Annotated in this window: 57 protein-coding genes and 2 pseudogenes; 26 read left to right on the plus strand and 33 right to left on the minus strand. The window is 72.9% G+C overall.

What is annotated here, in order from left to right:
* Positions 1-160: 160 nt before the first annotated feature.
* Together ACFV1W_RS09270 and ACFV1W_RS09275 are read left to right on the plus strand one after the other, a co-directional pair.
* Positions 161-1,477, plus strand: coding sequence for a histidine kinase (locus ACFV1W_RS09270; RefSeq protein WP_380414583.1), 1,317 nt, complete (start codon positions 161-163; stop codon positions 1,475-1,477).
* Positions 1,474-2,157: a response regulator gene (locus ACFV1W_RS09275; protein WP_380414585.1), complete on the plus strand. Its 684-nt coding sequence runs from the start codon at positions 1,474-1,476 to the stop codon at positions 2,155-2,157. The genes ACFV1W_RS09270 and ACFV1W_RS09275 overlap by 4 nt, the downstream gene beginning before the upstream one ends.
* Before the next feature lie 234 nt (positions 2,158-2,391).
* Here the strand turns inward: ACFV1W_RS09275 and ACFV1W_RS09280 are convergent.
* A pseudogene (locus tag ACFV1W_RS09280) lies at positions 2,392-3,209 on the minus strand (lipase family protein).
* Between the two features lie 221 nt (positions 3,210-3,430).
* Here ACFV1W_RS09280 and ACFV1W_RS09285 point away from each other — a divergent pair.
* The gene (locus ACFV1W_RS09285) at positions 3,431-4,066 is read left to right on the plus strand and encodes a TetR-like C-terminal domain-containing protein (protein ID WP_380414587.1); all 636 of its coding nucleotides are present in this window, start codon (positions 3,431-3,433) and stop codon (positions 4,064-4,066) included.
* A gap of 38 nt (positions 4,067-4,104) precedes the next feature.
* On the opposite strand, the gene ACFV1W_RS09290 is transcribed toward ACFV1W_RS09285, so the two are convergent.
* The 3 genes from ACFV1W_RS09290 to ACFV1W_RS09300 all read right to left on the minus strand — a co-directional run bounded on the left by ACFV1W_RS09290 (position 4,105) and on the right by ACFV1W_RS09300 (position 7,543).
* Positions 4,105-5,469 carry an FAD-dependent oxidoreductase gene (locus tag ACFV1W_RS09290; protein ID WP_380414589.1) on the minus strand — a complete coding sequence of 455 codons (1,365 nt, stop codon included), beginning with the start codon at positions 5,467-5,469 and terminating at the stop codon, positions 4,105-4,107.
* A gap of 160 nt (positions 5,470-5,629) precedes the next feature.
* On the minus strand, positions 5,630-6,445 hold the full coding sequence (locus ACFV1W_RS09295; RefSeq protein WP_380414591.1) for a slipin family protein: 816 nt from the start codon (positions 6,443-6,445) through the stop codon (positions 5,630-5,632).
* 237 nt (positions 6,446-6,682) lie between these two features.
* Positions 6,683-7,543, minus strand: coding sequence for an NAD(P)H-binding protein (locus tag ACFV1W_RS09300; RefSeq protein WP_380414593.1), 861 nt, complete (start codon positions 7,541-7,543; stop codon positions 6,683-6,685).
* Between the two features lie 240 nt (positions 7,544-7,783).
* Here ACFV1W_RS09300 and ACFV1W_RS09305 point away from each other — a divergent pair, with 240 nt between their 5' ends.
* The gene (locus tag ACFV1W_RS09305; RefSeq protein WP_380414595.1) at positions 7,784-8,440 is read left to right on the plus strand and encodes a pyridoxamine 5'-phosphate oxidase family protein; all 657 of its coding nucleotides are present in this window, start codon (positions 7,784-7,786) and stop codon (positions 8,438-8,440) included.
* Here ACFV1W_RS09305 and ACFV1W_RS09310 read toward each other — a convergent pair.
* Positions 8,412-8,669, minus strand: coding sequence for a hypothetical protein (locus tag ACFV1W_RS09310; RefSeq protein ID WP_380414597.1), 258 nt, complete (start codon positions 8,667-8,669; stop codon positions 8,412-8,414). The two genes, ACFV1W_RS09305 and ACFV1W_RS09310, sit on opposite strands and share 29 nt — an antisense overlap.
* 113 nt (positions 8,670-8,782) lie before the next feature.
* Between ACFV1W_RS09310 and ACFV1W_RS09315 the strand changes: the two genes are divergently transcribed.
* Both ACFV1W_RS09315 and ACFV1W_RS09320 read left to right on the plus strand, forming a co-directional pair.
* A complete protein-coding gene (locus ACFV1W_RS09315; protein WP_380414599.1) occupies positions 8,783-9,415 on the plus strand; it encodes an ATP-binding protein in 633 nt (210 codons plus the stop codon).
* Between the two features lie 87 nt (positions 9,416-9,502).
* Entirely contained in the window at positions 9,503-9,745 is a 243-nt protein-coding gene (locus ACFV1W_RS09320; protein ID WP_380414601.1) for a plasmid mobilization protein, read from the plus strand.
* 198 nt (positions 9,746-9,943) lie between these two features.
* Here ACFV1W_RS09320 and ACFV1W_RS09325 read toward each other — a convergent pair whose 3' ends face one another.
* Positions 9,944-10,924 (minus strand): phosphotransferase family protein, encoded by a 981-nt coding sequence (locus ACFV1W_RS09325; protein ID WP_380414603.1) that lies wholly within the window; start codon positions 10,922-10,924, stop codon positions 9,944-9,946.
* An 84-nt stretch (positions 10,925-11,008) separates the two neighbouring features.
* Here ACFV1W_RS09325 and ACFV1W_RS09330 point away from each other — a divergent pair, with 84 nt between their 5' ends.
* Positions 11,009-11,404 (plus strand): hypothetical protein, encoded by a 396-nt coding sequence (locus ACFV1W_RS09330; RefSeq protein WP_380414605.1) that lies wholly within the window; start codon positions 11,009-11,011, stop codon positions 11,402-11,404.
* 157 nt (positions 11,405-11,561) lie between these two features.
* Here ACFV1W_RS09330 and ACFV1W_RS09335 read toward each other — a convergent pair whose 3' ends face one another.
* Complete coding sequence (locus ACFV1W_RS09335) at positions 11,562-12,563, minus strand: WD40 repeat domain-containing protein (RefSeq protein WP_380414607.1); 1,002 nt, start codon at positions 12,561-12,563, stop codon at positions 11,562-11,564.
* Between the two features lie 91 nt (positions 12,564-12,654).
* Positions 12,655-13,032 carry a hypothetical protein gene (locus tag ACFV1W_RS09340; RefSeq protein WP_380414609.1) on the minus strand — a complete coding sequence of 126 codons (378 nt, stop codon included), beginning with the start codon at positions 13,030-13,032 and terminating at the stop codon, positions 12,655-12,657.
* 203 nt (positions 13,033-13,235) lie between these two features.
* Here ACFV1W_RS09340 and ACFV1W_RS09345 point away from each other — a divergent pair, with 203 nt between their 5' ends.
* Positions 13,236-14,015, plus strand: a complete 780-nt coding sequence (locus ACFV1W_RS09345) for a VOC family protein (RefSeq protein WP_380414611.1) — start codon at positions 13,236-13,238, stop codon at positions 14,013-14,015.
* Positions 14,016-14,103: 88 nt separating this feature from the next.
* A complete protein-coding gene (locus tag ACFV1W_RS09350) occupies positions 14,104-14,328 on the plus strand; it encodes a hypothetical protein (RefSeq protein WP_380414612.1) in 225 nt (74 codons plus the stop codon).
* 22 nt (positions 14,329-14,350) lie between these two features.
* On the opposite strand, the gene rox is transcribed toward ACFV1W_RS09350, so the two are convergent.
* On the minus strand, positions 14,351-15,781 hold the full coding sequence (gene rox / locus ACFV1W_RS09355) for a rifampin monooxygenase (protein WP_380414614.1): 1,431 nt from the start codon (positions 15,779-15,781) through the stop codon (positions 14,351-14,353).
* Positions 15,782-16,205: 424 nt separating this feature from the next.
* Positions 16,206-16,889, minus strand: a complete 684-nt coding sequence (locus tag ACFV1W_RS09360) for a TetR/AcrR family transcriptional regulator (RefSeq protein WP_380414615.1) — start codon at positions 16,887-16,889, stop codon at positions 16,206-16,208.
* Between the two features lie 144 nt (positions 16,890-17,033).
* Between ACFV1W_RS09360 and ACFV1W_RS09365 the strand changes: the two genes are divergently transcribed.
* Entirely contained in the window at positions 17,034-17,519 is a 486-nt protein-coding gene (locus ACFV1W_RS09365) for a nitroreductase family deazaflavin-dependent oxidoreductase (RefSeq protein WP_380414616.1), read from the plus strand.
* 14 nt (positions 17,520-17,533) lie between these two features.
* Here ACFV1W_RS09365 and ACFV1W_RS09370 read toward each other — a convergent pair whose 3' ends face one another.
* The 3 genes from ACFV1W_RS09370 to ACFV1W_RS09380 all read right to left on the minus strand — a co-directional run bounded on the left by ACFV1W_RS09370 (position 17,534) and on the right by ACFV1W_RS09380 (position 18,636).
* Positions 17,534-17,812 (minus strand): GNAT family N-acetyltransferase, encoded by a 279-nt coding sequence (locus ACFV1W_RS09370; RefSeq protein ID WP_380414688.1) that lies wholly within the window; start codon positions 17,810-17,812, stop codon positions 17,534-17,536.
* An 18-nt stretch (positions 17,813-17,830) separates the two neighbouring features.
* Positions 17,831-18,061: a hypothetical protein gene (locus ACFV1W_RS09375; RefSeq protein ID WP_380414618.1), complete on the minus strand. Its 231-nt coding sequence runs from the start codon at positions 18,059-18,061 to the stop codon at positions 17,831-17,833.
* A gap of 65 nt (positions 18,062-18,126) precedes the next feature.
* Positions 18,127-18,636 carry a DUF2199 domain-containing protein gene (locus ACFV1W_RS09380; protein WP_380414619.1) on the minus strand — a complete coding sequence of 170 codons (510 nt, stop codon included), beginning with the start codon at positions 18,634-18,636 and terminating at the stop codon, positions 18,127-18,129.
* 136 nt (positions 18,637-18,772) lie between these two features.
* On the opposite strand from ACFV1W_RS09380, the gene ACFV1W_RS09385 reads away from it, so the two are divergent.
* Complete coding sequence (locus tag ACFV1W_RS09385; RefSeq protein ID WP_380414620.1) at positions 18,773-19,252, plus strand: hypothetical protein; 480 nt, start codon at positions 18,773-18,775, stop codon at positions 19,250-19,252.
* A gap of 16 nt (positions 19,253-19,268) precedes the next feature.
* On the opposite strand, the gene ACFV1W_RS09390 is transcribed toward ACFV1W_RS09385, so the two are convergent.
* Entirely contained in the window at positions 19,269-20,996 is a 1,728-nt protein-coding gene (locus tag ACFV1W_RS09390; RefSeq protein WP_380414621.1) for a penicillin-binding transpeptidase domain-containing protein, read from the minus strand.
* Positions 20,997-21,234: 238 nt separating this feature from the next.
* Positions 21,235-21,588, minus strand: a complete 354-nt coding sequence (locus tag ACFV1W_RS09395; protein ID WP_380414623.1) for a zinc ribbon domain-containing protein YjdM — start codon at positions 21,586-21,588, stop codon at positions 21,235-21,237.
* A 238-nt stretch (positions 21,589-21,826) separates the two neighbouring features.
* On the opposite strand from ACFV1W_RS09395, the gene ACFV1W_RS09400 reads away from it, so the two are divergent.
* Positions 21,827-23,068 carry a styrene monooxygenase/indole monooxygenase family protein gene (locus ACFV1W_RS09400; protein WP_380414624.1) on the plus strand — a complete coding sequence of 414 codons (1,242 nt, stop codon included), beginning with the start codon at positions 21,827-21,829 and terminating at the stop codon, positions 23,066-23,068.
* A 134-nt stretch (positions 23,069-23,202) separates the two neighbouring features.
* The gene (locus ACFV1W_RS09405; RefSeq protein ID WP_380414626.1) at positions 23,203-23,748 is read left to right on the plus strand and encodes a hypothetical protein; all 546 of its coding nucleotides are present in this window, start codon (positions 23,203-23,205) and stop codon (positions 23,746-23,748) included.
* A gap of 3 nt (positions 23,749-23,751) precedes the next feature.
* On the opposite strand, the gene ACFV1W_RS09410 is transcribed toward ACFV1W_RS09405, so the two are convergent.
* The 3 genes from ACFV1W_RS09410 to ACFV1W_RS09420 form a co-directional block, all read right to left on the minus strand.
* The gene (locus tag ACFV1W_RS09410; RefSeq protein ID WP_380414628.1) at positions 23,752-23,994 is read right to left on the minus strand and encodes a hypothetical protein; all 243 of its coding nucleotides are present in this window, start codon (positions 23,992-23,994) and stop codon (positions 23,752-23,754) included.
* Entirely contained in the window at positions 23,991-24,182 is a 192-nt protein-coding gene (locus ACFV1W_RS09415; RefSeq protein WP_380414630.1) for a hypothetical protein, read from the minus strand. The genes ACFV1W_RS09410 and ACFV1W_RS09415 overlap by 4 nt, the downstream gene beginning before the upstream one ends.
* 91 nt (positions 24,183-24,273) lie before the next feature.
* Positions 24,274-25,017 carry an SOS response-associated peptidase gene (locus tag ACFV1W_RS09420; protein WP_380414632.1) on the minus strand — a complete coding sequence of 248 codons (744 nt, stop codon included), beginning with the start codon at positions 25,015-25,017 and terminating at the stop codon, positions 24,274-24,276.
* Between the two features lie 209 nt (positions 25,018-25,226).
* Here ACFV1W_RS09420 and ACFV1W_RS09425 point away from each other — a divergent pair, with 209 nt between their 5' ends.
* The 4 genes from ACFV1W_RS09425 (at position 25,227) to ACFV1W_RS09440 (ending at position 29,054) form a co-directional block, all read left to right on the plus strand.
* Positions 25,227-27,455, plus strand: coding sequence for a multicopper oxidase family protein (locus ACFV1W_RS09425; protein WP_380414634.1), 2,229 nt, complete (start codon positions 25,227-25,229; stop codon positions 27,453-27,455).
* A gap of 24 nt (positions 27,456-27,479) precedes the next feature.
* Positions 27,480-27,620: a hypothetical protein gene (locus ACFV1W_RS09430; protein WP_380414636.1), complete on the plus strand. Its 141-nt coding sequence runs from the start codon at positions 27,480-27,482 to the stop codon at positions 27,618-27,620.
* A gap of 451 nt (positions 27,621-28,071) precedes the next feature.
* Entirely contained in the window at positions 28,072-28,527 is a 456-nt protein-coding gene (locus ACFV1W_RS09435; protein ID WP_380414637.1) for an STAS domain-containing protein, read from the plus strand.
* 62 nt (positions 28,528-28,589) lie between these two features.
* Positions 28,590-29,054 carry an ATP-binding protein gene (locus ACFV1W_RS09440; RefSeq protein WP_380414639.1) on the plus strand — a complete coding sequence of 155 codons (465 nt, stop codon included), beginning with the start codon at positions 28,590-28,592 and terminating at the stop codon, positions 29,052-29,054.
* Between the two features lie 92 nt (positions 29,055-29,146).
* Here the strand turns inward: ACFV1W_RS09440 and ACFV1W_RS09445 are convergent.
* The 4 genes and pseudogenes from ACFV1W_RS09445 to ACFV1W_RS09460 all read right to left on the minus strand — a co-directional run.
* A pseudogene (locus tag ACFV1W_RS09445) lies at positions 29,147-29,308 on the minus strand (ISL3 family transposase); the annotation flags it as partial.
* Between the two features lie 158 nt (positions 29,309-29,466).
* A complete protein-coding gene (locus tag ACFV1W_RS09450) occupies positions 29,467-30,018 on the minus strand; it encodes a hypothetical protein (RefSeq protein ID WP_380414641.1) in 552 nt (183 codons plus the stop codon).
* An 884-nt stretch (positions 30,019-30,902) separates the two neighbouring features.
* On the minus strand, positions 30,903-32,024 hold the full coding sequence (locus ACFV1W_RS09455; protein ID WP_380414643.1) for a glutamate--cysteine ligase: 1,122 nt from the start codon (positions 32,022-32,024) through the stop codon (positions 30,903-30,905).
* 328 nt (positions 32,025-32,352) lie between these two features.
* Positions 32,353-32,616 (minus strand): hypothetical protein, encoded by a 264-nt coding sequence (locus tag ACFV1W_RS09460; RefSeq protein ID WP_380414645.1) that lies wholly within the window; start codon positions 32,614-32,616, stop codon positions 32,353-32,355.
* A gap of 216 nt (positions 32,617-32,832) precedes the next feature.
* On the opposite strand from ACFV1W_RS09460, the gene ACFV1W_RS09465 reads away from it, so the two are divergent.
* Both ACFV1W_RS09465 and ACFV1W_RS09470 read left to right on the plus strand, forming a co-directional pair.
* Positions 32,833-33,774 carry a TIGR01777 family oxidoreductase gene (locus tag ACFV1W_RS09465; RefSeq protein ID WP_380414646.1) on the plus strand — a complete coding sequence of 314 codons (942 nt, stop codon included), beginning with the start codon at positions 32,833-32,835 and terminating at the stop codon, positions 33,772-33,774.
* Between the two features lie 202 nt (positions 33,775-33,976).
* Entirely contained in the window at positions 33,977-34,816 is an 840-nt protein-coding gene (locus ACFV1W_RS09470) for a hypothetical protein (protein WP_380414648.1), read from the plus strand.
* On the opposite strand, the gene ACFV1W_RS09475 is transcribed toward ACFV1W_RS09470, so the two are convergent.
* Positions 34,788-35,228, minus strand: a complete 441-nt coding sequence (locus tag ACFV1W_RS09475) for an SRPBCC family protein (protein WP_380414650.1) — start codon at positions 35,226-35,228, stop codon at positions 34,788-34,790. The genes ACFV1W_RS09470 and ACFV1W_RS09475 overlap by 29 nt on opposite strands.
* A 171-nt stretch (positions 35,229-35,399) precedes the next feature.
* Here ACFV1W_RS09475 and ACFV1W_RS09480 point away from each other — a divergent pair, with 171 nt between their 5' ends.
* Together ACFV1W_RS09480 and ACFV1W_RS09485 are read left to right on the plus strand one after the other, a co-directional pair.
* Positions 35,400-37,037 (plus strand): alpha/beta hydrolase, encoded by a 1,638-nt coding sequence (locus ACFV1W_RS09480; RefSeq protein ID WP_380414652.1) that lies wholly within the window; start codon positions 35,400-35,402, stop codon positions 37,035-37,037.
* Positions 37,038-37,302: 265 nt separating this feature from the next.
* Entirely contained in the window at positions 37,303-37,662 is a 360-nt protein-coding gene (locus tag ACFV1W_RS09485) for a hypothetical protein (RefSeq protein WP_380414654.1), read from the plus strand.
* 278 nt (positions 37,663-37,940) lie between these two features.
* Here ACFV1W_RS09485 and ACFV1W_RS09490 read toward each other — a convergent pair whose 3' ends face one another.
* Complete coding sequence (locus tag ACFV1W_RS09490; RefSeq protein ID WP_380414656.1) at positions 37,941-38,597, minus strand: hypothetical protein; 657 nt, start codon at positions 38,595-38,597, stop codon at positions 37,941-37,943.
* 15 nt (positions 38,598-38,612) lie between these two features.
* Here ACFV1W_RS09490 and ACFV1W_RS09495 point away from each other — a divergent pair, with 15 nt between their 5' ends.
* A complete protein-coding gene (locus tag ACFV1W_RS09495) occupies positions 38,613-39,089 on the plus strand; it encodes a hypothetical protein (protein WP_380414658.1) in 477 nt (158 codons plus the stop codon).
* 258 nt (positions 39,090-39,347) lie between these two features.
* On the opposite strand, the gene ACFV1W_RS09500 is transcribed toward ACFV1W_RS09495, so the two are convergent.
* The 4 genes from ACFV1W_RS09500 to ACFV1W_RS09515 all read right to left on the minus strand — a co-directional run bounded on the left by ACFV1W_RS09500 (position 39,348) and on the right by ACFV1W_RS09515 (position 42,987).
* The gene (locus ACFV1W_RS09500; RefSeq protein ID WP_380414660.1) at positions 39,348-40,691 is read right to left on the minus strand and encodes a M64 family metallopeptidase; all 1,344 of its coding nucleotides are present in this window, start codon (positions 40,689-40,691) and stop codon (positions 39,348-39,350) included.
* 76 nt (positions 40,692-40,767) lie between these two features.
* A complete protein-coding gene (locus ACFV1W_RS09505; protein ID WP_380414662.1) occupies positions 40,768-41,073 on the minus strand; it encodes a hypothetical protein in 306 nt (101 codons plus the stop codon).
* A gap of 45 nt (positions 41,074-41,118) precedes the next feature.
* Positions 41,119-41,838, minus strand: a complete 720-nt coding sequence (locus ACFV1W_RS09510) for a hypothetical protein (RefSeq protein WP_380414664.1) — start codon at positions 41,836-41,838, stop codon at positions 41,119-41,121.
* A 600-nt stretch (positions 41,839-42,438) separates the two neighbouring features.
* Complete coding sequence (locus ACFV1W_RS09515) at positions 42,439-42,987, minus strand: DUF1707 domain-containing protein (protein ID WP_380414666.1); 549 nt, start codon at positions 42,985-42,987, stop codon at positions 42,439-42,441.
* Between the two features lie 87 nt (positions 42,988-43,074).
* Between ACFV1W_RS09515 and ACFV1W_RS09520 the strand changes: the two genes are divergently transcribed.
* Positions 43,075-43,860: a TetR/AcrR family transcriptional regulator gene (locus tag ACFV1W_RS09520; protein ID WP_380414667.1), complete on the plus strand. Its 786-nt coding sequence runs from the start codon at positions 43,075-43,077 to the stop codon at positions 43,858-43,860.
* On the opposite strand, the gene ACFV1W_RS09525 is transcribed toward ACFV1W_RS09520, so the two are convergent.
* From ACFV1W_RS09525 to ACFV1W_RS09535, 3 genes are all read right to left on the minus strand, one after another.
* A complete protein-coding gene (locus ACFV1W_RS09525; RefSeq protein ID WP_380414669.1) occupies positions 43,829-44,494 on the minus strand; it encodes a calcium-binding protein in 666 nt (221 codons plus the stop codon). The two genes, ACFV1W_RS09520 and ACFV1W_RS09525, sit on opposite strands and share 32 nt — an antisense overlap.
* Entirely contained in the window at positions 44,491-45,702 is a 1,212-nt protein-coding gene (wecB, locus tag ACFV1W_RS09530) for a non-hydrolyzing UDP-N-acetylglucosamine 2-epimerase (protein ID WP_380414670.1), read from the minus strand. Before wecB ends, ACFV1W_RS09525 begins: the two co-directional genes overlap by 4 nt.
* A gap of 76 nt (positions 45,703-45,778) precedes the next feature.
* Entirely contained in the window at positions 45,779-47,032 is a 1,254-nt protein-coding gene (locus ACFV1W_RS09535) for a glycosyltransferase (protein WP_380414672.1), read from the minus strand.
* A 689-nt stretch (positions 47,033-47,721) separates the two neighbouring features.
* Here ACFV1W_RS09535 and ACFV1W_RS09540 point away from each other — a divergent pair.
* Entirely contained in the window at positions 47,722-49,566 is a 1,845-nt protein-coding gene (locus tag ACFV1W_RS09540) for a DUF2334 domain-containing protein (RefSeq protein WP_380414674.1), read from the plus strand.
* A gap of 38 nt (positions 49,567-49,604) precedes the next feature.
* On the plus strand, positions 49,605-50,735 hold the full coding sequence (locus ACFV1W_RS09545) for a glycoside hydrolase family 113 (RefSeq protein WP_380414690.1): 1,131 nt from the start codon (positions 49,605-49,607) through the stop codon (positions 50,733-50,735).
* Between the two features lie 70 nt (positions 50,736-50,805).
* On the opposite strand, the gene ACFV1W_RS09550 is transcribed toward ACFV1W_RS09545, so the two are convergent.
* Both ACFV1W_RS09550 and ACFV1W_RS09555 read right to left on the minus strand, forming a co-directional pair.
* Positions 50,806-51,348 (minus strand): hypothetical protein, encoded by a 543-nt coding sequence (locus ACFV1W_RS09550; RefSeq protein WP_380414676.1) that lies wholly within the window; start codon positions 51,346-51,348, stop codon positions 50,806-50,808.
* 689 nt (positions 51,349-52,037) lie between these two features.
* Positions 52,038-52,529, minus strand: coding sequence for a GNAT family N-acetyltransferase (locus ACFV1W_RS09555; protein ID WP_380414678.1), 492 nt, complete (start codon positions 52,527-52,529; stop codon positions 52,038-52,040).
* Between the two features lie 556 nt (positions 52,530-53,085).
* On the opposite strand from ACFV1W_RS09555, the gene ACFV1W_RS09560 reads away from it, so the two are divergent.
* Positions 53,086-53,550, plus strand: coding sequence for a MarR family transcriptional regulator (locus ACFV1W_RS09560; protein ID WP_380414680.1), 465 nt, complete (start codon positions 53,086-53,088; stop codon positions 53,548-53,550).
* Positions 53,551-53,632 lie beyond the last annotated feature (82 nt).

Here is a 53,632-nt window from a genome sequence, read left to right on the forward strand (position 1 = left end):
CGGGGGGGGGGGGGGGGGCCCCGGGCGCCGGGGGGGGGGGGGGCCCGGGGGGGGGCCCCCCCCCCCCCCCCCGGCGCCCCCACCGCACCGCTTTCCGCGGAGCCCCGCCGTTTTCCGCGGAGCCCCGCACCGCTTCACGACCAGCAGGGAGACCCCACCGGTGAGCGAGGACCACGCCACCTCCGCCGGCCCGTTCTCGGCCGCCGACGTGCTGTCCGGCCACCCGCTGTTCGCCCGGCTGGCCCGGATCGGCCAGCGGCTGCGCGAGGCGGACCGCGCTCACCCCTGGGGGCTGGACGCCGCCGTGGTGGCCGTCGTCTTCCTGGTGTTCTGCCTGCCCGACCTCGTCCCGGGCCACGGCGACGGCGGTCCGCACGAGCACCGGCTCGCCCTGGTCCGCCCGCCGCTGCCGGCCACCCTGGCCCTGCAGGCGGGCCTGGTGCTGCCGCTGCTGTGGCGCCGACGGCGGCCCACCGAGGCCTTCGCGGCGATCATGGCGGTCTTCGTGCTGCAGTGGTCGCTGGGCATCGGCCTGCGCGCCGACGCCGCCCTGCTGGTGGCGCTCTACAGCCTGGCTCTGCACGGGCGGCTGCGGCACCTGCCCTGGTCCTGCGCGGTGATGGTCGGCGCGATGGCCCTGGTCGCGGTGGAGGTCTCCGGCGGCGGGCTGCCGGTCGGGGACGCCCTGTTCTTCCTGGTCAGCGCCGCCACCGCGGGCGTCGCCCTGGGCCTCGCGGTGCGCATCCGGCGGGCCCAGCTGGCCGGGCTGCGCGAGCGCGCCGCCCGGCTGGAGATCGAGCGCGACCAGCGCAGCCGGCTGGCCACCGCCACCGAACGCACCCGGGTGGCCCGGGAGATGCACGACATCATCGGCCACAACCTGTCCGTCATCGTCACCCTGGCCGACGGCGGCGCCTATGCCGCCCAGACCTCCCCCGAGCGCGGCCGGGAGGCGCTCCAGCTGATCGGCGAGACCAGCCGCCAGGCGCTCGGCGAGCTGCGCCGGATGCTCGGCGTGCTGCGCGACCAGGCCGACCGGACCGCCGAGTTCAACCCGCAGCCCGGCATCGCCGACCTCGACGGGCTGTGCGCCCGGATCCGCGCCGCCGGCCCCCAGGTGGTGTACACCGTCGGCGGCGACCTGGACCAGCTCGACCGCGGCGTCCAGCTGATGGCCTACCGGATCGTCCAGGAGGCGCTCACCAACACCCTCAAGCACGCGGGCCCCGAGACCCGGGCGCACGTGACCCTGACCGCCGACGCCACCCGGCTGCGGGTGCGGATCCAGGACAGCGGCCCGCCCGGCGGCACCCGCCGGCCGGTGCGCCCGGACGGCGAGGGGCACGGCCTGGCCGGGATGCGCGAACGCGCGGCCCTGTACGGCGGCACCGTCACGGCGGGCCCCGGCCCTGGGGCAGGATGGACCGTGGAGGCCGTACTGGACCTCACCCCCGACCCGACAGGCGGCCACCCGTGACCACCGTCCTCATCGTGGACGACCAGCCACTGCAGCGCTACGGCTTCCGGATGCTGCTTGAGAGCCAGCCCGACACCGAGGTGGTCGGCGAGGCCGCCCACGGCGCCGAGGCGGTCCGGCTGGCCGCCGACCTGCGGCCCGACGTCGTCCTGATGGACATCCGGATGCCCGGCATGGACGGCATCGAGGCGACCCGCCGGATCGTCGCCGGCGGCGGACGCTCGCGGATCCTGGTGCTCACCACCTTCGACCTGGACGAGTACGCCCACGCCGCGCTGCGCGCCGGGGCCAGCGGTTTCCTGCTCAAGGACGCGCGGCCGGAGGAACTGCTCGCCGGGATCCGGGCGGTGGCCGAGGGCGACGCGGTGGTGGCCCCGGCGATCACCCGGCGGCTGCTCGACGCCTACGCCCACCACCTGCCGGTCCGTCCGCCCGGCGCGGTGCCCGTGGACGACCCCAGGCTGGAGGCGCTGACCGAGCGCGAGCGGGAGATCCTGGTGGCCATCGCGCAGGGCTGGACCAACAGCGAGATCGCCCAGCGGCTGGTGCTGGCCGAATCGACCGTCAAGACGCACGTGAGCCGGGTGCTGGGGAAGATCGGCGCCCGGGACCGGGTGCAGGCGGTGATCTTCGCCTACGACCGCGGGCTGACCCGGCCGAACCCGCCGATCGCGGGATGAGCCGACGGCCCCGGGCGCCTTCCTGATGTGCCGGGCCCTGCCATACTCGGTGCCGACCGGGGTCTCCCGCGACCGGTGGGGGCGCGGCACGGAGGTCGACAGGGCGGGGTCGGTGCGCTCGTCGGTGTGCCAGAACCGCGACTGGAAGGCGAGGAACAGCGCCGTCCAGCGGTTCTCGTGCCAAGCCGGCCCCACTACGGCGGGTGACGGCGCCGCCGGCGGGCGGTCGGCCGCTCAGAGGTTCTTCCCCAGCGCCGTGAGGTAGCTGCGCACGAAGTGGTTGCGCACGCCCTCGCCGGTGGGCTCGAAGGCGGCGGAGGTCAGGCCCTTGGCGCGGTCGGCGAGGTCGGAGACCAGGCCGCTGGCGCCCTCGTGGACGGTCCCCGCGGAGTCGATGAACCGCAGCGCGTCGATGTGGGTGAAGGCCGGCTCCGGCGGCAGCTGGGGGACGACGTCGTTGTTGTTGACGAAGCGGTAACTCCGCCCCTTGAGCGCCTTGTCGTAGGCGGCGGTGAGCAGCCGGTCGCACGTGCGGGGCTGGCCGAAGGTGTACACGCCGTCGGCCGTCAGGCGCGGGTCCTCCAGGTTGAGACGGGCGGCGGCGAGCATCGCCAGGGCGCCGGCTGTGGCCGGTGAACCGGACGGTCTGGTCGTTGTCGCGCAGTCCGGCGAGCGTCTTGCGGACGTCGGGGAGGACCGACTCCAGCGCCTCGGCGAAGCCGTAGTGGACGTAGCCGGTGCCCGGCCGGGCCGGGCCAGGGCGGGGTGGTGGAGTCGGTGAGCCAGTCGCGGATCTCCTTGGGTTCGGTGCCCCGGAAGGCGACCACGATCATCCGGTCGCTCGCCATGGTGCAGGCCTGGGTGTCTTCGAGCGGGAACGGCGGGGTGAACCGGGTGTCGTGGTGGTGCACCGTGTCGAAGCCCCAGTCGTGCGCCTGCCGGTCGATCGTGGCGTCGTCCTTGTAGGCGAGGTCGGCGGCCCTGGCCAGGTTGTAGGCGTGGGCGAGGCTGCAGCCGGTCGCGGTCTGGTCGAAGGTGGTGGGTACGGCCACGGCGGGGACCGCCTTTCGCCGGGGAAGGTGCCCCTCGTTGGTAGCGGACCCGTCGGCCGCCGCCGGGGTGGCGGGCCCTGGAGTCACCCGTCCGGAGCGCCGCACGGACCGATGGCTCCACGGGACCGGCGGGGGCTCGGGCCCTGGGAGGGAACGGGTTCGTTCACTAACATTGGCGGTAGGCCAGGAGAACAGGGAACCCTCCCGGAAGGTCCGCAGCCATGTCCGCTGAAGCCCGAACCGGTGAGCGGGGCACCGAGCGCGCGGCGGCGACGGCGGCTCCGGTCCGTCGGCGCGGTGAGGCCCTGGAGAGCGCCATCTACGGGGCGGCCCTCCAGCAGCTCACCGCCGACGGCTACGCGCGGCTCACCATGGAGGGCGTGGCCGCCGCCGCACAGACCGGGAAGGCCGCCCTCTACCGGCGCTGGTCCTCCAAGGAGGAGCTGGTGATGGACGCGCTGCGGGCCAGCCTGCCCCCGGCCGGAGCGGCGCCCGACACCGGCAGCCTGCGCGGGGACCTCCTCGCGGTGGTGACCGGGCTGCGCGGCGCGATGTTCAGCGAACCGGGGGCCGCCGTCCGCGCGGTCATGGGCGAGATCGACCACCAGCGCGCCCACGTCTTCCTGGAGCTGGTGCTGGAGCGGGTGGTCGGGCCGACCACCGCGCTGATCGCCGCGGTGCTCGACCGGGGCGCCGCACGGGGCGAGGTCCGTCCCGGGGCGGTCACCCCACTGGTCACCGACGTGGTGCCGGCGCTGATCCTGTACCGGATCAAGATGTGCGGCGGGGGCGCGGTCGAACTCGATCCGGCGGCGATCGTGGACGAGGTGCTGCTGCCGATCGTCCGCCGCGAGTAGGGCCTGTCCGGCACGATCCGCCGGACGGGCCCCGTGGCTCAGGCCCCGCTGTGGCGGAGCATGTCCTCGCGCTCGACGACCTTGACCCGCTCGCGGTCCTGGGCCCGGCCGAGGGCGCGCTCGTGGGCGTCGAGCTGCTTCCAGCCGTCCCAGGTGGTGTAGCGGACGCCGCGGGCGCGCAGGTGCTCCTCGACCGCCGCCGGGTCGGGTTCGGCGGCGCCGGGCAGGCGGCCGCCGGCGTGGTCGTCCAGCAGGCAGGCGACCGTCTCGTTGGCGTCGCCCTTGGTGTGGCCGATCAGGCCGACCGGGCCGCGCTTGATCCAGCCGGTCACGTAGACGGCGGGCAGGTGGCCGCCGTCGCCGTCCAGCACGCGGCCGGACCGGTGCGGGACGGTGCCGGAGACCGGGTCGAAGGGCAGCTTGGGCAGTTCGTCGGAGTAGTAGCCGACGGCCCGGTAGACGGCCTGGACGTCCCAGTCGGTGTGGCGGCCGGTGCCGCGCACGTTGCCGGTGCCGTCCAGCTCGGTGCGCTCGGTGCGCAGGCCGACCACCCGGCCGTCCTCGCCGAGGACCTCGACCGGGGACTCGAAGAAGTGCAGGTACACCCGGTGGGGGCGGTCGCCGACGTCGCGGATCGCCCAGTTCTCGACCGTGGCGGCGACCAGGTCGACGTGCTTCACGGCGCGGCGCTCGGCGATCGAGCCCTCGTCGTACTCGATGTCCTCCGGGTTGACGATCACCTCGATGGTGGGCGAGTGGTCGAGCTCGCGCAGCTCCATCGGGCTGAACCTGGCCTGCGCCGGGCCGCGGCGGCCGAAGACGTGCACCTCGACGGCGCGGTTGCGGCGCAGGCCCTCGTACACGTTCGGCGGGATCTCGGTGGGCAGCAGCTCGTCGGCGGTCTTGGCGAGGATCCGGGCGACGTCCAGGGCGACGTTGCCGACGCCGAGGACGGCGACCTTCTCGGCCTCCAGCGGCCAGGTGCGGGGAACGTCCGGGTGGCCGTCGTAAAAGGAGACGAAGTCGGCCGCGCCGTAGGAGCCGTCCAGCTCGATGCCGGGCAGGTCGAGCGAGCGGTCGGCCATCGCGCCGGTGGCGAAGACCACGGCGTCGTAGTGGCGGTGCAGGTCGTCCAGGGCGAGGTCGGACGGGTAGTCGACGTTGCCGAAGAGCCGGACCTGGGGCTTGTCCAGCACCTGGTGCAGCGCGGTGACGATGCCCTTGATCCGCGGGTGGTCGGGGGCGACGCCGTAGCGGATCAGGCCGAACGGGGCGGGCATCCGCTCGAACAGGTCGATCGAGACACCGGGCGCCTGCGCGGCATCGGACTTCAGCAGGGCGTCGGCGGCGTAGATGCCGGCGGGGCCGGCTCCGACGATGGCGACTCGGATCGGGCGGGTCATGCGGGTGGATCCTCCGGTCGGGCGCAGGGGAGGTGAATTGGTCTGGACCCTCGCAGCCAACCCGCTGTTCGAACGGAGGTGTAGTCGGTACTGATCTATGAGGCCATAGAACGGACCTATGGCCGGTTCGGGAACTCCTCCCGAACCGGCCGAGTGGGCGTCAGTCGCGCCCGGCGTCGGTGGCCTGCGGCGGAACGGCCGGGGCCGCGTCGGCCCGGCCTTCGGTGAGGCGGGCCGTGGAGGCCTCGAAGAAACGCAGCAGCTCCACCGGGAACGGCAGCACGAGCGTCGAGTTCTTCTCCGCCGCGACCTCGACCACCGTCTGCAGCATGCGCAGCTGCATCGCCTCCGGGGTCTCGGCCATCTTGCTCGCCGCCTCGGCGAGCTTGGCGGCCGCCTGGTACTCGCCATCCGCGGTGATGATACGGGCCCGGCGCTCGCGGTCGGCCTCGGCCTGGCGGGCCATCGAGCGCTTCATCGAGTCGGGCAGGCTGACGTCCTTGATCTCCACCCGGTCGATGTGCACGCCCCAGCCCGCCGCCGGGCTCTCCAGCATGAGTTCCAGGCCCTGGTGCAGGTTCTCCCGCCCGGACAGCAGGTCGTCCAGCTCGCTCTTGCCGATGATCGAGCGCAACGAGGTCTGGGCGACCTGCAGCATGGCGAAGCCGTAGTTCTGCACGTCCACGGTGGCCTTGATCGGCTCGACCACGCGGAAGTACAGCACCGCGTCGACGCTCACCGAGACGTTGTCCTTGGTGATGCCCTCCTGGGCGGGCACCGGCATGGTGACCACCTGGACGTTCACCTTGCGCATCCGGTCGAGCACCGGCACCAGCATCGTCAGACCGGGCTCGCGGACCTGTCCGCGCACCCTGCCGAGCCGGAACACCACACCGCGCTCGTACTGCTGCACCACCCGCACGCCGGTCACCAGCCACAGCAGGACGACCACCACGACGATCACGAGTACCGCCACGCCCGTTCTACCTTCTCCCCGTCGCGGCGCAGCCGGGCCGGGTCCGGGATGGCCCTGTCGCCGGGTGCTCGCCGCGCGCAGCACAGTATGCGCCCGGCGGGGCGGGACGGTAAGGCGTGTGGAGCAGGATCTTGACGCATCGTTGACGGCCGGCGCGGGAGCGGGAACCGTGGCGCGCCGCCGAGGCCACGCGGGGGTGCGCCACGGGGCCGACGACGGCGCGCCCCCGGGGACGGCTCAGGCGCGGAAGACCTCGGCGTTCTCGGCCGCGAACTCGGCGAAGGTGCGCGGCGGACGGCCGGTCAGCTTCTCCACGTCCGAGCTGACCGCAGAGGCCCGCCCGGACGCGTACAGCCCGTACAGCTCGACCATGCCCTCGGCGCGCCACCGCTCCCAGCCCATGCCGAGCAGGCCCTCCAGGGCCACCTCGGGGGTGAGCGCGGCGTACGCGACCGGGTGGCCGGCCACGGCAGCCAACTGCTCGGCCAGTTCGCCGTGGGTGAGTGCCGCCGGGCCGGTCAGGGTGTAGACCGCGCCCTCGTGCCCCTCGGTGGCCAGCACCTCGACGGCGGCCGCCGCGACGTCCCGGGCGTCCACGTACGACACCGCGCCCTCGCCGCCGGGCACGGCCAGGTGGCCGGCCTTGACGGTCGGGGCCGTGCCGAGGAAGTTCTGGTAGAAGCCGTTCGGGCCGAGCACCGTCCACGGCAGGCCGGAGGCCTTCAGGTGGTCCAGGCCCGCGATGTGCGCGCCGATGAAGCGCACGCCCTCCGGGCGGTTCTCGATGCCGACGGCCGCGTGCAGCACGATCCGCGGGCGTCGGCCGGTGCGGACGGCCGCGTCGATCACGTTCTTCTCGTGCCGGGCCATCTCCGGGTGCACGGCCACCAGCAGGTAGATCGTGTCGGCCCCGGCGAGGGCGGCGTCCAGCGACGCCGGGTCGGCGAAGTCGGCGGCGACCCGCTCGACCGCCTGGTCCCACTCGGCGGGGCCCTCGGACCCGGCGCGCACCAGCGCCCGTACCGACTGGCCGCGCTCACGCAGACCCACGACCACCTTGGACCCGACCGTACCGGTGGCACCCGTTACGACGATCACCGATGTGTCTCCTCGTCCCCGTTCCCGACGCGGACCTGATTCCGCGTCAGGGAGATGATCGCAGGCGGGGAATGGCGGAACAAGCCGGGCCCGCACGGACCGCGCGGGGCGTGCCGACACGCACGGGGCCCTGCCCTTCCTCGACTCGGCGATGGCCGGGCGCTTGGATGGATCGGGCCTGGTCACCGCCCGGACGCCGGTCCGGTGCCCCCTGGGGGGTCGAGCCGAGGAGCCACCACCGTGAACCACCCGTCCGATCCCGACCCCACCGATGTGGCCCGCCGGGTCGCCGAACGGCGCGAGCGGCTCGGCCTCAGCGAGGAGGACCTGGCCCACCGGGCGGCGATGGCGCCGCGCTACCTGGGCGACCTGCTCCAGGCCGGGCCCGCCTTCGATCCCGGCGGCTTCGTCAGGATCGCCGCCGCGCTCGGCGCGACCCGGGACGAACTCCTGGCGGACGGCACGGACACCCCGCCCGGTCTCGGCGGGCCCGGCCCGCGGCCGAGACTGCTCAACCTGACCGACGCCGAGTGCTGGGAGCTGGTCGGCTCGCACGGGATCGGCCGGATCGCCCTGCCGGTGCGGCCCGGCCCGGCGGTCCGGCCGGTCAACTACGTGGTCGACCGGGCCTCCTTCGCCTACCGGACCGGTGAGCGGACGGGGACCGCCCCGGAGGAGGGGGCGGAGGTGTCCCTGGAGGTCGACCGCATCGACGAGTTCCAGGGCCGCGGCTGGACCGTGCTCGTCGTCGGCTCCGCCCACTACGTCGACGACCCGGAGGAGCGGCGCCGCCTCGACGCCCTGCCCGGCGCGGCCCCGTGGGCGGGCGGCGACCGGCCGCGCTGGGTGCGGATCCGGCCCGAGGAGATCAGCGGTCGGCGGCTGGTGACCGGCTGAGCGCGGAGGCGCCGGTGGCGGAGCGCGGGGCCGCCAGGTGGCGGGCCAGGGCGAGGGCGGTCAGGAGGGCGAGCAGCGTGCACACGCCCCACCAGCCGGCCAGCGCCCAGACCCGGGCGCCGAGCCAGGAGCCCGCGCTGCCGCCCAGGTAGGCGCAGGTCATGTAGGCGGTCTTGAGCCGGCCCACGTCACCCCGAGCGCGGTCTCCCGGCAGCTGCGGCTGCTCCACGCCACCGGGCTGGTCGCGCGGGCCGGGACGGCCGTCAAGTCCTCTACCGCCGCAGCGGGTTGGGGGACCAGCTGGTGGCGGGCGGCGGCTGAACGGTCGGGCATACTCGTCGGATGGACGGACGCGCCAGGGCTGCCTGGACCAACACCACCCACGACTGGGCCGTCGCCGTGGACGCCGGGCACCTCGCCGGGATCCGCGCGGCGGCCGTGGAGTTCGCACCGGGCGGGGTCGAGCACCTCGTCCTGGAGGTGCTCGCCTACCCGGGCGACGAGGCGGCCGCGCGCGGCGCTGGCCGAGCCGTCGTCACCGTGCACGCCGACGGCTCGGTCTCCGTCCGCGACGACGGGCGGGGCACCGACACCCGGGTCGACGAGCACGGCGAGGTGGTCAAGAAGCCCGTCATGGCCACCAAGGACCTGCGCTTCTTCGACCGGCCCGAGGCGGAGCGGCTCCCGGACGGGCACCCGCGCCGCGGCATGTCGGTGGTCGCGGCGCTCAGCTCCTGGCTCGTGCACACCAACCGCCGGCACAGCGGGGCCTGGACCCAGCGCTACGAGCACGGCCTGCCGGTGACCGGCCTCGATCCGATCGAGCCCGACGGCACCACCGGCACCTGCGTGACCTTCCGGCCCGATCCGTCGCTGCTCCCGCAGAGCCCGTTGGACGCGGACCGGCTGAGCCGGTGGGCGGCGCACTGGACCGCCCTGGAGGTCCGCGTCGAGTCCTCCGGGCGGGACGGTTGAGCCCTGCGGCCGGGGCGGGGAACGAGCAGGCCCCACTGGCCCGGGGCCGCCTTGTAGCGGGCGCTACCGGCAGCTACGCTCACCGCCATGAAGCAGCTGAACGTCCGCCTGGACGACGCCGTGCACCAGGCGCTGGAGCGGCGCGCCGAGGCCGCCGGGATGAGCCTGCCGGACTACGCGCGCAAGGTGCTGGCGGAGGAGGCGGACGAGCGCCGCGAGCGCTTCCTGACCGCCGCCGCCCACTTCGCCCAGGCCTGGGGCCCCGCCTTCGAGGCGGAGTTCGGCCCGTACCCGGCCCCCGCCCGCGGCGCGGCGGCGGACGCCGCGTGATCCTGCGGATCGACCGGGCCTGGCTGCTCGACCTGGTACCGCTGAACCGCCGCCCGTGGGCCCGCCCGTTGTACGAGAAGTCGGACCGGCCGACTTCTCGTGCAACGGGCGGGCGCGCCAGGGCCAGCGGTCTGCCCTGGGGTCCTGCGACATCCGGTCATGGTCGCAGACGGCGCGGGGCCCTCGGGGGACGGTCCTTCAACGGACCAGGTCCAGGGCCCGGTTCAGGTTGTACTCGGCGATGGCCGCCATCGCAGCCCGGTCGGGGAAGTGCCCGTCCAGCAGCCGCAGCGGCCCCGCGGTGAGGGAGAGCCGCTGGGCCAGCAGGTAGAGGGCGAGCCGGTCCTCGTCCAGCCCGGCCGCCTCCAACGGCCGGTAGGCCTCGTGCAGTCGGATCCGCAGGAACACGTGCTCCCACTCGACGTCGAAGTACATCGTGCCTTCGAGGTCGATCACCACGGGCTGCCCGGACGCGTCCACCAGCACGTGGTCGGGCCCCAGCTCCCCGTGCACGACGGCGTACTCCGTCCGCGGCCGCACCGCCCCCGCCAGGGTCCGCAGCCGCGCTTCCAGCCGCTCGCGGGAGGCCGTGATCCGGGGATCGCGCGCCGCCGCCCCGGCGAGGTCCCGCAGGGCGCGCTCCAGCACGACCCCCTCGCAGGAACTCCCGTGCGAGGCGCCGCCCGCATCGACCACGGCGACCTTGCCGTACCGCGGTGCCCGGTGGCCGCGCATCGCCGCCAAGGCCTCCCCGAGCCGGGCCAGGACCGGAGCGGCGGCCCGCGGATCGCGCGCGAGCATGGACTCCAGGCTCTCGCCCGGCACGTCCTCGACGACCGCCAGGTCGGCCGGGCCGTACGCACCGTCGCGGTCGACCAGCCGGATCGCCGGGACGCGGACGCCCAGGCCGGCCAGCCGGTCGTGCGCCGCCACGAACAGGTCGAGTCCGAGACCCGGGGAGAAGGGGTCGGCGAGGTCGTCGTCGCCCTCGGCGGTCGGCCAGTAGTTCTCGGCATCGGCCCAGCGGTAGGCGACCGCCGTCGTCCCGTCGTCCGTCACCAGGCGGTACACGCCCTTCTTGCTGCCGCCCGCCAGCCGCTCGACGGCTGCCAGCCGCCCACCGAGGGCAGCCCGCGCCGCCCCCGCCAACTGCGCCCGCGTCGCCGCCTCGGCCGCCATCGGTGCACCCCGCCTCCCCGTCTCCACGATCCGCGCACCCTACCCGGTGCCGGGCGCGCGGGGCGGCGTGAGGGCCTTGCGGCGATGAATGCAGGGGGCGATGAGGCGGCGGTCGGCGGACGACTGCACCGGCGCGGCTGGCGCAAGGCGTTCACCGTCGAGGAGATGGTGGGCAGTTGGGCCTGGCTGGTCGGCGAGGTCGAGCGCGGTTACGAGGACGACGTGGACAAGTACGTCAACGACCTGTCCTGCCGGAACTGGCTGCACGAGGCGTGGCTGCTGCTGGACGACCGGACCGTGCTGCTCTGGACGGGCAGGATCGAGGAGTCGGACCGGCGGTTCCGCGAAGCGACCGTCGACGACGACGGTGTCGCCCTCGGCCGGTTCCACCGCATCCCGCCGCCCGCGCTGTGGTGGTGGCGACGCCATCCGCGCGTGCTGGTCGGGGACCTCGACCGCCCGTTGCGACCGTCGATCTGAGCGCGGCCGCGCGCGGTGCGGGGCCTGTCGCCGCTGTGCTGGACCTGATGGGCGGCGACGGCAACGAGAACGCCGGCGCCTTCGCCGAGCCCGTCGGGTTTCCACCGCACCGTCTCGCGCAGTGCATGGGCCTGTCATGCGCGGATGGAGCGTGCCGTCAGCCGCAAGGACGTCGGTACGGGGTGCCGGGGAAGTACTGGTGCCACTGGTCGGGGGTGATGGCGGTGCCCACGGTGTCGCAGAGGTGGCGGGTGAGCCGGTCGATGCCGGGGTCGATGAGGAGGACGCGGCTCGGTGCGCCGTCCTTTCCGGCCTCGCTGACCAGGAGACTGCGCCCGTCGGGGCTGAAGCGGGCACCGTAGACGATGCGCGAGGCGGTGAACGTGGCGACCTCGGCCGGCTCGTGGGGATCTGCCACCCGCCACAGGTGGAGCCGTCCCGAATCGGGGTCGGCAGCTCCGCGGGACATGGTGTTGCTGACGAGCAGGCGGTCGTCGGGGCTGAAACGGAGGTCGGACTGTCGTTCAACGGCGAGGGAGCCGGCCCGCGCGGGGTGGTGGATGTCGCCGATGTCCCACAGGTCGACGGTCGTGTCGGTCGCCACCGCGAGGGTGCGGCCGTCATGGCTGAGTGCGAAGCCGTTCACGGTGCCATTGGCGACCTCGGCATGGTAGGGGTGCCGGAGATCGCTGAGATCCCACAGCTGGACGGTCTTCGGGTTGGTGCCCTGGATCCTGGCCGTGGTGATCGCGAGCAGGTTCGACACGTGGTCCTCCGCCTCGGGGTTGTCGCCGAGGTCGATCGGCGGGGCGGCGGCCGGATGCCGGGGGTCGCTGAGGTCCCAGACGCCCATCCGGTGACTCTCCAGACGGTCCACGGAGACCAGCTTCCGATTGACGAGGCGTATCCTGCCCGGCGGTTGAGGGGACTGGATGGTGGAGAGCTCCTTCGGGGCCCGAGCGTCCTTCGCGTCCCAGACGTGGATCCGGCCGTCCCGACCGTTTGCCACGACGAGCCCGTCCTCGATGTCCAGGTCGGCGGTGAACGTGGCGAGGGCTCCGCCGTGTTCGACGAACTCGGCGGGTTCGTTGAGCGTGCCGCCCTGGGAGGGATGGTCGGTCCGGGTCGGTGACGTCCCAGAGCCGGGGGAGCCCGACATCGCTGTACGTCAGCAGGGTGTGCCGGGGACGTGGCTGCCGGTCCCGATGACCAGGGCCCGGGCACCGGGGAGTCCCAACGGCAGTCCGGCGTCACTCATCGCCGTCCGGGAGTGCGGCCGGGCCGGGGCGGTCGGCGAGCGAGCGGCCCACCTCGCGGACGAGATCGGCGACGCCGTCCGGCCTGAGGCCGTGCACCGCCGTCGCCCGCAGTTCGATCGAGCTGCCGTCCGCGCGGGTCACCTGGACCACCGTCTCGCCGGCGCGCCGCCGGATCCAGGCGATCAGGGCGCTGGTCAGGCCGGAGACGGCGCCGCCCGTGCCGACCGCGACGGTGAGCACGTCGGCGACGGTGCCCAGCGAGCCGGGCTGCGGCGGTGCGGCCTCCAGCTCGACCCGCCCGCGCAGTTCCTCCTCGGCCCGCAGCCAGGCCAGCAGGGACGCAGTGGCGCCGCGGTCGGCGTCGGTCACACGGATTCGGAGCGGTTCGTCCACGGTCCCCCCAGGAGCCAACGGTACGGTGTGTTGACCAAGCGTCACAACAATGAGTGGCCGCGGTCAAACGCCGTGGTCGGGAGCCCGGGCGGACGGCCCGGCGGCGGCGTGTCGGGTGGCGGATGCCGGGACGGGACGGGAGGGTGACTGGTGGGGGGCCACCCGAGGAAGGAGCGAGCATGCCCGAAGTCACCACCCCTTACGTGACCGGCACCCCGTGCTGGATCGATCTGATGGCGCAGGACCAGCAGGCCGCGCTGGACTTCTACCGCGATCTGTTCGGCTGGCAGGGGCAGGTCGGCCCGGCCGAGTTCGGCGGGTACGCCGTCTGTCAGCTCAACGGCAGGCCGGCGGCCGGCATCGGCCCGGCGACGGCCCCCGAGGGCATGCCGGAGCCGCCCACCGTGTGGACCAGCTACCTGGCCACCACGGATGCCCAGGCCACCCAGGACGCGATCGTCTCGGCCGGCGGCACCCTGCTGGTGCCGGTGATGGACGTCGGCAGCCTGGGCCGGATGCTGGTCGCCGCGGACCCGCAGGGCGCGGTGTTCGGCGTCTGGCAGGCGGTGGACTTCGCCGGCGCCGGGGTGGTCAACGAGCCCGGCGCGCTGATCTGGAACGAACTCCACACCGACGACATCGGGGCCGCCGGCGCCTTCTACGGCGAGGCGTTCGGCATCGAGGTCGTGCCGGTGGAGGGCAACGACCGGTACTGGGAGCTGAAGGTCGGCGGCCGCCCCGTCGGCGGCGCCTCGCTGCTCGCCGACGACCCGCCCGGCACCCCGGCGCACTGGCTGTGCTACTTCGCGGTCGACGACGTGGACTCCGCCGCCGACACGGTGGTCAAGCGCAACGGCGCCCTCCTCGCCCCGCCCTTCGACATGGTCGCCGGGCGGATGGCGGTGGTCGCCGACCCGCAGGGCGCCCCGTTCGCGATGATCAAGCCCGGCCCGCAGTAGCGGCGCGGCCGCACCGACCGAACGCCGAGCCCGCCCGGTCCCTCCGGGCGGGCTCGGCGCGGCTTAGAACGGACATGGAGTGGAGCCTGTGGCCGGACGCCACCGACGCCCCCCGGAGCCGGAGTTCCCGGCCGATGCCGACCACAGGCTCCGGGCCATCGCCGAGCAGCGGCCGGTGGTGGAGGAGGGCGTCGTCCTGTTCCCCGGCTCGGACCGCCCGTACCTGTACCGGACCGTGTACGAGCCGGACGGTACGGCGAAGCGCTCGCTGCTCAGGATCGACCCGGGCCCGCCGGACCCGGCGGCCGACTGAGCCGCCTGCGGTCGGCCCCCGTTCAGGCGGCCGCGGCGCCGAACCAGCGGGCGCAGGCGTCGTTCAGCGACTGCTGGTCGTCGCCGACCCAGGCCACGTACCCGTCGGGGCGCAGCAGGACGGCGGGGACGTCCAGCTCCTCCACCGGGTCCACGAGGTGGTCGACGCGGTCCGCCCAGCCGGTCACCGAAAGGGCGCCGCCCGTCGCGTCGAGCAGCAGCGCCCGGCCGCCGCGCATCCGCTCGTACAGGCGCCCCTGCTTCAGCCGGACGTCCCGCAGGCGGCGGCCGAGCAGTTCGTGGCCCTCGCCGAGGTCGTAGCGGACCCCGAGGCCGAAGGCCATCTCGGTGACGTAGCGGTTGACCTCCTCGAAGTCCATCAGGGTGGAGAGCAGCTCCCGCAGTGCGACCGCGCCGGGTTCGCCGCCCAACAGGGTCATCTGGGCCCGGGTGTTGGCCAGGACGCGGGCGCCCACCGGGTGGCGTTCGGCGTGGTAGCTGTCCAGCAGGTCGGCGGGGGCGTGGCCGTGGACGGCGGCCGCGAGCTTCCAGCCGAGGTTGTAGGCGTCCTGGATGCCGGTGTTGAGGCCCTGGCCGCCGGTGGGCGGGTGGATGTGCGCGGCGTCACCGGCCAGGAAGACCCGGCCGAGCCGGTAGCGCTCGGCCTGCCGGGTGGCGTCGCCGAAGCGGGAGAGCCAGCGGGGCGAGTGCGCGCCGAAGTCGGTGCCGGCGGTGGCGAGCAGCTGCTGCCGGAACTCCTCCAGGGTGGGCGCCTCGGCGCGGTCCTCGGCCACGTCCGCGGCGGGCACGATCAGCCGGTACCTCCCCTCGCCCCTGGGGACGGCGCCGAAGCGCAGCTCGCTGCGCCGGACCTCGGTGACGACGGCCTCGATCGTCGCCGGGTCCTCGGCCAGCGACAGCTCGCCGAGCAGGGTGTCGACCCGGGACGGCTCGCCGGGGAAGGCGATGCCGAGCTGCCTGCGCACCGTGCTGCGGCCGCCGTCGCAACCGACCAGGTAGCGCGAGCGCAGCCGGGTGCCGTCCGCGAGCTCGACCGTCACCGCCTCCTCGTCCTGGCCGAGGGCGGTCACCTGCTGGCCGCGCCGGATCTCGGCGCCCAGTTCGAGCGCGTACTCGCGGAGCAGCCGCTCGGTGACCGGCTGCTCGATGCTGAGGCCGTACGGGTGGGCGGTGTCCATGGTCTCCGGCCACGGCTTGTGGATGTGGCCGAAGAAGCCGCCGACCCGGAACTTCCCGCCCACCGCGAGGAACCGGTCCAGTAGCCCGCGCTGGTCCATCATCTCCACGCTGCGCACGTGCAGCCCCTGGCCGCGGGACTCCTCGGTCGGCGCGGTCAGCCGCTCCAGCACCACCGCCTGCACTCCGTGGAGCCGCAGTTCGATCGCCAGCATGAGGCCGGTCGGCCCGCCGCCGACCACGATCACATCGATCATCGGAAGATCCCCCAGTGAGTTCCATGAGAGGCCGGTACATCGGGGCACCGGCATACGAACGTCGCGAACCACACATTTCGTCAGGTTCCGGCCGCGAGCGACGATTCTGCGCCACGAGGGGGGCCTTGCGGCAAGGCCCCCTGTGGGCTATATCTTGATAGTGGCGAGGAGTCCTGATCTCCTCGCCTTCGCTGTTCTCGGCCCTGTCGGAGACGGCCCGTACGCTGCCCGGACGAACACCGACGATCCTGGGTGGCAGCGGCGCGAACGCGGTGGGCTCAGCGCCGGCTGGCGGACCTGCTGCTGGAGGGGGGCCACCTGGCGCCGGACGGTGAGGGGACCGAGATCCTCGCCGAGCTGCCAGCCCAGGCCGGGCGGGTGGACGGCCGACCACGGGCGTCCACCGGGGGCCGGTCGGCCGGTTTCACAAACCGATGGCGTCGGCGGTCTCCTCGGTGGTCCAGGCGAAGAAGTCCGTGGCCGGGTCGAGCGAGCCGACCAGGTGGCCGTGGAGTTCGAGGCCGATCAGCCCGATGAGCTGGATCCACGCGGAGACGGCGCGGGCGAGGGTGTGCGGGGGGAGATCGGGGGCGAAGGCGGCGGCGAGGCCGGCGAGTTGTTCGGGCAGGGCGCCCTGGAGGGCGGGTCCGGGCGGGGCGGGGCGCAGCGGAGCCTCGCCGACGATGCCGAGCAGGACGAGCGGGAGGCGGGCAGCCGCTGTGACCGTGGTCCGGGGTGCGGCGTAGCCCGGGACGGGAGTGCCGTAGATCAGGGCGAACTCGTGGGGGTTGGCGCGGGCCCAGTCGCGGGCGGCCTGCCACACGGCCCGCCAGCGCTCGCGCGGGGAGGCGTGGGCGGCGGTCGCGGCGGCGCCTTCGGCGGCTTCGCCGAGTTCGGTGTAGGCGTCGATGATCAGTGCCGTCAGCAGCTCGTCGCGGCTGGCGAAGTAGCGGTAGAGCGCCGAGGAGGCCATGCCCAGCTCGCGGGCGACGGCGCGCAGGGACAGTTGCTGCGCGCCCGCGGAGGCGAGCTGTCGGCGGGCCTCCTGCTTGATCTCGCGGGTGAGTTCCTCGCGGGCCCGTTCGCGGGCGGTGCGGATGGCTGGCATGGGGAGAGTCTGCCACAGGTCGGATCGGCGCACACATTCGAGAGCAGTGCTCTTGCTTGTGCGGTGCGCCGGTGTCATGCTGAAGACGTCGTCGAGAGCAGTGCTCTCGAATCGAAGCGGTAGTCATGGAATCGAGGGAGTCCGATGTCCCAGCCCGCCCAGTCGCCCGACCCCGCCACGCGCCTGATCGCGCCCACCAGCCGTCTCGGCATCGCCGCCGGCAGGCTGCTCAACAACCTGGTCTCCGGCCTCACGAGGGCCGGCATCAGCCTCTGGGGCTCCCGGGTCCTGGCCGTCCGCGGCCGCAAGAGCGGCGAATGGCGCACCACCCCGGTCAACCTGCTCAGCCACGAGGGTGCGCGGTACCTGGTCGCCCCGCGCGGCCGCACCCAGTGGGTCCGCAACCTCCGCGTCGCCGGCGCCGGCGAACTGCGGGTCGGCCGCCGCACCGAGACCTTCCGGGCCGTCGAACTGCCCGACGCCGACAAGCCCGAGGTGCTCCGCGAGTACCTGCGCCGCTGGAAGTGGGAGGTCGGCTACTTCTTCGAGGGCATCGACGCCGACTCCCCGACCGGGGAACTGCTGCGGATCGCCCCGGGCTTCCCGGTCTTCCGGATCACGACCGACTGAACGGGTGACAGGCGTCAGACGGCGGTAGGGACCAGGTAGCGGAGCTTGCGGCCGTCCGCGGCGACGAGGAGGCCGCCGTGGGCCTCGATCACGCGCCGGGAGGCGGTGTTCGTCTCGTCGCAGGTCAGCAGCGCCTTGCTGACGCCCAGCGCGGCGGCCACCGGCAGGGCGGCGGCGAGCATCGCGGTGGCATGGCCGCGCCGCCGGGCGCCGGGCCGCACGTCGTAACCGATGTGCCCGCCGACCCGCTCCAGCTTCGGGGTCAGCCGGTGCCGGATCGCCAGCCGCCCCAGCCACTGGTCGCCCTCGGCCTACCACAGCGTGGTCATCGGCACCCCCGCGTCGCCGCGCACGCCCGCCTCGGTGCGCTCGGCCAGGACGCGCGCGACGTAGCCGGCGAACGCGGCGGGCTCCGTCAGGGCGGCGGGTTCGACGTCGGAGACGAACCACGGGACGGGCGCGCCGGCCTCGGCGCGGAACTCGGCCACCGCCGCAAGGAAGGAACTCCGCAGCCGTACGGCCGGTTCGACCAGTTCGGGCACTGCGCCATGATGCCCCATCCGTGAGCCATCCGTGCCCCGCGGGCGCCGGACCGGCCGACGGGCGCTCAGCCCGGGTGCAGCACCGCCGCGACGATCTCGCGGACCCGGTCGTGACTGATCCCCTCCCGCTGTTCCGCGGCGAGCGGGTGGTCGGTCGGCTCCAGTTCGATGAAGGGGCGTTCGCCGACCGGCCGGGTGTGGGCCATGGTCTTCAGGTTGATCGTGCTCGGAGAGTAGATCGGCAGCTCCGTGGTCAGCCAGCCGAAGTACGGCGGTTCCGTCTCCCGGCCCTCGGTCTCCCACAGTTCGGCGGTGCGGGCGAAGTTGGCCTTGCTCAGCGAGACCCAGACCCCCCAGGAGAAGACGTCCTCGCTGCCGATCACCGGGATCTCGATCAGGCCCTTGACGAAGAAGTGCTCGCCCCGGATGACGCACTGGTCGGCCGTCAGCAGGCTGTCCGGGTCGGATTCGACGGCGTGGTCCCAGACGTCGGGCGCCGGGGTGGAGAAGTTGAGCGGGAGTTCGTCGTGGTGCCGGTCGCAGCAGGTGCAGGTGTAGCCGGGGTGATCAGACATGCGCGGCAGCTTACGGGCCGCCGCCGACCATGTGTCCTCCGGGTGGGTTGACGGCGAACGAAGCGGCTGCGGCCGACGGGGGACGCCCCGGTGCTGCTAGCGTGGCGCGGAGATCCGCAGCGATGGGAGTACGGGCGTGACGGGCGTGCATCGGTGGCTGCTGGACGAGACGCCCTGGCCGGAGCAGGCCCGGTTGGGATACGGGGCGCTGGTGGAACTGGTCGCGCCCGAGCCGCCGGTGCCGGACCTCGGGTGGCTGGGGGACGGGCCGGTCGGCACCCGGGGCGTGGTGGTCGGCTGCGAGGTCGAGGACGACGGCCCGGTGTACGGGGTGGTGACCGAGGACGGCAGCCCGTGGCGGCTGCGGCCGGAGTTCCTGGCCGCGCTGGGCGGCTGCCGGACGGACCTGCCGCCGCGCTACCGCAGTGACCTGCCGGAGGGCACCCGGGTGCGGATCCTGGCCGGCCCGGCCCCGGAGGGCGGGCCGGCCGGAGCCGTCGGGCGGGTCACCGGGCTGTGGTGGGAGTGCGCGCTGGAGCCGCCGATGGGGTACACCGTCGAGGTCGGCGAGTACACCCACTGCGTCACTCCGGAGCAGGTCGAACTGCTCCAGTAGTGCTCGTCGGGCGGTGTCAGCCCTTGCCGCCGCCCGCCTTCAGGACCTGGGCCGCGGCCACGCCCGCGGCGCTGTTGCCGTGGCCGCCGCCCTCGACCTCGGCGGCCACGGCGAGGTCGTTGCGGTAGGCGATGAACCAGCTGTTGGTGGCCTGCGAACCGGCCTCCACGGTGCCCGTCTTGGCGCCGATCTGGCCGCTCAGCCCGGACATCGGGGCCCGGGCGGTGCCCTGGGTAGCGGTCCGGGCCATCATCGAGCGCAGGCCCTGGGCGACGTCGGCGGGCAGCCGGCCGGGGGCCGTCACGCGGGTGACGTCCTCGCGCAGCACGGGCTGACGGAACGTTCCGCTCTGTACGGTGGCGGCGACCGAGGCCATCAGCAGCGAGTTCACCTGGATCTGGCCCTGGCCGATGTACTCGGCGGCCGCCTCGTCCTTGTTCCCCGGCACCGGGATGGTGGCGTCCCGGTTGGGAATGCCGATCCGCCACTGCAGGCCGAGGCCGAACTGGTCGCGGGCGACCGACGCCAGGGTGCCCGGCTGGAGCTTCTCCAGGCCCTTGTCGATGAATCCGGTGTTGCAGGAGTGGATGAAGTCGTCGCTGAGGGTGTAGTCGAGGTGGTTGCCGGGCTCGTCGTTGTGCCAGGTCCGGGGGGAGCTGGTGGTCTCCTTGCAGGGCGCCGCGGCGTCCGGGGTCACCCCCGCCTGCAGCAGCGCGGCCGAGGTGATCACCTTCATCGTCGAACCCGGCGCCTGCCCGCCGCCGACCGCGCGGTTGAAGCCGCCCTGCGGGGTGAAGGCCATCGCCAGGATGTTCCCGGTGCTCGGCTGGATCGCCACCAGCGATGCGGGCTTGCCGTCGGCCGACTGCTGCTTCACCGCGTCCTCGGCGACCTGCTGGAGGTCGGCGTCCAGGGTGAGCTTGACCTGCGGCGCGCTCGGCGGGGTCAGCACGAACAACTGCTCCGCGTCCTGCGAGCCGCCGCCGCTGAGCACCACGGCCTGCCCGGTGACGACCTTCGCACCGTCGGGCGGGGCGATCTGCGGCAGCACGGACCGCAGCGACGGGAACGAGTCCAGCGGCCGGCCCTTGCGGTCGGTGGGCTTGGACACCGGGTTGGGCAGGGCCTTGACGGCGAGCGTCTTCCCCGCGCCGAGCTTGGGATGGATCACCGTCGGCGCCCAGCGGACCAGGATGCGCCCGTCCGTCGCGCGCACGACGCCCAGCGTGCTGTCGTACTCCCAGGCCTCCGTGGTGCCGTCGAACTCGGCCCGCACCCGGTAGCCGACGGCGGGCTCGCTCGGCGTGCCGGACGCCGCCGCGCCCGTCCCGGTCAGGGTGAGCGCACGGGCGGACACCCCGTCGTGGAACGAGGCCAGTGCCGTCCTGGCGGCCTCCGGACGGTCGGTCAGGCCGGCCGCGACCGTGAGGTCCCCGCGCCCCCAGGCCGCCAGGAAGTCCTTGGCGACGGCGTCGGCCTCCGCGGCGGTGGGCGGCGTCTGCGGCCCCTTGGAGGCCGTGGCGTCCGCACCGGCGCCCTTGCCGGAGGAGTCGCCGGACACGGCGCTGACCACGTTGTAGGCGCCGTACCCGCCGACCACCACCAGCGCGGTGAACACCCCGCCGATCGCCACCAGCCAGACCCGGCGGGACCGGGAGCGGTTCGGGGCCTCGTCGTGGTCGTCGTGGACGAGGTGGTCGTCGTGGTTCTGTTCAGGGTAGTGCTCGTCGTGTTCCTGGTACATGCTGCTGCGTCCCCCCTGGGTACTCCGGTCTGCGCTGCCCGCCTCTCCCGGGTGCGCCTGCCGTACGGGCACCCGCCGGGCCGTTCGGGCCCGGACAGCCTATGCGGCGGCGGACCGCCGGTCGACAGTGGGGGCTTTTCGAGCGCTTGACCTGCGGACGGGGCCGGGGCGGGAGAGTGTGGCGGCAGGGCTCGGTCCGCGAGTGCCTGGTGGCCGTGGACGCGCAGGGGTCAGCGGCTCAGGCCTTCTTCACCACACTGGACTTGAGCTGCATCGCCCCGAAGCCCTCGATCCGGCAGTCGATGTCGTGGCCGTCCACCCCGTCGACCAGGCGGATGTTGCGGACCTTGGTGCCCGCCTTGATGCCCGAGGCGCTGCCCTTGACCTTGAGGGCCTTGACGACGGTCACGGTATCGCCGTCGCTCAGCACGTTGCCGACCGAGTCCTTGACCACGCGCTCGCCGGCGCCTGCCCGGGCGTCGGCCTCGGCAGGAGCCCACTCGTGGCCGCACTCGGGGCAGACCATGAGGGCGTCCATCTCGTAGGTGTACTCGCCGGAGCACTGCGGGCACGGCGGGAGGGTGTCGCTCATGGGTGCTGGCTGTCCTGTTCTGGTGCGGTCGGCGCGGGGTCGGCGGCTGGCAGCCTCCATGAAGTTGAAGAATTTTTCAAATCGACATCCCGGTGCTCCGTCCGCTCTCCGCCCCCCGGCGCGCGCGCCCACCCCGTCCGCGCCGTGGACGCGGACGCTCCGGCCTGGTATCCAGTCACCTGGCAGCCGGGCGGAGCGGGCGCCCCCGGCCGGACGGACCACCGAGGAAGCAGGGGCGATGCGCAGGGTTCTGATCGTCGGCGCCGGGCAGGCCGGCCTCCAACTGGCCCTCGGGCTGCAGTCCCACGGCTACGACGTCACGCTGCTGACGGACCGTGACGCGCAGGAGGTGCGGGACGGGCGGGTGCTGTCCACCCAGTGCATGTTCGACTCCGCGCTGCGCACCGAGCGCGCCCTCGGACTCGACCTGTGGGCCGAGCGGGCGCCCCGGATCGAGGGCGTGGGGGTGTCGGTCGGCGGGCCGCAGTCGGCCCGGGTGGTCGACTGGGTCGGACGGCTGGACGCCTACGCCCAGTCCGTCGACCAGCGGCTGAAGATGTCCACCTGGCTGGATGCCTTCGCCGCCCGGGGCGGCCGGGTGGAGCTGCGGCAGGTGAGCACCGCCGACCTCGAACACCTCGCCGGCTCGTACGACCTGGTGCTGGTCGCCTCCGGCAAGGGCAAACTGGCCTCGCTGTTCGAGCGCGACGAGGAGCGGTCCCCGTACCTGCGGCCCCAGCGCGCGCTGGCCGTGAGCTATGTGTACGGGCTCGCGCCGCGCCCCGAGCACGACTTCCCGGCGGTGCGCTGCAACCTGGTGCCCGGCATCGGGGAGTTCTTCACCGTGCCGGCCCTGACGGCTGCCGGGCCGTGCGACATCCTGCTCTGGGAGGCGCGGCCGGGCGGTCCGGCGGACGCCTTCGACGGGGTGCGCGGTCCGGGCGAACACCTGCGGGTGATGCTGGAGTTGATGAAGGCCTTCACCCCTTGGGAGTACGACCGCACCCGATCCGGGATCGAACTCACCGACGCCGGCGCGACCCTGGCCGGCCGCTTCACCCCGGTGGTCCGCCGTCCGGTCGGTGAACTGCCCGGTGGCGCGTCCGTGTTGGGCGTCGCCGACGTGGTCGTCACCAACGACCCGATCACCGGGCAGGGGGCCAACAGCGCCGCCAAGTGCGCCGCCCTGTACCTGGAGGCGATCCTCGCGCACGGGGACAAGCCCTTCGACCGGGACTTCCAGCAGGCGGCCTTCGACCGCTTCTGGGCGCAGATCGCGCGGGCCGTCACCGCCTGGACGAACGCGATGCTCGCCCCGGCGCCCCCGCACGCGGTGGAGCTGTTCGGCGCGGCCGGTCGACTCTCCGCCGTGGCGGACCGGTTCGCCAACTCCTTCAACGATCCGGGGGACGTGGAGGAGTGGCTGCTGGACCCGGAGAAGGCCGCCGCCTACCTGGCCTCGGTGGCACCGCGGGGCTGAGCGTCGGAGGTGTCACGGCGAGGTCAAGGTCTCGCCAAGTCCCGCGCGCGGACGTCCTGATCATGGTGGGTTCGTGTCAACCCCGGCCCGCCGGGGGACATTTACGCACAGAACGCGAACTCAGGAGACAAGTGGTGGCGGTCGACGGCAGCAACATGGCGCACGCTGTGATCGAGACGGCGGTGAAGGAACGCACGCGCCTGCAGACCGGCCGCAGCCGGGCGACGGCGCTCGTGGTGCTGGTCCTCCTGGCGGGCCTCGGGCTCTTCCTGGCACTGGTGGTCGGCAAGTCCGATCCGACCAGCGCCCCGACCTGCAACGGGACGACCATGACCCGGAGCGACGAGTGCCGGATCTGGACCAACCACGGCGGCGGGGGCATCTACGGCTACCAGGAGATGATCGACCGCAGGGAGTCCGGAAAGGGCGTGTGGCAGGTGGTCGGCTTCGTCGGCACCGGCCTGTCCGTCGTCCTGATGGGCGTGGCGGTCACCAAGCTCGACCCCAAGCGCCCCTGGGGCAAGCCGGTCACCGCCGTCTGCCCGCGGTGCCACCAGACCACCCTGCGGGAGAAGCTGACCGTGCACACCATCTCCCGGGGGCGGACCAACTACCGCTACAGCGGCATCGTCACGCTCTGCACCCCGGTCTGCGGCTTCACCGCCGTTCGCCAGCGCTGACGGCTACTGCTCGCCCACGAGCTCGTGGAGCCCGTGGAGCTCGTGGGCGAGCCCGTCGCCCCCGTCCGGCAGCATGCCCTCGCCGGTGCCGAGGCCGGACGCCCAGCCGAAGGCCGTCGGAGTCGATCCGGTGCAGTGCTCGCCGGGCCCCGGAACCTGGCCCGGCGCACCGAAGCCGCCCGTGCGCGCCTGCGCGGCCATGCCGTGGGCGGCCCCGGTGAACTCGTTGTGCACGTCCTCGGTCACGGCGCCGCCTCGGTCGCCGTGCGGTGGGCGGCGTCGGGGCCGGTCTGCCAGCCGTGGACGTAGACGAACAGGTCGGTCGCCCACTCGGGGATCCGCAGGTGGCGGGCGAGGTGCTGGGCGACCCGCGCCTCGGGGACGGGCGTCGCCGTGCCGGGCACGAGCAGGCGGCCGTGCTCGTCCAGGTCCACGGTCGCGGGCGTGCGGGGGAGGAGGGCGCGCGGGACGGGGTGGCGGTCACGGGTTGGGCTCTGTTGTCAGCGGATCGTCCCAAGGACGGGATCAGTCGGCGAGGCCCAGCGGGTCCGGAGCGGTGGCGAGCAGCTCGGGGCCGTTGTTGCGCACGCTGTTGACGGTGGGTGGGACGGCGCGGACCCGGAGGGCTCCGTCGGCGGGGCGGCGCAGCAGGTGGTGGAGCTCGGCCGGGTCGCTGCGGCCGGGGGAGAGCCAGGTGGGGAGGTCGTCGGGGGCGATGGTGAGCGGCATCCGGTCGTGGACGCGCCCTGCGGAGTCGGTGGCGTCGGTGGTGATGACGGTAGTGGTGGCGAGCCAGGCGAGCGGGTCGTCCTCGGGGCGGTTCGGGTCGCGCCAGAACTCGTACAGGCCGGCCATCAGCATCACGCCGCCGGTGCTGAGGAAGTACGGCTGCTTGTACTTCCTGCGGTCGTCGGTGGCGGGCACCTCGCGCCACTCGTAGTAGCCGTCGGCGGGGATGACGCAGCGGCGGGCGGCGAAGGCCTTGCGGAAGGCGGGCTTGGTGTCGACGGTCTCCGAACGGGCGTTGATCATCCGGGCGCCGCCGGACGGGTCCTTGGACCAGGAGGGGACGAGTCCCCAGCGCAGCGGACGCAGCTGGCGCAGCACCTCGCCGGTCTCCTTGTCGAGGCGTTCCAGGACGGCCGGCACCGGGTCGGTGGGGGCGACGTTCCAGCTCGGCGCGAGGGCCTCGGCCGGGTCCCACCGGAGTTCTCCGAGCAGTGAGACGAGGTCCTGGGGCGTGGTGGTGGAGACGAAGCGGCCGCACATGCCCCCAGCCTGCCACCCGGCACGGACAACCGGGGGCCTCAGCGCGCCGGTCGGCCGGGTCGGTGTACAGCGCTTTCGGGGCCTTCAGCAGGCGGGGCGCCCGAGCGGGTGACATCGAGGTGTCGATGGCCGGGGCCGATGTGCCGGTAGGCCAGCTTTGGGACGGTCCGGTTACTCCACGAGGTGGTTTGCGACGGTGTTCGGGAGGTGTGGTGGCGCTGAGGATGTTGGTGCCGCGGTCGGGTGGCGGGGCAAGGATGCGCGGGCGTGGCGCGGCGGTCGGTTTGCTGGCGGTGCTGTCGAGCATCGCGGTGGTCGCCCCGGCATTGGGAGCACCGCGTGTGAGCGGTTTGGTCCCGCAGACGCCCCTGCCGGGGGAGTGCATTCCCCAGTTCGCGACCCCGCTGCCGGTCTTCGGTCCGGCTGGGTCGACGCCTCGGGTCGATGCGGCGGCCCACAGGGGTCTGACCGTCGCCATGACGGAGACCGATCAGGAGGTGCTTCCGCAGGGCCGGCAGGACACCTGCGGCCTGGGGGTGACGTTCGGAAAGACCCGCGTGTGGGCCTATGAGACCTCGGACACGACGAGCAAGCAGGTCCTGGGCCCCGCGCACTGGCCGGCGGTGACGCTCGAAGCCGAGAGGCACACTCCCGCGCGGGTCACCTACGAGAACAGGCTGCCGAGTTTCAACCCGTCGAATCCGCACGGCGCCGGGTTGGTGCAGGGGCTGATGAAGGTCGATCAGACCGTCCACTGGGCCAATCCGTTGAAGACGCCGGGCGCCGGCATGCCCATGAACTGCGATGAGCCGCAGAATGCGGACAACCCGCTGTGTCAGCCCTACACCGGGCCGCAGCCCGCCACCGTGCACCTGCACGGTGCCGAGATCAGCGCCTGCTACGACGGCGGTCCGGACACGTGGTTCACCCCGAACGGCTTGAAGGGGTCGCAGTACTGTTCGGACGACAAACCCGCCCCGGGCCAGGCCGTCTACACCTACCAGAACTCCCAGGAACCCGGGACCCTGTGGTTCCACGACCACGTCCTCGGGGCGACCCGCAACAACGTCTACGGCGGACTGGCGGGCTTCTACTTCCTCAGGGACCCGAAGGAGGAGCCCAAGGGCCTTCCGAGTGGTCCCTACGAGATCGAGATGGCTCTGCAGGACCGTGTCTTCGACACCAACAGCCAACTGCTGGTCATCCCGCCCTCCAATCCGGACTACCACCCCTTCTGGGGCGTACGCGAGTTCGGAGACGTCGCGACCGTGAACGGGGCGGCCTGGCCCTACCTCCAGGTGGAGCCGAGGCGCTACCGCTTCCGCCTGCTCAACGGCGCCAACGGGCGGCGCTTCGCCCTGCACTTCGGGGGCGCTCCCGTGTACCAGATCGGCGCCGACGACGCCTACCTGGACCGTCCCGTGCCGGTCAACGGCACGGCGTGCGCGGGAGGCGCCTCCACGACCGAGTGCAGCGACGTGGACTTCATGCCGGGTGAACGCGCCGACATCGTCGTCGACTTCACCCGGATGGCCGGGAAGACGATCACCGTGACCAACACGGGAACGCTCGACACACCGCTGCCGGACATCATGCAGTTCCAGGTGACCAAGCCCCTGACGGGCCCCGACGAGAGCTGCGATCCGGCTCATCCCGCCCCGGAGGAGTGCGTCTGCGCCCGCCCGGTACCCATGGTCCACCTGATCGGGCCCGACGGCAGGCCGCGCGTCAAGGTCGACGCGGTCAGGCAGTTCGTGCTCAACGAGCTCAACACCTCAAGCACCCAGCCGAGAGGGGGGAACATCGAGCAGTACCTCAACAACACCCTCTACGACGGGCGTGAGTCCCCCGGCATCGAGCGGGAGTTCCCGAAGGACGGCATCAGCGAGCTGCCCCAGGTGGGATCGACCGAACTGTGGCAGTTCATCAACGCCGAGGAAGCGGCGCAGGCCTACCACCCGATGCACACGCACCTGGTGCAGTTCCAGATCGTCAGCCGCCAGAACATCGACTACGAGAAGTACATGAAGGCCTGGGAGGGGTCCTTCCCGAGTTCCTGCAAGCCCTCTGACGTCGACTTCTGCCCGGGCTACGGTCCGCCGCTGTCGTACCGGAGGCCGAACGCCGACGGGGCGGTCGGCGGGAACCCGGCGGTCAGTCCCTTCCTCCAGGGCAGTCCGATGCCGCCGGACCCGGGTGAATCGGGGTGGAAGGACACGGTCAAGGTGTTCCCGCATCAGGTGACCACCGTCATCGTGCGGTTCGCTCCGACCAGTGTCCCGGTCCACCGCACGCGGCCCGGGCTCAACCTGTTCCCGTTCGATCCGACCGAGGGTCAGTACGTCTGGCACTGCCACGTTCTCGGTCACGAGGACAACGAGATGATGCGGCCGTATCGAGTGGTCGGCCATCGTCGACAGCACGAGACGTTCCTGTAGGTCTCCTCACGGAAAGCGACGAGCATGCCGACCCACGTCTCACTGCTGCACCGGACCGATGACGTTGCCTGCGGCTCCCAGGACACCACCCAGCCGCTCGGGCGCCTTCGCCCCGGGACCTCCGGGCGCGACGAGATGGACCGGATCACCGTCGGGAGCACCTGAGGGACCCGCCGTCCGGAAGGCGACCGAGGCCCGGCCTGCTCGCAGGCCGGGCCTCTCCACGTTCAACGTGCGACGCAACGAGTCCCCCTGGTCGGTCGGCTCGTGCCTGCGCGGCCGGTTTCATCAGCCGGCCCGGATGCGACCGGTCCCGGGCGCAGGACGCAGCGGGTCACGACGATGCCGGCGATCCGGGTGCAGCACGCGGCGGCGCGGCTTCCGGCGTCGACGCCCGGGAGTCCGGGCAGGTCACACCGTCCGAGCAGCGCGCCCGCGTCACTCAGGCGGCTGGCCCGCAGGATCCTGCCCCGCCGTCTTCCGGGCTCGTCCTGGGCGTTCCCGTGTGGATGAGGCCGCGTGGGGTAGGAGTGGGGTGGACCGGTTCCGTCACCGCGGCGGACCGGATGCCCGTCGGCTGTCGCCGCACTGTCCCTCGCCCGTCTGCGCGGGGTCGATGCCCGGCCCGCCCCTGACGGTGGAGCCTTCGGTGGGCTGGGCTTGGAGCAGTGTCGTGACCCCATATCGAGAACGCGCACAGCGCGTGTGTTCGGAGCCGGACCTGAGGATCGAGATCACCCGCGTGGGCAAGGCCGTGGTGTGCTCGTTGGCCGGTGACCTGCACATGGACAACGAAGAGCACGTCCGGGAGGCCCTGTCCCGGGCGCTCGACCAGGCGGCGGCCCTGCTGGCCGTGGAGATGTCCGCCGTCACCCTGCTCACCTCCAGCGGCCTGAACGCCCTGCTCACCGCCCGTCGCCGCGCGAACGCGGACGGCGTTGCGCTGGTCCTGGTGGCACCCGGCCCCACGGTGCGGCGTGTCCTGCGGATCACCGAGGCCGATCTCGTCTTCCCCCTCTCCCCGTCCGTGGAGCAGGCGGTGCGCCACCAGCGGCCGTCACCGGCGGTGTAGGGCGTCTCCGGCCGGGCACACGCCGGGGTCAGACCCGACCCGGCTTTCACACGGAAGTCCCCATGCCCAGACCGCTCGCCGCCCCGGCCTTCCACGACCGCCTGGATTTCCCGCCGGGCAGCACGCGGTGCGCCCGCCGCGGCCTCGCGTTCATCCGGGCGACGATGGCGCTCTGGTGGCCGGACGGGGACGGCGCGGCCGTGGACGACATCCTGGTGGTGACCGCTGAACTGCTCTCCAACGCCGCTCACCACGCCGGCGGCCCCCTCGCCCTGGACCTCCAGCTCGACCCCGTGCGGCAGACACTGCGCGTCGCTGTCACCGATGCCGTGCCCGACCCGCCGCGGATGCGGCAACGCCCCCCGGCGGACGAACCCCACGGCCGCGGTCTGCGCATCGTGGACCGACTCGCCGCCGCCTGGGGCAGCATTCCCACGGAAACGGGAAAGACCGTCTGGGCCGAGCTCGCACTCCGCCCGGGGGGCCACCACCCGATCCCGCCGAACGGGGACCGGCCCCGAAGCTGACGCGCCCGCCCCTCGGAGGCCGACGAGGCGGGGAGGGAGCGGCCCGGATCGGTGGGAGAACGGCTCTTGCCCGTCATCGGCGGTGTGATTCGGGCGAGGAGATTGCAGTGGCGGAGGAGCGCGAAGCCGGCCCGGCCGTGCATCTGTCGCGTGATCCGCTTGGTGGGGGTGTCGACGCCCTCGGTACGGCCGTTGCGGGGGGGGGGGCAAGACGATGCCGGCGTTCGACGGCGTGAGGAGTGCGGGTGGGGAAGGATGATCAGCTCGTGGATCACGGAGTGGCCGCAGCTGCGCCGTCCCAGCGGACATCATCGCGGGGCGGCCGCAGGGACCTGTGGGAGGTTGCTGTGATGTCGTGCCCCGGCCCGATTGCGGCGGGCCGGGGCGCCGGATTTTGCCGTTGGAGTTAGTTCTACTTCTCGCCTCGCCCGCCGTGCTCGCCGCGCTCGCCGAAGCCGAAGTCGTGGCGCACGACCCGGAAGCTGCCGACGACGCCGTCGTCGACCTCGACCCCCTCGTGCACGCGCTTCGGGTGCACGCCCTCGCTGGCGCTGTGCGGCCCGACGGTGGCGATGGGGGCGCCGTTGTCGCAGACCGCTCCGCTGAAGACCTCGACGGTCCGGTGGCTGTCGTTGCGGACGTTGAGCGACTTGGCGCCCAGGCCGCTGACCACGGTGATGCAGCCGAAGTCGTCGGCGGAGTACGTCCGCTCGTTGACGTGGATGACGCCCCGGTGCTCGTGACGCTCGTGACGCTCGTGACGCTCCCGGCCCTCGTTGCCCTTGCCCTCGTTGCCCTTCGTGCCGCCGTCGAGCGGCGCCTGGGCGGGAGCGGCCGCCGGGGCGGCCTTCTGGGCGACCGGGGCCGCCTTCACGGGCTCGGAAGCGGCCGACGCGTAGCTGATACCGGTCACGGCCACGGCCGCCGACGCCGCGAGGCCAATGGCGGTGGTCATCTTGTTCATGGACCCTCTCCTGTTTCTGGACTGGATCGGCTTGGTGCCGACATGAATGAACGTACCGACTGCCTAAATGACTGTCATATCAATGCGCCGCCGAATGGTTGACGCGCAGGTCTGAATGGGTGACGGGCGAGCCCTTGAACCGCTTCCTGAGCCGACGGCGGCAGGTTGGCCTTGCTTTCCAAATCACTTCATTCACGGTGGAGTTGACGGTCCAGTTGGGGCCATTGCGGTCATGCCTGACTTCTCCTCACTCATTTGGACCGATCGCGGCATTCGTCTGCGAAAGGAGGGCCGGAATGACGGTGGGCCAGTTCGCTGGACCGGCCGGACGTGCCATGGGTCGGGCGGCCGCGGCGGGCCTGTCGGACTCCGTGCCAGGGGGGGGCTCGGCCTTCTTGGTGGTGGGTCCGGGGCGGACCGGTGGCGCGCACGCCCCGGGCGGTCCGGCTGCCGTTGCGGTGGCGAGGCTCGCCGCAGCCCTGCAAGCGCTCGGTGGCCGGTCGGCCATCCCGTCCGTCCTTGGTGCGATGCTCGCCGGGCTCGCCCTCGCGGCAGCGAACTGCCCTGGTACCAGCCAGCGTTGACGGTCAGCGGCCTCGGTGGGTCACCACTCGCCGTGGCTGCTCGGCCCGATAGCTGCAGGGCTGCCGTGTCCACGCGGACCCTGTCGGGCAGGGTGCGTGGTCATCCCGCTCCGAGCCGGGGTGCCCGGATGCGGCCCAGGACGCCTGGAACTCTCGTGTCGGCCTGGATGAAGCCTCCGGCGCGGTCCGGCTCCCGTCGACCTGCTGGGCAGAGGTGACCTTCTCGCCGCTGGTACTCGCGGTGCGGGCGGTACACCGACAGGTCACAGTCGACTCGGATGCCACACGCGGAGCTGTCGGTCAGGCGAGTCGGCGTGTCGGCGGGGAGAGGACGTGTGCGACGAGGTCGTCGACGGTGTCGATGAGACGGTGGCGTCGGCGATGGGCGGCGTGCTGGCGGTCCGACCCGGTGCCGTGGACTTTCAGCCGGGAGACGAGAGCGTCGACATGCCTTGCGTCCCCGTGATGCTGCAAGGCCGGACGCACCCATGACAGCAGTGCGTGAAGACGGCACTCGGCCGGCTCCAGGCGCGGGCCGGCCAGGTCGACGGCCTTCCCCGCCAGGCCGTCGCGCGCAGCGCGCCAGCAGGCTGCGTCCAGCAGCTGGGGGTCGGGGCGCGGGGCGGACCCGCCGTGGTGGAACGCGTCGAGTGCGGTCGCTGCTGCGGCGCGTACGAGGGCGGCGAGCAGGACGGCGTCGTCGACGGTCAACGCCGCATCGGCGACGCGGATCTCCAGGGTGGGCAGATGATGGGAGGGGCGGATGTCCCAGTAGATGCCCGCCCGGTCGAGAGTGGTGCCGGTGCCGATGAGGGCGGTGACCAGTTCCTCGTAGTGCTGGAGCGAGTCGAAGTACGGCGGCGGCCCGCTGACCGGCCACTGCCTCCAGGCAACGGCACGCCAACTCGCGTACCCGGTGTCCCGGCCGCGCCAGAACGGAGAGTTCGCCGCAAGTGCGATCAGGGCAGGAAGCCACACCCGCAGATGGTTGCCGACCTGGAGGGCCTGATGCCGATCGTCGAGCCCTACGTGGATGTGAAGGGCGCACGAGACCTGATCGTCGTCGAGCGCGCCGAACGCCGCGACGCTGCGGGCGTAGCGCTCCCCGGGCATCACCGGCGGTGTGCCGTCGGGTGCGAGTACGGGTCCGCCACTGGACACGATCCGGACCCCGTGCCCGGCGGCGGCCCGGGCCAGCCGCACCCGGTGCGCGTACAGTTGCTCGGCGAGGTCCGCGAGGTCGACGTGCGGCTCGGTGCGCGTCTCGACCTGGTAGCGCGTCAGTTCAGGCCCCACGAGCCCGCCCAGTTCGAGAACGGCCGTGGCGATGACTTCCTCGGCACGGGGAGCCACCATTCGGGAGTCCGGGTCGACCAGGAGGAATTCCTCCTCGACCCCGACAGTGAGACGCGGCCCGCTCAAGGAGCAGGCCGGAGGACATTGCCGAGCACGCTACCGATCCCGACCCAGGTCACCCGTTCTCACCACCATTTCCATGATGCCAGCGACTACGGTCACTTGTAGCAGCTCCCGCCGGTGCGTGTGCGGACTTCGGCCGACCGCACCGGTGACGCCGGTCACTGCACGAGTTCCTGGTGGCCCGTCAGGGTGACTTCGAGCGTGGTGGCGTTCGACGTCGCGCCAGGGCAGCGGGTGCCGGTCTTACCCGCCATGGCCGGGTGTGCCAGGAGTGGGCGACAGTGGCCGCCCGGCGGGTGTTCGCCGGGCGGCCACTGCTGTGGCCCTCGGGTCAGCAGCTGTGCGCGGAGGAGGGGCGCGAGGCCGCGACGTAGGGCTTGCCGGAGATCCTGGCGACGACGTCGGCCGGGCAGGAGGCGATCCAGGCGGCGCCCGTGGCATGGTTCTTGACCTTGACGTCGCTGCAGTACACGGCGCGGTCGGCGGTCTTGAAGCACTGGTAGCCGGGGTAGCCCGCCGCCGAAGCGGTGTTCGTGCCGGCGAGCAGGCCCGCCGCGGGGAGCAGGGCGAGGGGAAGGGCGGCACGCATCCTCATGGGTTTCTCCCATCGGTTCGTACGGACGGTGCGGTGATGCTGGCATTGCGGGGGCGGGCCGGACAACGCCACATGTCATGTTTTCGTCAAACCTCAGCGGGGTGAACCTCCCGGCGATCCGGGCCGTGGCCGGCGCTGCGCGAAGTGGAGGGCGGGGCTGAATTGAACGCGTTCAATTGTCGCGCTAGGCTCACCACCGGAGATGAGGGGGAACTCATGAAGATCGTCATCCCCGGCGGCTCCGGCGCACTCGGGACCCTGCTCGACCGCAGCCTGACCGCCGCCGGGCACCAGGTCGTGGTGCTGAGCCGACGGCCCGCCGGGCCCCGGCAGGTCGGCTGGGACGGGTGCGGCCCCGGAGCCTGGACGTCGGAGATCGACGGCAGCGACGCCGTCGTCAACCTGGCCGGGCGCAGCGTCAACTGCCGCTACACCCCGGAGAACCAGCGGGCCATGATGGAATCCCGGGTGCGCTCCACCCGGGCCGTCGGCCGGGCGATCGCCGAAGCCCGCAGGCCGCCCGCCGTCTGGCTGCAGATGAGCACCGCCACCGTCTACGCCCACCGGCACGACGCGCCCAATGACGAGCGGACCGGTCGGATCGGCGGCGGCGAACCCGACGCCCCGGCCTCCTGGCAGTACAGCATCGACATCGCCCGGGCCTGGGAGGACGCCCAGGCGCGGGCCGACACCCCGCGCACCCGGCGTCTGTCGCTGCGCACCGCCGTCGTCCTCGGACCCGAGCGCGGGGGTGCCTTCGACTCGCTGTCCTGGCTGGCCCGGCTCGGCGTCGGCGGGCCGATCGCGGGCGGCGCGCAGTACGTGTCCTGGATCCACGACCAGGACTTCGCCCGAGCCGTCGAGTTCCTGATCGAGCACGAGGAGCTCGGCGGCCCGGTCAACCTCGCCGCCCCGAACCCGCTGCCCCAGCGCGAGTTCATGCGCGAGCTGCGCGCGGGCTGGGGGATGCCGCTGGCGCTGCCCGCCGCGCGCTGGATGGCGGAACTCGGCGCGTTCGCGCTGCGCTCGGAGAGCGAGCTGCTGCTGAAGAGCCGCCGCGTCGTCCCCACCCGGCTGCTGGAGGCGGGCTTCGCCTTCGGGTACCCGGACTGGCCGCAGGCCGCCCGCAACCTGATCCGGCGGCTGCGCGGGCGTTAGGTGGTCCGACCCGCGGGGTCAGGGCGCGGCCGGGGCCGCCCCGCCCGCCGTTCGGGCGGATGTCGGTCGTAAGACGGGCCCCGGGGCTGCCGGGGTTCGTCACGGCGCTGTCACAGCTCCGCGCTGGTGGTTGCCGAGGGCCGTCCCGCTCGGGAGCGTGGGGGCAGGGAGAGGGGGCCGGGACGTGGTGCGGTTGTGGTTCATGCAGCAGCGGGGGGAGCTGGTCGGCGTCGGCTCGATACTGGGGCTGGTGGCCGCCGTCGTCCTCGCCGAGAGCGGGACGGTCGGCGGGGGAGCGGCCTTCCTCGTGATGGCGGCGATCGTCGCGGTCGCCGCCTTCGCCGCGCCCCACGCGTACTGGCTGCGTGCGGACGAGGGCGGGCTCACCCTGGTGCGGTTGCTGGTGCCGCGCCACTACGCCTGGGCGGACCTCCGGGGGCTGGCGATGGAGCTCGGCCGGGACGAGGAGAACGACGGCCACCACCTCACCCTGCGGCTGCGCCTGGCGGAGCCGCCCGGCCGGTTCTGGGGCCCGCGGCTCGGCCGGATCGACGTCACCGACGAGGGCACCCCGGAGGGCGTCCCGCCCCGGGCGCTGGCCGAGCTGTTCGCCGTCTTCGTCGAACACCGACTACCCGTCGACCTTCCGGAGTTCGCCAACGAGGTGCTCAGGGTGCGCGGACTGCCCCAGCTGCCGCCGCTGCCGCTCTGGGCCCCGCCCGCCGGCGGAGTGCCCGCCCCGGAGCAGGCCTACGCGGACGCGCCGGACATCGAGGACGAGCGGCGTGACCTCGTGGCCCTGGGGAAGGCCGTCGAGCGGCGGGTGCGGCTCAGTCGGGAGTACCGGCTGCGCCGCGCGGCACTGGCCGACCGGATGTTCCTGCGCGACGGGGACGGCCTGGCGCTGGCGATCGCGCTGCGGGAGGCGGAGCGGCTGGTGGAGCACGACCGGATGAGGGTCGAGGGCGACCAGCGGCGCTATGTGCGCCAGCAGTACCTGAGCCGACGCACCCTCAGCCCGGAGCGGGACCGGCGGCCGTAGCCAGCAGGTGGTCCAGCACCCGGCCGAAGACGAGCCGCCCGACGAAGCCCACCGCCGGGTCCAACAGCCTGGGCAGTCCGGCGATCCGCAGCTCCTCGGCCCAGACCACCTCGCTGCCCGAGCCCGCCGCGCGGACCCGCAGCTCGGCGCCGCCGCGCACCACCCGCCCCCGCTTGACCAACTGGCAGTGCGCGGGCTCGGCCACCTCGACCAGCTCCATCGGGTCGTCGAAGCGCAGCGGCCCGAGGGCCGTCCGCGCCAGGACGACGTCCCCGGGCCGGCGCCCGGTGCCCCGCGCCACGCTCACCCGGGTGAACGGCACCCGGTCGCCGTGCCGTGGCCAGGCGGTGAGGCGTGCCCAGCATTCGGCGGGCGGCAGGGGACTGCGGCGGGTCAGTACGAAGCGGGCCATGTCGCAGACTAACCGGGCGGGCGCAGCGGCCCCGGCAGCGGCGCCGGTGGCGAAGGCGGGCGGTGACGGCTGCTGCGGGGCCTGCCGGGGCACGGGCCGGAGGCAGTCAAAGCTTGGTAAAGTCCGGTTTTCCCCCTGGATGTGCCATTGCACATGTCACATCATGCCCCCATGAGAAAAGCCATCGCCCTGCTCTCGGCCGCCGCGGCCGTGGCCACCCTCGGCGGGCTCGTCGGCCCCGCGGCCGCCGTCGAGCCCGACGGCCCCGACCTGGTCGACTCCGGCCAGGGGAAGCTGGTCTGGAGCTCCTGCAACGACACCGCCACCCCGGCGCTCCAGTGCGCCATGCTCGATGTGCCGGTGGACTACGCCGACCCGCACGGCCGCAAGATCAAGATCAAGCTCAACCGCCTGCCCGCCACCGCCCCCAAGGACAAGCAGCAGGGCCCGATCCTGCTCAACCCGGGCGGCCCCGGCGACTCCGGACTCTGGATGCCCGCCTACATATCCGGCCAGATCCCGGCGGACGTCGCCTCGACCTACGACTGGATCGGTTTCGACCCGCGCGGCACCAACGGCAGCGACCCCCATGTGATCTGCGACGCCCGCTACTTCGACGCCGAGCGCCCCGACTACCAGCTGGACCAGGGGACTTCGAAGGCCTGGCTGAGGAAGGCGGCCGGCTACGCCGCCGACTGCGCGGCGGACTGGTCCTGGCTGCTGCCGCACATGACCACCGTCGACAACGCCCGCGACCTGGACAGCATCCGCCGGGCGCTCGGCGCACCGAAGATCAACTTCTACGGCGGCTCCTGGGGCACCTCGCTCGGTTCCACCTACGGCCAGCTCTTCCCGTCGCACGTGCGCCGGATGGTACTGGACAGCATCGTCGGCCCGACCATCAGCTGGTACGACCACAACGTCCTCCAGGACCGGGAGCACCAGCGCCGCTTCGACGCGTTCGCCGAGTGGACGGCCAAGGCCGACTCCGTCTACCACCTCGGCACCGACGCCAAGGCCGTCGAACAGGCCTACCACCAGGTCGAGGACGCCCTGCGCAAGGAACCGGCGGACGCCGCCCCGGCGACCGGCAAGATCGGCCCCGCCGAGTTCGAGGACACCTTCTACAGCGGCGGCTACAACTTCCTGCGCTGGCCCCGGATGGCCACCGTTCTCTCCGCCTACCTCACCCAGCACGACACCCGGCCGCTGACCATCGCCTACAACAAGTACGCCGCCCCCGGTGCCGACGACGGCGCCTTCCCGGCCTACAACGCCGCCCAGTGCACCGAGAACGCCTGGCCGCGCGACTGGGAGTTCTGGAAGAAGGACCAGGCCCGGGTCAACGCCGCCGCGCCCTTCTACACCTATAACAACATGTGGTACAACGCCGCCTGCATGTTCTGGCCCTACCAGGGCAACCCGGCCGGCCGACTGAGGATCACCGGCAGGAACCTGCCCCCGGTCCTGCTCTTCCAGGCCACCGAGGACGCGGCCACGCCGTACCAGGGCGGGCTCGCCATGCACGACGCGCTGCCCGGCTCCAAGCTGGTCGTCCAGAACGGCGGCAGCTTCCACGAGATCCTCTTCCACGGCAACGCGTGCCTGGACGACACCTTCACCGCCTACCTGCGCGACGGCAGCCTGCCCCAGGGCACGGGACGGATCGCCAAGACCTGCGCCCCCGAGGCCGACCCGGCGCCGGTCTACGTGACGCCGCCGCCCGCCACCGCCAAGGCGCTGACGGCCGACCGGCCCGGCCCGCTCCCGCCCACCGACCCGGAGGCCGTGCGAGGCGTCCTCCGCTAGGAGTTCTCCGACGACGTGACGGCGCTCAGCGGCGCGGCCGGCGAGTCCAGGCTGCGCCGCTCGGCCTTGACGCCGATGCCCGGTGCGCCTGGGCGTGCGCCGGTGCGCCGGTCGGGTGCATGCGCTCAATTCACTTGGCGAGACGCGAAGTTGGCGCTTTTCGGCGGCGTGGTGGAGCATGGGCGGAGTCCGGTCTGTTGCGGCGCCCTTGCGCCCGGCCGAGGCGGCACGCGTACGGCGAGAGGAGGCGGGTCCCGTGGGTTCGGTGGCACGTCCGTTTCTGGTCCGGGGGAGGGCGGTCCCGCTGGCCAGGTACCTGGCGGAGGAGGGCATCGAAGGCCTGGTGGCCTGCTCCTGCATCGGCAACGAGGTCACCATCGACCTCGCCGACACCCGGATCCTGGTGAACCTGGCCGACGTCGGCGGGGTGGTGGGCCTCACCTTCCACATGGTCCAGGACGGCCCGGCCAAGGCCCGTTCCTGGACGCGCCGGCTGCCCAGCGACACCGCCCCGAAGGAACTCGCGGCGAGCATAGCCCGGGACGTCCGGACGCTTGAGCGTGAACTGGCCCCGCTGCGCCGCCGCCCCCCGGAGGGAACGGAACGCCGCTGGCCCGCCGTCTGAGGACTTGGGGCGTGGCCGTGGACCGTGGTCCTGCCTGCCGTGACCACCCGTCCGCCGACGGGCACAACGTGCTCCGGGAGCTGGAGGACCATGGCGCCGACGACCGTCAGCGTTCCTCCCGCCGGCCCGGACGGAAGGACCACTGACGATCCGGCACCTCTCCGCGCCCGCACTCGGCGACGACGACTGGATGATGGCGGGCGTGTACCCCGTTCCGTCCCGGCTGTGGCGGCCGACGGAGAACTGCTCGGACCGCTCGGCTTCGAGGACGGCCCGGACTACTTCCTCGGCGCCCGCCAAAACCTCCCCGAGGGGCGGATCCGGCGGCCCGCCCCCGACGGCGGCACGGCGCCCGCTCGGACACCGCCGATCTGACCGGGCCCCGGCACTGCCGGGTGGGGCGCGAGCGCGAGGTGGGTGAGAACCGCACCGAGCGCGGAGAGCGCCGCGAGGACGAGGCCGAGGGTGTGGAAGGCGGTGGTCAGCCCCTCCGTCAGGGCGGCCCGGTGCGCTTCGGTGACCTGTCCCTGGACGGCCTGTCCGGCGATGCGGGTCGCCGCTCCGGAGGGGAGACCGCTGCCGCTCAGCCGGGCGGCGGTGAGCGCGGTGAGCAGCGCGGAGGCCCCGGCGACGGCGACGGATTCGCCGGTGATCCGCATGGTGTTGAAGATGCCCGCCGCCGCTCCGGCGTTCGCGACCGGGACGGTGCTGACGGCGGCGTTGTCCATGACTCCGAACGCCAGCCCCACCCCGCCCCCGAAGGGCAGCAGGGGGAGCGCCAGTTCGGGCCACGATGCGCTGCCGTGCAGGGTGGTCAGGAGCAGGGCGCCGACCGCGATCAGCGCGGAGGCGCAGGTCAGCACCGCCCGTACCGAGGTGCGCGCGGCCAGCCGGCCGGCGGCGAGCGGCAGCAGCAGGAGGACCGGGGCGGTCATCGGGAGCAGGAGCGGGTGGGCGCGCTCGGCGGCCGCAACGACGTCCTGGCGTGGAACCGGCCGGCCGCCGCCCTGATCGCCGACTTTCCCCGCCTCGCCCCGCGCGAGCGGAACATGGCCCGGCGCATCTTCCTGGACCCGGACGCGCGGGAGGTCCACCTCGACTGGGACGAGGCCGCGCGCACCACCGTCGGCATCCTGCGGATGGCCGCCGGACGGCACCCGCACGACCCGGAACTCGTGCACCTGGTCGGCGAACTGTCGCTGGGCAGCGAGACCTTCCGCCGGCTGTGGGCCGGGCACCACGTGCACGAGAAGACCCACGGCCCCAAGCGCTTCCGGCACCCGGCGGTCGGCGACCTCACGCTCGACTACGAGACCTTCCACGTCCCCGGCGCCGCCCACCACCTCCTGGTGGTCTACACGGCCCCGCCCGGGAGCCCCGCCGAGGAGGCGCTGAACCTCCTGGGCGGGCTCAGCGCCTCCGCCTAGACCTGTCGTCCGGTGACGTGACGATCATTCGCCGGTCAGCGGTGAGAGCGGCCGCTCGGAGAAGGTCTCCAGGACCACCGTCGTCCGCGGTCCACCAGCACCCACCCGACCGGGCCGGGACGACGTCCCCGGCGGTAGCCGGCGTCCGGTGACCCGCCGGTCGCCCGCCCGCGCGAAGGGTCGCGGGGCGGGCGGCCACCGGGCTCCGGCGGGGCGTACGCCGTCAGCGATCGGCCGGACAGCCCCCGGCGGAGCCGGTCAGCGCGTCACCAGCCAGGACAGACTGCCGGTCAGCTCGGCCCGTAGCGCCGGGTCGGCGACCGCCGGGGTCGGGTCGGTGGCGACGGCGCTGAGCAGGTGCGGCCGGGAACGGGGGCCGGTCAGGTGGAGGGCGTCGAGGTCGAGGGCGGTGCGCCCACGCAGCCGGGGTTGCTCGCGTCCGTCCAGGTACCAGCGCAGTACGGTGCCGGACACCGGCAGGTCGACGGTCAGCCGGTCGGCGGCGGTGAGCCAGCTGCCGGTGGGGGTGGGGCTGGTCAGCGGGGTGGCGTGGCGGTAGAAGCCGGCGATCATCGCCTCCCGCCCGGGCAGGTTGAACTCCCGTCCGAGCGAGCGCATGATCGAGTTCTCGGTCGGCCGGTAGAGCCCCGTGGGGTAGTAGCCGCCGCCCTGGTAGGTTCCGACCGTCCCGCCGTCGGGCGAGGACTGGCCCAGCCAGCGGGCCCACTTGGTGCCCCGGTCGCTCATCCGGTCGGCGGTCAGCGTGCTGAGGTTGGCCTCCGGCGGCTCGTCGCCCTGGTACGTGCCCTGGCCGTCGTAGGCGTACTCGTCGGCCAGCTTGCCCAGCGAGTGTCCGGTCTCGTGCACCGCGATCTGCCCGGACCTCGCGTTGCCGCCCGCGACGGTGGCGATGCCCTCGTAGCCGACCGGGGACTTGACGTCGTTGTAGCCCGCGCCGCCGTACTTGGCGCTGTTGGCCACCACGATCACCAGGTCCGCCTGCGGGGCCTTGGCGGCGTAGCGCTCGACCGCCTTCTCGTCCACGCAGAGCAGCCGCTCCACGCCGTCGCACCAGAAGTAGGAGCCGAGGGCGGTGTGCCGTACGGTCGCCTGGTCCGGATCGCCGGTGACGCCGGACTCCGGGGAGACGGCGGAGACCGCCCAGACGTTGAACAGGCGCTGGTAGGTGGCGTACGGCTCGACGGCGGTGATCTCGCGCCACTTCTCGGCGGCGTCGGTGCGGAACTTGTCCTGCTCCTGGGCGGAGTAGCCGTCGCCGACCACCACCACGTCCAGCTTGGCGGCCGGATCGCCGTTGCGGACCAGGGAGGTGACCTCGCCGTCGCCGCCCGGCGCGGCGAGGCCGGCGGGCGGGGCGGCCAGGTAGGGGGAGGCGGTCGGTGCTGTGGCGCGGGAGATGCCGCCGTCCTCGGCGAAGGCCTCCACCTGACGGTGGGGTGCGTCCGCCGCCGGTGCGCCCCGCCCGTCCGCCGGTGCGCTCCAGGCGGGGGCGGCGCCGAGCAGGCTCGCGGCGAGGGCGGTGGTCAGCAGGGCGGACGCGGCCCTGGCTGTTCTGGTGGTCCTGGTGGTCCTGGTGTGCACGAGGGTCCTCCCGGTGGACGGCGGGTGTGGGGAGGCTCCTTCCCTTGTGCGGGACCTGACAATCGTTCAGCAGTTCTCAATGCCCGCGGAGGGCCTCCGCCAGGGTGCGGGCCTGCTCCTCAGTGATGCCGAGCGCCAGTGGAATCTGCCGGGGGCGGCGGAACGGCACCCGCAGCAGCAGTGTCGGTGTCTCGGTGGCGGACAGCCGCTCCACCAGGGCGTCGTAGGCCGCGCGGGCGACGCCGTACTCCTCCGGCTCCTCCACATCGTGCCCCAGGGTCAGGAGCAGGTGGGCGAGCCAGAAGGCGGGCTCGCTCGCGAGGTCCTCGCCCGGGAGCAGCTCTTCGTCCTCGAATCCGGGAAGGTGCGGTGCGGCAGTCATGCGGGGGAGCGTAGTGCGCGGGTCGGACAGCGCGGCCGGGCGGGGTCAGAAGTCTTCCAGGGTGCGGACACAGACGTAGGCCGCGAGCAGCCAGAAGGCGACGCCGATGACCAGAGTGACGATCAGTGGCCACTGGATGGTGATCAGGACGGCCGAGCCGACGGCGGTCGCGACCGCGGCGGCCGCGCCAGAGGCCAGCAACATGCTTGCCAGGACGTCGATCTCCTCCAGGTACATCCCGGTGAGCACCAAGGCCAGCCCGGCGCCGATCAGCGCGCTGGACTCGATCCACTTCAGCCACGGCATGTGCAGGGGCTTCGCGCGGTGCCCGTGGTAGCTGACCTCGATCACCTTGCCCCGCAGGACCTTCAGTTCCACGGTGGTGCCGGGCTCGACGTCGTCGTAGAACGCCTCGCCGACGTCGTAGGCGTCGGTGGGCGCGGTCTCGCGGGCGACGGCCAGCTTGTAGGCGGTCGAACCGTCGTCCGCCTCCGTCCACCGCTTCGTCACCCGGCCGCTCTCCAGGGCCGCGCAGAGCTCACCGGGCTTCGCCGCCGGGGTCGCGCAGGTCGGCGCGGCCCGGTAGGTGTGGATCTCCTCGAAGACGTCGACGAACCGGACGAAGCCGAACACGGTGAGGGCCAGCCCCAGACCGATGATCGTGATGCGGGCGAGGGCCCAGAGCCTCTCGCGGAGGCTCGGTGACGGTTCCGGCTTCTTCGACGGAGGGGGCGTGTCCCGCGGAGGGGCTGAATCCTCAGGCATCGTCACCGTCCCGCGTCCGTACCGTACGCGCGTCCATCGGACTCCCCACCGGTCCTACCCCTCCCGCCGGACCCGTTCGCACCCGGTGCGAAGTCGGGCGCAGACCGGATCATGCCAGGGAACGCCGACGAGCGCGAGGAATTCCCGTCGCCGCGGCCGGACTTGTGGAGCAGGGAAGATTGCCGGCATGACGTCGACGGCCTGACGCGATGAGCCCGGTCTCGCGCACCGCCCTGCCCGTCGCGCGGGTCCGGGGCTTCGAGAGCGGTCGGCCCGACGCTCTGTTCGTCGACCCGTCGACCCGTCGACCCGTCGACCCGTCGGCCGTCGGCTCGCTGTCCGCCCCGGGCAGCCGCCTGCTGGTGGAGCGGGGCCGGGACGTCTCCCTGACCCCGCACGACCCCGCCCTGGCCCACGTCGTCGAACTCTGGCGGGGCGGACTCGCGCCCGACACCGACAAGTGGCTGGACGCCCACGGTCGACAGGTCCGGACGACCACGCTCGCGGAGGCCGGTGACACCTATGGCCGCCCGCTGCCGGACGGCCTCGGCCGGGCCGGCGGGTTCGCGAGGCGGGCGGACGGTCGCTCGCTGACGGGCTTCACCAACGTGCGTGGCGGATCCTCAGCCGTCCCAGCCCCAGCCCCCCGGAGATCCGGATCGTCGGCCCGCCCGCCCGGGCGGGCTGCCGGGGCCGGTAACGCGGCGCCCGTAGGCCGGCGTGCAGGCCGCCGAGGTCGACGACCGCGTCCCGGGGCACGATGACGTTGGCACCGCCGGTGCCGAGGTGCAGCTCGATGTCGACCACCGGGTGCGCGATGACCGCCCGGGACAGGTCCAGGCGCACCCGGCCGAGCGCGGACGCGACCTTGAGGACCCGGGGGACGCTCCAGGCGCCGCGCCGCCGGATCCACCCGCCCGTTCCGGTGCCGGTGATGGTGGCCGTGGCGTCCGGGGGCGGCTCCGGGAGCGCGGCCAGGGCCGAGTCGAGCCCGCCGGGGGTGGTGGCGGTGAGTGCCGTCCGGAGACGCTCGTCCAACTCCTCGTCCGACAGGTGTCCTTCGGCGTACGCCTCCTGCAGCCGCCGTACGGCGGTGTCGCGGTGCTGGGCGCTGATCGGCGGCGGCCCGTCGGTCCCGGCCGCCGTCATCCGATGCCACTACTGAGTACGTTGTACGCGGTCATGGTGGCCAAGGTAGATTACCGGGTACCGCGTACGCAAGAAGGAGGGCCGACCGTGACCGACGCCGAGTACGTGAACATCTGGATGCGGCCCGAACGCCCCGCCCGCGGACCGAAACCCGCCTACAGCCGGGCACAGATCGCCGAGGCCGCGGTGCGGATCGCCGACGCCGAAGGACTGGAGGCCGCCACCATGCGGCGGATCGCCGCCGAGATCGGCGCCGGCGCGATGTCGCTCTACCGGTACGTCCCCAGCCGCGACGACCTGGTCCTACTGATGGCCGACCGGTTGATGGGCGAGATCGACGTCGACGGCATGCCCTCCGGCGACTGGCGAGCCGACCTGGCCCGCTACGCCCACGGGCTGCGCGCCATGTGGCTGCGGCACCCGTGGATCGCCACCGCGCACCGGGCGCTGCCGGTCTTCGGCCCCCAGCAACTGCGCCTGATCGAAGCGGTGATGGGGGTGCTCGACGCCCACGTCCCGATCGACGAGAACCTCGCGCTGATGGCCCTCCTCAACGGCTACGTCGAGGGCGCCGCCCGCGACGAGGTCAGCTGGGCCGAGGAGGTCCGCCGCAGCGGGGTGAGCGAGTCCGAGTGGCTGGCGCGCAGCTACCCGTACGTCCAGCAGCTGCTGGAGAGCGGTCGGTACCCGATCTTCGGCAGGATCGCGACGGAGGCGCGTCAGCCGCGGATGGGCCGCGACGAGCAGTTCGGCTCCGGCCTGGAGCGCGTCCTCGACTGCATCGCGGCCGCCCTCCCGGCCGCTGTTCCGGCCGCTCCTCCGTCCGACGGCCAGGCCGGCGCTACTGCGCCGGTTCCACCGCGATGTCCGTGAACTCCACCCGGGCGTCCTCGGTGTACGCCCCGATGCTGCCGGCCGGGTACGGGCGTTCGTCGTCCTGGTAGGACACCAGGGCCCTGCCGCCGACGCTCACCTCCAGGTGCGCGCCGCGCTGGGCCACCGTCACCCCGGACCAGGGGCCGACGGGGAACTGGTCCGGGCCCGTCGCCAGAAAGCGCTGGCCGCCCGGGTAGACGGGGTCACGCTTGCCCAACTCCCAGCCGTTGGGCTTGAGGATGAGGTAGTAGAAGTGCTCCGGATCGGAGTACGCCCACACCAGCCACGGGACCTCCCACGGGTTGGGCGTGGGCGTGCGCAGCTGGGCGACCGTGCGCATCCGCGCCTTCAGGTCCATGTCCCGGTACTGCCGGGTGGAGACGACCAGGCCCGCGTGGGTCTCCGACGCGGTGCGCGCGGGCATGGGGGAGAGCGACAGGCCGTTGGCGAGGCCGATGTTCTCGCCGTGGCCGTCGAAGACCGACCGCCACGGTCCGTGGACCGAACCGTCGGCCCACGGCCGGGCCGTCCCTCCGCCGCCTCCCCCGCCGGTGCTCACCGCGACGGCGAGTCCCGTCGCCGTGGTGGCGGCGAGCAGGGCGAGGGCGAGGCCCCGGCGAACTCTCGTCATGCCGTCGAGTATGACCCCGCACCGCCGGGCCGAGGGCTGACCGACGGGCCCGCCGTGGCCGCCGCCTCCGCACCGAAGTCCCGGGCCAGCTGTGCCACGATCCGCGCTGCGGCGTGCCCGTCACCGAAGGGGTTCCCTGCCTTCGCCATCCGTCGGTAGGCCTCCGCGTCGTCCAGCAGCCGTACGGCGGCGTCCAGGATGACGTCCGGGTCCGTGCCCACCAGCCGGGCCGCGCCGGCCTCCACGGCCTCGGGCCGCTCCGTGGTGGTGCGCAGCACCAGGGCGGGTTTGCCGAGGGTGGGGGCCTCCTCCTGGATGCCGCCGGAGTCGGTCAGGACGAGGTCGCAGCCCGCCAGGGTGGCGGAGAAGTCCGCGTAGCCCAGCGGCTCGACGATCCGGATGTCCGGATGGTCGGACAGTTCGGGCAACAGGACCTCGCGGACGGCCGGGCTCTTGTGCAGCGGCAGCATGATCTCCACGTCGCCGCGGTCGGCCAGCAGGCGCAGCGCTTTGCCCATGGCGCGCATCGTGTCGCCCTGGTTCTCGCGGCGGTGCAGCGTGACCAGGAGGCGCCGTCGGCCGCCGTCGCTCTCGAACTGGTCGCGGCCGGCGTCCTGTTCGAGCACCCAGAGCAGGTTGTCGATGACGGTGTTGCCGGTGACGAACACCTCGCCCGCCGGGACGCCCTCGGCGATCAGGTGCCCGGCGGCGCGGGGCGTGGGCGCGAAGTGCCGCTGGGCGATGCGGCCGATGAGCCGGCGGTTGAGTTCCTCGGGGAAGGGGTTGTCAGGCACTCCGGTGCGCAGCCCGGCCTCGACGTGGGCGACGGGGATCTGTTCGTAGAAGGCGGCGAGGGCGCCGGACAGCGCGGAGGTGGTGTCGCCCTGGACGACGACGAGGTCGGGGTGCTCGGCTCGGACGACTTCGCCCAGCCCGTCGACCAGCCGGGCCGTCAGCTTGGACAGCTCCTGCCGCTCTCTCATTACGTCGAGCTCGAACTCGGCCTGGACCCGGAGCAGTTCGAGCATCTGCTGGAGCATCTCGCGGTGCTGGCCGGTGGTGACGACGAGGGGTTCGAAGTACGGGGAGGCGGCCATGGCGCGGGCCACGGGCGCGAGCTTGATCGCCTCCGGGCGGGTGCCCAGGACGAGCATCGCGCGGACGGGCGCCGGGCCGGGGTTCGGGGTCGTCGAGCCGTTCGGGGGCATGGGGCCTCCAGGAAGGGTGCTTGAAGCTGCTTGAGGCGCAAGGAGGGAGGGAGACAGCGAGTGGGGCGGGTGCGCCTCAGGTGCGCGCGGTCTTCAGCCAGGTCCGCTTGCCGGTGAGCATCCGCCACAGACCCCACCAGCCGGCGGCGAACCAGATGTAGCCGTAGACGACGAAGACGTGCGAGAGCAGCACCGAGCGGACCAGGCCGAGTCCGCGCTCGCGCCGGGAGTAGACCCAGCCGTAGGCGTACGCCGCGGTGAAGGACAGGACGTACGGGCCGGTGAACCACATCGGTGACATCAGCGGGCGTCCGGCCTCGACGGAGCCGGCCACGACGCCGCCCGCGGCCACGGCGAAGGAGAGCGGCAGCAGCGAGGTGAGCAGGATCAGCACGGGGCTGGAGAGGTGGTACAGCAGGTCGAGCGCGGCTCGGGTGGGCACTTCGCGCAGGATCAGCGGGACCAGCCGGGCCGACTGCAGGTGGCCCTGGAACCAGCGGGACCGCTGGCGCACCAGCCGGCGCAGGTCGAGCACGGCCTGCTGGGAGACGGCGGCGGTGGTGCAGTGGTGGTTGGTCCAGCCGCGGGCGATCAGGCGCACCCCGAGGTCCAGGTCCTCGGTCAGGGAGTCGCTCCACGGCCCCTTCCCGCTCCCGTCGCCGAGGGTGTCCAGCGCGGAGAGCCGCATGAACTGGCCGTTGCCGCCCATGCCGACGCTGCCGAAGTAGCGGCGGGCGGACTGGAAGATGTCCCCGTAGATGACGAATTCCATGTCCTGGAGGCGGGCGAGCAGGCCCTGGTGACGGTTGTACATGCGGACGCCGACCTGGGTGGCGCCGGTGCGAGGGTCGTCGAAGAAGGGGTCGACGGCCTGGATGACGTGCGGGTCGAGACGGCCGTCGGCGTCCACCACGCAGACGATGACGTCGCTCGGGTCGCGGCCGTCGAGGATGCCGGATTCCCGCAGGTGGCGGATGCCGGCGTTGAGGGCGGCGCCCTTGCCCTTGCGGGCGTCGGGCAGGTGTCGCCGGAGCAGCTTGACCCGGCCGGGGTCGGCGGCGAGGGCGATCTCGGCGGTGCGGTCCTCGGACGCGTCGTCGATGACCAGGGCCAGGAAGCCGCCGACGGGCAGCGAGGTGATCCGGGCCAGGCTTTCGGCGAGGACCTTCTCCTCGTTCAGGCAGGCGAGGAGGAAGACGTAGAGCCGCTCGGCGTGCGGGGCGCGGTCCTTGCGGACCCGGCGTCTGGAGAGGAGGAAGAGGGCGGAGTTGTAGCAGCCCGCCATCACGATGATGGCGGTGCTCGACCAGACGAGAACGTCCGTGATCACCGGCGTCCTCCGGGGTTCCGGAAAGCGAACCAGAATTTTACCCCGGCAAGGGTGACGGCCACGGAGCAGTAGAGCAGGAATCCGGCGCCGGCCGCTTCCTGAAGGTCTTTGGCAAAGGGCAGGCCCGGCAGAACCTCTGGGGCTGCCGTCAGTCCGGCCAAGGGCAGGGCTGTCCCCAGAGCGGGTTTTCCGTACATGAGATCCCCCCGGATTCCGCCTCGTTTGTCGTTCCGAGGCGTTGCGAACCGGAAGCTATCAGACGGCGGGCACGGGGAAGTCGGAAATTGTGGGAAGATCAGGATCGGAATGATTAATTCCGCAGATCAGATGTGCATCGTGCCTGGTCCGACGGCTGTGTGACGCGTGGGATCGATGGCCGGAACCGGCCCGGGCTGGCTCAATCGGCCGCAGTGGGGAGGGTCTGTCATGAATGCGGCGCCCCGGGCGCCGATTTCCGGTTGACACCCTTCCCGGCCCGGCGTGAGAATCGGCGATCTGTCGGTGCTTCATCGCCGTACCCGATCGTGTCTTCGCGGGCTTCGCCGGGCGCGTCCCGGACGGAGATCCGAAAAATGGATATCACCCGAGGACTTTGGCGGGGGCCCGACAAGAATCTTCAGTCAGGGGGCACGATGAGAAATGCGCGAGGGAGAGCTCCGCTTTCCCGCGTCCCGTTCGTCCCGCTCGTTGTGTCCGTCGTCGGCGCGCTGCTGGGCGGCGTCGCGTTCTCCACCGGCGCCGAGGCGGCGGCCCGGGGCGGGAGGCCGTCCGCCGCGTCGCGAGGGCTCGACGCGGCCGCCGCCCCCGGCCCGTCCTCCGCCGTCGGCCCCGCGGACCTGACGGCCTGGAACGCGGCGCGGCTGGCGGACGACCGCGAACGCCACGCCCACCGGCTCACCGTCACCCCGGCGCCCGCCCGGGCCACCGTCGCGGCTCCCAAGGCTGCCGCGAGCACCCTCAACGAGACGGCCCCCAAGGCCGCCGCGGGCGACCCGAACGCCACGGCCGGGGCGGCCGGCACCTCGGCGCTCGTCCTCTACGACACCACCGGCCCCTACGGTTACCTCGGTGAGCTCTACGCGATGGCCGTCGCCAACCTCGCCGGCCACTTCGGCAGCGTCACCGCCGAGCCGGTCTCCGGGTACACCGCGAGCACGGTGGAGCAGTACACCGCCACCTTCTACATCGGCTCGACGTACTACGGCGGAGCCGTTCCGGACGCCGTCCCGGCGGCCTTCTACCAGGACGCGATGACCACCGCCAAGCCGGTCACCTGGATCGGCGACAACGTCTGGAACATGGCCACCGCCGTCGGCATCGAGAACTTCAAGAAGAAGTACGGCTGGGACCCGACCAACTCCTACTTCGAGGCCAACGGCAGCGTCGGCACCATCAACCAGGTCACGTACAAGAGCCAGTCGCTGACCCGGAAGATCCCCGCGGGCCAGGACGGCGGAGTGCTGCACCCCGCCCTCGCGGGCGCGGGCTACCCGCAGGTCACCCAGCTCGCCCAGGCCGTCGACGGCACCACCGGGGCCACCAGCCCGTGGGCGATCCGCTCGGCCAACCTCAGTTACGTCGGGGAGATCCCCTTCTCCTATGTCTCCGAGTCGGACCGCGTGATCGCCTTCGAGGACCTCCTGTTCGACTCGCTGGCCCCGGCCACCACCCAGCGCCACCGGGCCTTCGTCCGGCTGGAGGACATCAGCCCCGACTCCGACCCGACGCAACTGCGGGCCATGGCCGACTACCTGGCTTCGCAGAACATCCCCTACGGGATCAACGTCATCCCCGTGTACACCGACCCCAAGGGCGCCTACGACAACGGGGTCCCGCGGACCGTCACCCTGGCCCAGGCCCCGGACGTCGTGGCCGCGCTCCGGTACATGCTCCAGCACGGCGCCGTGCTGATGAACCACGGCTACACCCACCAGTACGGCAACGTCGACAACCCGTACACCGGCGTCACCGGCGACGACTTCGAGTTCTTCCGCGCCCATGTCGACGCCGCCGACAACGTCGTCTACGACGGTCCGCCCGCCGAGGACTCCACCGCCTGGGCCCAGAACCGGGTCACCTCTGCCCTCGCCGCCTTCGCCGCGGCCGGCCTGCTCCGGCCCACGCTCTGGACGACCCCGCACTACGCCGCCTCGGCCGCCGACTACCGGGCCTTCGGCCAGAACTACACGGCGCGGCTTGAGCGTTCGCTCTACTTCGCCGGAACGCTCAGCGGCGCGCCCGTGAACGCCGGCCGCTACATCGGCCAGTTCTTCCCGTACCGGGTGACGGACGTCTACGGTACGACCGTGCTGCCCGAGGACATCGGCAACTACGAGCCGCTGCCGTACAACAACCACCCGGCGAGACTGCCCGCCGATCTGATCGCCTCCGCCAAGGCCAACCTGGCCGTCCGGGACGGCGTGGCGAGCTTCTTCTACCACCCGTACTACGACGTGGCCCCGCTCCAGCAGACGATCGACGGCATCAGGGCCCTCGGTTACACCTTCGTCGGCCCGAACGACCTCGCCGACTGAACTCCCCGACAGGTGAGGAGTCCCCAGCAGTGAACCCGATGAAGAGAGCGGCCGCCGCGGCCCTGTCGGCGGTGGCCGTCCTCCTCGCCGCCCTCGGATGCTCCTCGTCCGGCGGCGAGGACGAAACGACCACGCCGTCGGCCACCGGACCGAGCGGCAGCCGCGGCGGCTCGGCCGGCCCCGCCGCTCCCACCGGGTCCGGTGGTGCGAGCGGTGGCCCCGAGGACACCGCGGCGAGCCGGCTGCGGGGCATGACGCTCCCCGCGTGGAACACCGACGACTACAACAGCCCGCAGGCCAGCACCTACCTTCGGCAGATCGCCGCCACCGGCGCCCGGTGGGTGACCTTCACCCCCACCTGGTACCAGGACCGCGTCGGCGACCCGGAAATGCACACCACCGACGAGACCGCCGCCGACGACAGCCTGTGCAACATCATCCGCCTCGCCCACGACGCCGGGCTCAGGACCATGGTCAAGCCCCACGTCGACCTCACCAAGGGCGGCGACCGGGCCAGGATCAAGCCCGAGGACCCGGACGCCTGGTTCGGCGCCTACGAACGCTTCATCACCCACTACGCCCAACTCGCCGCCGACACCGGCGTCGAACAGCTCGCGGTCGGCACCGAGCTCGCGGGCACCTCGCAGGACGGCCCGCGCTGGAGCGAGGTCATCGCCGCCGTGCGGGCCCGCTACAAGGGCCCGCTGACGTACGCCGCCAACTACGACGAGTACCGGCAGATCCCGTTCTGGAACGACCTCGACGTCATCGGCATCGACGCCTACTGGCCGCTCGCCGACCGGGCCACGACCGACCCGGCGCAGCTGCGCCGGGCCTGGCAGCCCATCGCCGACGGGCTCGCCGCCTTCTCCGCGAGTCGGCAGCGGAAGGTCCTCTTCACCGAGGCCGGCTACGTCAGCCAGCGCGGCACCACCACGGCCCCGTACTCCTGGACCGTCAGCAAGAGCGACGGCGACGCCGAACAGGCCGCCGCCTACGAGGCGTTGCTCGACTCCTTCGACGACAAGCCGTGGTGGGCCGGCGTGTGCTGGTGGATGTGGGACGACTGGCCCGGCAGCGGCGAGACGGCGAAGAACCTCGCGTACACCCCGCACGGGAAGCCGGCGGAACAGGTGCTGCGGAAGTGGTGGGCGGCGCCCGGCACGTGAGTACGGTGGTGACTCATGACCGTCGGACGCGCAGCACGTCAGCGGGACCGTGCGGTCGAGCGTTGACGGCTCAAGCTTCGACCTGAACCCAGCTGTCGCCGGCGCGGAGCCAGAGGAAACCGTCGCGGCCCTGGGCGCAGCGCATGACTACCGGGCCCGGTAGTCGCAGCTTCTCCTGGGCGGTGATCACCCAGGCGTCTCCGATGAGCTCCGCACGGTTCAGCTCGACGGTGGGACGGTTGTGGAACCGCTGGGTGAGGACCATCCGAGTGCCGCGGACGGCGATGCCGTCGGTGTCCTTGAGCGGGTTGCGGTAACTGGTGACGTCGCCGGTGGCGGGATCGACTCGGGACAGGAAGGCACCCTTGTGGCTGTACCAGGCGAGCCAGACCGCCGCCCCCTCCGTGGCGCCCGCGCTTCCGCCGAGGGGCCATACGGGGAGCCGCCCCCGAGGACTCCAGGTGTGGGTGCCGTCGGTGCTCCAGCGGGCCAGGCCGGCGCTGGTCTCCGGATGGTCTCCGTAGATGCCCTCGTCACCGTACGAGGCCCAGATTCCGCCGTCGCGGTCGGTGATGACGTAGTCGATGTCATCGCCGACGCAGAATTGACTCACCGGATGTCCCGCGGGGGAGTACACAACCGCGTTCCTCTCCCAGACCCCGTTCTGGTCCTGGTGTATCCGCCCTGACACCAACAAGAAGCGTGCCCCCGGAAGCAGGGCCAGGTGGCCGGTCCACGCGGGGATGCCGGTGACGGGGGTGCGGTCTTCGGTTCCGCCCGAGACCACGACCAGTACGCCATCACACGGAGCCGTCACGCTCCATCCCATCCACCCCTTGACATGCGGGGAACGGTGCAGGTTCCGTTCCTGGATGAGCATCACCGCGAGTTCGTTGCTCGGTCCGACGCTCCACCACAAGGGCCGCCACCCGGCTCGGGCATCCTCAGGAGGCAGGCTCCACACGACAGGCAGTTCGGCAAGCGTCATCAGCATTCACCTCATGGGAATCCAGACCCCTGATGGCGCCCGAAGAGACAAACGCTACCGAGCGGCGGCCGCAGTGTTTCGACCGGCCCCCGCACTCAGCGGGTCGGCACGCCACCTGCGGATGTTCGGCTTGGTACCCCGCGGCAACAACGGCTCAAGCAGGCGTCCACCGGCCGTCCGCTGATTGCCGTGTTGACCGCGGCGGCGGTGGGCGCCTCGGTGAGCACGCTGAGCCCGACGACATAGCCCGGCGCCCACCAGGGCCGCGTAGCCGGGCGCGGGCAAGGGCGGGCGGAGTGGGGCCGGGTGTGGGGTCAACTGGTGAGTGCCAGGCGCCAGTTGTTGGAGCGGATGTGGTGGCCCGGGGGGTATTCGAAGGCGACCTCGCCGAGGAGCTCGAAGCCGGCCTTGCGGCACACCGCGTTGGACGCCTCGTGCCGTACCGAGGGGAAGGCGTGCAGCCACGGCAGCACGCCCTCGCGCTGGGCCCGCTGCGCGCACAGCAGCAGTGCCCGTACTGCCAGGCCCCGGCCCTGGTACTCGGGCAGTACGGCATATCCCGTCTCGTAGACGTCCTGTCCCTGCCAGGCGTGCGGCCAGTACCCGACGGAGCCGGCGACTTCGCCGTCGAGCAGCAGCAGGAACATCTGCCCGTCGGTCATCGCCAGGTAGCGCTCGTGTCGGCGCCGTACCTGTTCGGCGCTCTCCACCCCGCCCAGGTGCTCGGTCAGTTCGGGGGTGTTCTGGCGATGCAGCAGGTCCAGGCCCGGCTCGGACCACGGTGCGAGGGTGGGGGAGGTCGTCATGCCCGGAGGTTAGCGCGGGGCTGTGACAGTGCCGGAGAAGTCGGGCGCCGCGGCGCCGTCGTCCTTCCGCGGCACGCCGTCGTCCAGCGGTCAGAGCAGGATCCGGTGGGTGGTGTCGAGCAGGCCGGTGACCCGTAGCGGACGGTGTGGCCCGGCGGCGAGGGCCCGGCGGCGGGATGGGTGACCAGGCTTCAGGCCTCGCCTGGCGGGGGCGGGGGAACAGCGGCGGTCCGCCGGTTCCCCTCTGCCGGGCGGCGATCCCCCGCGCACCGGGCGGTGCCAGGGCGCGGGGGCGGGCAGGAGCAGGAAGGCGCCGGCCGCCTGTGCGGGTGACCGGCGGCGTGCCACAGCGGGGGGCCGGGCCCGCTCCTGGGCGGTGGTGGCGGCCGCCTGCGCGGGCCCGGGAGCGGGCTCGGCACGGGGTGCCGGGGCGCGCCCGGGTTCGGCGTGATCCGACCACCGGGGCACCGCGCACGAACCGCCTTGACCTCAAGCCGACTTGAGGTTCTACGGTGGTCGCGTCCTGGTGATCCGACGAAGAAGGGGGCGCGTAGCCGTGACGCTCAAGGAATACCCGCACGAGGCCCTGGCCGCCCAGCCCATCGGCGCGTGGACCGGCGAGGTGTACCGGAGGGTGGTGGGGGCGCTGCGCGAGCAGCTGGCCCTGGAGGGCCTGACCCAGCCGCACTGGTGGACGCTCAACCACGCCGCCGGGGCCCCGGGCGCCTGGAACCGCGCCACGCTGGCCGCGCGCCTGGCCCGCTACGAAGACCTCGGCATCGACTTCGGCGAGGTCTTCGACGACCTCGCCGCCCGCGGCTGGCTGCGGGAGGACGCGGCGACGGGCGCCATGTCGCTCACCGGGGCGGGCGAGGCCGCCCGCCTGCGGGCCCGCGAGCGCAACCTGAGCGTGCACCGCCGCGCCCACGAGGGCGTGGACGAGGCCGAGTTCGTGACCGCCGTCAACGTCCTGCGCCGCATCACCGCCAACATGGGCGGCGACGGCAACCTGCCCGACTGAACGGCCTGCCCGACCAGGTGCGGCCGACACCGCACGGTCCGGCGCACCGGGGCCGCCGGCGGCGGGGCCGTCACCCCGCCGC

Source organism: Kitasatospora sp. NPDC059648 (assembly GCF_042734825.1).
GTDB lineage: Bacteria > Actinomycetota > Actinomycetes > Streptomycetales > Streptomycetaceae > Kitasatospora.

Bases quoted from the DNA above. Each gene is read 5' to 3' on its own strand.
- ACFV1W_RS09515 (WP_380414666.1), bottom strand. From the start codon at position 42,987: ATGACGGCGGCCGGGACCGACGGGCCGCCGCCGATCAGCGCCCAGCAC.
- ACFV1W_RS09390 (WP_380414621.1), bottom strand. From the start codon at position 20,996: ATGTACCAGGAACACGACGAGCACTACCCTGAACAGAACCACGACGAC.
- ACFV1W_RS09420 (WP_380414632.1), bottom strand. From the start codon at position 25,017: ATGTGCGGCCGCTTCGTCTCCACCACCACGCCCCAGGACCTCGTCTCA.
- ACFV1W_RS09435 (WP_380414637.1), top strand. From the start codon at position 28,072: ATGCCCGGCCCGCCCCTGACGGTGGAGCCTTCGGTGGGCTGGGCTTGG.
- ACFV1W_RS09320 (WP_380414601.1), top strand. From the start codon at position 9,503: ATGAAGCAGCTGAACGTCCGCCTGGACGACGCCGTGCACCAGGCGCTG.
- ACFV1W_RS09400 (WP_380414624.1), top strand. From the start codon at position 21,827: ATGCGCAGGGTTCTGATCGTCGGCGCCGGGCAGGCCGGCCTCCAACTG.
- ACFV1W_RS09335 (WP_380414607.1), bottom strand. From the start codon at position 12,563: ATGTCGGGCTCCCCCGGCTCTGGGACGTCACCGACCCGGACCGACCAT.
- wecB (WP_380414670.1), bottom strand. From the start codon at position 45,702: ATGCCCCCGAACGGCTCGACGACCCCGAACCCCGGCCCGGCGCCCGTC.
- ACFV1W_RS09480 (WP_380414652.1), top strand. From the start codon at position 35,400: ATGAGAAAAGCCATCGCCCTGCTCTCGGCCGCCGCGGCCGTGGCCACC.
- rox (WP_380414614.1), bottom strand. From the start codon at position 15,781: ATGATCGATGTGATCGTGGTCGGCGGCGGGCCGACCGGCCTCATGCTG.
- ACFV1W_RS09395 (WP_380414623.1), bottom strand. From the start codon at position 21,588: ATGAGCGACACCCTCCCGCCGTGCCCGCAGTGCTCCGGCGAGTACACC.
- ACFV1W_RS09290 (WP_380414589.1), bottom strand. From the start codon at position 5,469: ATGACCCGCCCGATCCGAGTCGCCATCGTCGGAGCCGGCCCCGCCGGC.
- ACFV1W_RS09315 (WP_380414599.1), top strand. From the start codon at position 8,783: ATGGACGGACGCGCCAGGGCTGCCTGGACCAACACCACCCACGACTGG.
- ACFV1W_RS09330 (WP_380414605.1), top strand. From the start codon at position 11,009: ATGAATGCAGGGGGCGATGAGGCGGCGGTCGGCGGACGACTGCACCGG.
- ACFV1W_RS09490 (WP_380414656.1), bottom strand. From the start codon at position 38,597: ATGACCGCCCCGGTCCTCCTGCTGCTGCCGCTCGCCGCCGGCCGGCTG.
- ACFV1W_RS09555 (WP_380414678.1), bottom strand. From the start codon at position 52,529: ATGACGACCTCCCCCACCCTCGCACCGTGGTCCGAGCCGGGCCTGGAC.
- ACFV1W_RS09360 (WP_380414615.1), bottom strand. From the start codon at position 16,889: ATGCCAGCCATCCGCACCGCCCGCGAACGGGCCCGCGAGGAACTCACC.
- ACFV1W_RS09325 (WP_380414603.1), bottom strand. From the start codon at position 10,924: ATGGCGGCCGAGGCGGCGACGCGGGCGCAGTTGGCGGGGGCGGCGCGG.
- ACFV1W_RS09380 (WP_380414619.1), bottom strand. From the start codon at position 18,636: ATGTCTGATCACCCCGGCTACACCTGCACCTGCTGCGACCGGCACCAC.
- ACFV1W_RS09525 (WP_380414669.1), bottom strand. From the start codon at position 44,494: ATGACGAGAGTTCGCCGGGGCCTCGCCCTCGCCCTGCTCGCCGCCACC.
- ACFV1W_RS09470 (WP_380414648.1), top strand. From the start codon at position 33,977: ATGCAGCAGCGGGGGGAGCTGGTCGGCGTCGGCTCGATACTGGGGCTG.
- ACFV1W_RS09475 (WP_380414650.1), bottom strand. From the start codon at position 35,228: ATGGCCCGCTTCGTACTGACCCGCCGCAGTCCCCTGCCGCCCGCCGAA.
- ACFV1W_RS09285 (WP_380414587.1), top strand. From the start codon at position 3,431: ATGTCCGCTGAAGCCCGAACCGGTGAGCGGGGCACCGAGCGCGCGGCG.
- ACFV1W_RS09460 (WP_380414645.1), bottom strand. From the start codon at position 32,616: ATGAGGATGCGTGCCGCCCTTCCCCTCGCCCTGCTCCCCGCGGCGGGC.
- ACFV1W_RS09440 (WP_380414639.1), top strand. From the start codon at position 28,590: ATGCCCAGACCGCTCGCCGCCCCGGCCTTCCACGACCGCCTGGATTTC.
- ACFV1W_RS09345 (WP_380414611.1), top strand. From the start codon at position 13,236: ATGCCCGAAGTCACCACCCCTTACGTGACCGGCACCCCGTGCTGGATC.
- ACFV1W_RS09510 (WP_380414664.1), bottom strand. From the start codon at position 41,838: ATGCCTGAGGATTCAGCCCCTCCGCGGGACACGCCCCCTCCGTCGAAG.
- ACFV1W_RS09365 (WP_380414616.1), top strand. From the start codon at position 17,034: ATGTCCCAGCCCGCCCAGTCGCCCGACCCCGCCACGCGCCTGATCGCG.
- ACFV1W_RS09505 (WP_380414662.1), bottom strand. From the start codon at position 41,073: ATGACTGCCGCACCGCACCTTCCCGGATTCGAGGACGAAGAGCTGCTC.
- ACFV1W_RS09430 (WP_380414636.1), top strand. From the start codon at position 27,480: ATGCCGACCCACGTCTCACTGCTGCACCGGACCGATGACGTTGCCTGC.
- ACFV1W_RS09545 (WP_380414690.1), top strand. From the start codon at position 49,605: ATGAAGAGAGCGGCCGCCGCGGCCCTGTCGGCGGTGGCCGTCCTCCTC.
- ACFV1W_RS09465 (WP_380414646.1), top strand. From the start codon at position 32,833: ATGAAGATCGTCATCCCCGGCGGCTCCGGCGCACTCGGGACCCTGCTC.
- ACFV1W_RS09450 (WP_380414641.1), bottom strand. From the start codon at position 30,018: ATGAACAAGATGACCACCGCCATTGGCCTCGCGGCGTCGGCGGCCGTG.